The 49,707-nt window shown below is 35.6% G+C and carries 43 protein-coding genes and 1 riboswitch (1 of these 44 cut by a window edge); of the genes, 18 read left to right on the forward strand and 25 right to left on the reverse strand.

The features are described 5' to 3' along the window. The 4 genes from ACFQU5_RS15450 to ACFQU5_RS15465 all read right to left on the reverse strand — a co-directional run. Positions 1 to 1,626: the 5' portion of an EAL domain-containing protein gene (locus ACFQU5_RS15450; protein ID WP_390289636.1), read on the reverse strand. Its footprint begins 783 nt before the window's first position; the window shows 1,626 of its 2,409 coding nt (coding positions 1-1,626); the start codon lies at positions 1,624 to 1,626; its stop codon lies beyond the left edge, outside the window. Between the two features lie 567 nt (positions 1,627 to 2,193). Then, positions 2,194 to 3,369: a DHH family phosphoesterase gene (locus tag ACFQU5_RS15455; protein WP_390289639.1), complete on the reverse strand. Its 1,176-nt coding sequence runs from the start codon at positions 3,367 to 3,369 to the stop codon at positions 2,194 to 2,196. A 512-nt stretch (positions 3,370 to 3,881) separates the two neighbouring features. After that, positions 3,882 to 6,224 carry a bifunctional 2',3'-cyclic-nucleotide 2'-phosphodiesterase/3'-nucleotidase gene (locus tag ACFQU5_RS15460; RefSeq protein WP_390289642.1) on the reverse strand — a complete coding sequence of 781 codons (2,343 nt, stop codon included), beginning with the start codon at positions 6,222 to 6,224 and terminating at the stop codon, positions 3,882 to 3,884. 210 nt (positions 6,225 to 6,434) lie between these two features. Beyond that, positions 6,435 to 6,641: an alpha/beta-type small acid-soluble spore protein gene (locus ACFQU5_RS15465; protein ID WP_282990758.1), complete on the reverse strand. Its 207-nt coding sequence runs from the start codon at positions 6,639 to 6,641 to the stop codon at positions 6,435 to 6,437. 283 nt (positions 6,642 to 6,924) lie between these two features. Next, positions 6,925 to 7,105: riboswitch (Lysine riboswitch) on the forward strand. A gap of 201 nt (positions 7,106 to 7,306) precedes the next feature. On the opposite strand from ACFQU5_RS15465, the gene dapA reads away from it, so the two are divergent. Next, positions 7,307 to 8,191: a 4-hydroxy-tetrahydrodipicolinate synthase gene (gene dapA, locus ACFQU5_RS15470; RefSeq protein ID WP_390289647.1), complete on the forward strand. Its 885-nt coding sequence runs from the start codon at positions 7,307 to 7,309 to the stop codon at positions 8,189 to 8,191. Between the two features lie 320 nt (positions 8,192 to 8,511). Here dapA and ACFQU5_RS15475 read toward each other — a convergent pair whose 3' ends face one another. Both ACFQU5_RS15475 and ACFQU5_RS15480 read right to left on the reverse strand, forming a co-directional pair. Then, positions 8,512 to 9,705 carry an aminotransferase-like domain-containing protein gene (locus ACFQU5_RS15475; RefSeq protein ID WP_390289650.1) on the reverse strand — a complete coding sequence of 398 codons (1,194 nt, stop codon included), beginning with the start codon at positions 9,703 to 9,705 and terminating at the stop codon, positions 8,512 to 8,514. Between the two features lie 165 nt (positions 9,706 to 9,870). Then, positions 9,871 to 10,878 (reverse strand): 2-hydroxyacid dehydrogenase, encoded by a 1,008-nt coding sequence (locus ACFQU5_RS15480; RefSeq protein WP_390289653.1) that lies wholly within the window; start codon positions 10,876 to 10,878, stop codon positions 9,871 to 9,873. Between the two features lie 190 nt (positions 10,879 to 11,068). Here ACFQU5_RS15480 and ACFQU5_RS15485 point away from each other — a divergent pair, with 190 nt between their 5' ends. Next, positions 11,069 to 11,665 (forward strand): PepSY domain-containing protein, encoded by a 597-nt coding sequence (locus tag ACFQU5_RS15485; RefSeq protein ID WP_390289656.1) that lies wholly within the window; start codon positions 11,069 to 11,071, stop codon positions 11,663 to 11,665. A 47-nt stretch (positions 11,666 to 11,712) separates the two neighbouring features. On the opposite strand, the gene ACFQU5_RS15490 is transcribed toward ACFQU5_RS15485, so the two are convergent. Further along, complete coding sequence (locus tag ACFQU5_RS15490; protein WP_390289754.1) at positions 11,713 to 11,952, reverse strand: hypothetical protein; 240 nt, start codon at positions 11,950 to 11,952, stop codon at positions 11,713 to 11,715. A 138-nt stretch (positions 11,953 to 12,090) separates the two neighbouring features. Between ACFQU5_RS15490 and ACFQU5_RS15495 the strand changes: the two genes are divergently transcribed. After that, on the forward strand, positions 12,091 to 12,246 hold the full coding sequence (locus ACFQU5_RS15495) for a hypothetical protein (RefSeq protein ID WP_390289659.1): 156 nt from the start codon (positions 12,091 to 12,093) through the stop codon (positions 12,244 to 12,246). 142 nt (positions 12,247 to 12,388) lie between these two features. Continuing rightward, positions 12,389 to 13,438, forward strand: a complete 1,050-nt coding sequence (locus ACFQU5_RS15500; RefSeq protein WP_390289662.1) for a tartrate dehydrogenase — start codon at positions 12,389 to 12,391, stop codon at positions 13,436 to 13,438. An 87-nt stretch (positions 13,439 to 13,525) separates the two neighbouring features. Here the strand turns inward: ACFQU5_RS15500 and ACFQU5_RS15505 are convergent, their stop codons facing one another. From ACFQU5_RS15505 to ACFQU5_RS15525, 5 genes are all read right to left on the reverse strand, one after another. Further along, positions 13,526 to 14,284 (reverse strand): tyrosine-protein phosphatase, encoded by a 759-nt coding sequence (locus tag ACFQU5_RS15505; protein WP_390289665.1) that lies wholly within the window; start codon positions 14,282 to 14,284, stop codon positions 13,526 to 13,528. A 41-nt stretch (positions 14,285 to 14,325) separates the two neighbouring features. Further along, on the reverse strand, positions 14,326 to 15,120 hold the full coding sequence (locus ACFQU5_RS15510) for a PhnE/PtxC family ABC transporter permease (RefSeq protein ID WP_390289668.1): 795 nt from the start codon (positions 15,118 to 15,120) through the stop codon (positions 14,326 to 14,328). Positions 15,121 to 15,218: 98 nt separating this feature from the next. Next, a complete protein-coding gene (gene phnE / locus ACFQU5_RS15515) occupies positions 15,219 to 16,016 on the reverse strand; it encodes a phosphonate ABC transporter, permease protein PhnE (protein ID WP_390289671.1) in 798 nt (265 codons plus the stop codon). Continuing rightward, positions 16,009 to 16,851, reverse strand: a complete 843-nt coding sequence (phnC, locus tag ACFQU5_RS15520) for a phosphonate ABC transporter ATP-binding protein (protein WP_390289674.1) — start codon at positions 16,849 to 16,851, stop codon at positions 16,009 to 16,011. The genes phnE and phnC overlap by 8 nt, the downstream gene beginning before the upstream one ends. After that, complete coding sequence (locus tag ACFQU5_RS15525) at positions 16,851 to 17,792, reverse strand: phosphate/phosphite/phosphonate ABC transporter substrate-binding protein (protein WP_390289677.1); 942 nt, start codon at positions 17,790 to 17,792, stop codon at positions 16,851 to 16,853. Before ACFQU5_RS15525 ends, phnC begins: the two co-directional genes overlap by 1 nt. 378 nt (positions 17,793 to 18,170) lie before the next feature. Here ACFQU5_RS15525 and ACFQU5_RS15530 point away from each other — a divergent pair, with 378 nt between their 5' ends. Then, a complete protein-coding gene (locus ACFQU5_RS15530) occupies positions 18,171 to 18,812 on the forward strand; it encodes a GntR family transcriptional regulator (protein WP_390289679.1) in 642 nt (213 codons plus the stop codon). A 151-nt stretch (positions 18,813 to 18,963) separates the two neighbouring features. Here the strand turns inward: ACFQU5_RS15530 and ACFQU5_RS15535 are convergent, their stop codons facing one another. After that, positions 18,964 to 19,359, reverse strand: coding sequence for a VOC family protein (locus tag ACFQU5_RS15535; protein WP_390289682.1), 396 nt, complete (start codon positions 19,357 to 19,359; stop codon positions 18,964 to 18,966). 243 nt (positions 19,360 to 19,602) lie between these two features. Here ACFQU5_RS15535 and ACFQU5_RS15540 point away from each other — a divergent pair, with 243 nt between their 5' ends. The 3 genes from ACFQU5_RS15540 to sstT all read left to right on the forward strand — a co-directional run bounded on the left by ACFQU5_RS15540 (position 19,603) and on the right by sstT (position 23,201). Then, the gene (locus tag ACFQU5_RS15540; RefSeq protein WP_390289685.1) at positions 19,603 to 20,139 is read left to right on the forward strand and encodes a ribonuclease H-like YkuK family protein; all 537 of its coding nucleotides are present in this window, start codon (positions 19,603 to 19,605) and stop codon (positions 20,137 to 20,139) included. A gap of 133 nt (positions 20,140 to 20,272) precedes the next feature. Continuing rightward, positions 20,273 to 21,514, forward strand: coding sequence for an aminopeptidase (locus tag ACFQU5_RS15545; protein ID WP_390289687.1), 1,242 nt, complete (start codon positions 20,273 to 20,275; stop codon positions 21,512 to 21,514). Between the two features lie 475 nt (positions 21,515 to 21,989). Then, positions 21,990 to 23,201 carry a serine/threonine transporter SstT gene (gene sstT / locus ACFQU5_RS15550; protein WP_390289690.1) on the forward strand — a complete coding sequence of 404 codons (1,212 nt, stop codon included), beginning with the start codon at positions 21,990 to 21,992 and terminating at the stop codon, positions 23,199 to 23,201. A gap of 49 nt (positions 23,202 to 23,250) precedes the next feature. On the opposite strand, the gene ACFQU5_RS15555 is transcribed toward sstT, so the two are convergent. Next, on the reverse strand, positions 23,251 to 23,772 hold the full coding sequence (locus tag ACFQU5_RS15555; protein ID WP_390289693.1) for a YehS family protein: 522 nt from the start codon (positions 23,770 to 23,772) through the stop codon (positions 23,251 to 23,253). A gap of 269 nt (positions 23,773 to 24,041) precedes the next feature. Between ACFQU5_RS15555 and ACFQU5_RS15560 the strand changes: the two genes are divergently transcribed. Together ACFQU5_RS15560 and ACFQU5_RS15565 are read left to right on the forward strand one after the other, a co-directional pair. Beyond that, entirely contained in the window at positions 24,042 to 24,542 is a 501-nt protein-coding gene (locus ACFQU5_RS15560) for an Lrp/AsnC family transcriptional regulator (RefSeq protein ID WP_390289696.1), read from the forward strand. Beyond that, the gene (locus ACFQU5_RS15565; protein ID WP_390289699.1) at positions 24,542 to 25,711 is read left to right on the forward strand and encodes an aminotransferase; all 1,170 of its coding nucleotides are present in this window, start codon (positions 24,542 to 24,544) and stop codon (positions 25,709 to 25,711) included. Before ACFQU5_RS15560 ends, ACFQU5_RS15565 begins: the two co-directional genes overlap by 1 nt. A 325-nt stretch (positions 25,712 to 26,036) precedes the next feature. Here the strand turns inward: ACFQU5_RS15565 and ACFQU5_RS15570 are convergent, their stop codons facing one another. From ACFQU5_RS15570 to ACFQU5_RS15605, 8 genes are all read right to left on the reverse strand, one after another. After that, the gene (locus ACFQU5_RS15570) at positions 26,037 to 27,458 is read right to left on the reverse strand and encodes an alanine/glycine:cation symporter family protein (RefSeq protein ID WP_390289702.1); all 1,422 of its coding nucleotides are present in this window, start codon (positions 27,456 to 27,458) and stop codon (positions 26,037 to 26,039) included. Positions 27,459 to 27,838: 380 nt separating this feature from the next. After that, positions 27,839 to 28,498 (reverse strand): phosphate signaling complex protein PhoU, encoded by a 660-nt coding sequence (gene phoU / locus ACFQU5_RS15575; protein ID WP_390289705.1) that lies wholly within the window; start codon positions 28,496 to 28,498, stop codon positions 27,839 to 27,841. 12 nt (positions 28,499 to 28,510) lie between these two features. Continuing rightward, positions 28,511 to 29,281, reverse strand: coding sequence for a phosphate ABC transporter ATP-binding protein PstB (pstB, locus tag ACFQU5_RS15580; RefSeq protein ID WP_390289757.1), 771 nt, complete (start codon positions 29,279 to 29,281; stop codon positions 28,511 to 28,513). Positions 29,282 to 29,363: 82 nt separating this feature from the next. Then, positions 29,364 to 30,191 (reverse strand): phosphate ABC transporter permease PstA, encoded by an 828-nt coding sequence (gene pstA / locus ACFQU5_RS15585; RefSeq protein WP_390289708.1) that lies wholly within the window; start codon positions 30,189 to 30,191, stop codon positions 29,364 to 29,366. A gap of 1 nt (position 30,192) precedes the next feature. Beyond that, positions 30,193 to 31,104: a phosphate ABC transporter permease subunit PstC gene (gene pstC / locus ACFQU5_RS15590; RefSeq protein WP_390289711.1), complete on the reverse strand. Its 912-nt coding sequence runs from the start codon at positions 31,102 to 31,104 to the stop codon at positions 30,193 to 30,195. A 60-nt stretch (positions 31,105 to 31,164) separates the two neighbouring features. Then, positions 31,165 to 32,004: a phosphate ABC transporter substrate-binding protein gene (locus ACFQU5_RS15595; protein ID WP_390289714.1), complete on the reverse strand. Its 840-nt coding sequence runs from the start codon at positions 32,002 to 32,004 to the stop codon at positions 31,165 to 31,167. A 365-nt stretch (positions 32,005 to 32,369) separates the two neighbouring features. Next, positions 32,370 to 32,759: a GtrA family protein gene (locus tag ACFQU5_RS15600; RefSeq protein ID WP_390289717.1), complete on the reverse strand. Its 390-nt coding sequence runs from the start codon at positions 32,757 to 32,759 to the stop codon at positions 32,370 to 32,372. A 56-nt stretch (positions 32,760 to 32,815) separates the two neighbouring features. Further along, complete coding sequence (locus ACFQU5_RS15605) at positions 32,816 to 33,913, reverse strand: phosphatidylglycerol lysyltransferase domain-containing protein (protein ID WP_390289720.1); 1,098 nt, start codon at positions 33,911 to 33,913, stop codon at positions 32,816 to 32,818. Positions 33,914 to 34,159: 246 nt separating this feature from the next. On the opposite strand from ACFQU5_RS15605, the gene ACFQU5_RS15610 reads away from it, so the two are divergent. The 7 genes from ACFQU5_RS15610 to ACFQU5_RS15640 all read left to right on the forward strand — a co-directional run bounded on the left by ACFQU5_RS15610 (position 34,160) and on the right by ACFQU5_RS15640 (position 42,683). Then, complete coding sequence (locus ACFQU5_RS15610) at positions 34,160 to 35,869, forward strand: methyl-accepting chemotaxis protein (protein WP_390289723.1); 1,710 nt, start codon at positions 34,160 to 34,162, stop codon at positions 35,867 to 35,869. A 321-nt stretch (positions 35,870 to 36,190) separates the two neighbouring features. Next, positions 36,191 to 37,189, forward strand: a complete 999-nt coding sequence (locus ACFQU5_RS15615; protein ID WP_390289725.1) for a beta-ketoacyl-ACP synthase III — start codon at positions 36,191 to 36,193, stop codon at positions 37,187 to 37,189. Beyond that, a complete protein-coding gene (locus ACFQU5_RS15620; RefSeq protein ID WP_390289728.1) occupies positions 37,179 to 38,330 on the forward strand; it encodes an ATP-grasp domain-containing protein in 1,152 nt (383 codons plus the stop codon). Before ACFQU5_RS15615 ends, ACFQU5_RS15620 begins: the two co-directional genes overlap by 11 nt. 7 nt (positions 38,331 to 38,337) lie before the next feature. Beyond that, on the forward strand, positions 38,338 to 39,345 hold the full coding sequence (locus ACFQU5_RS15625; RefSeq protein WP_486395273.1) for an NAD-dependent epimerase/dehydratase family protein: 1,008 nt from the start codon (positions 38,338 to 38,340) through the stop codon (positions 39,343 to 39,345). Then, a complete protein-coding gene (locus ACFQU5_RS15630; protein ID WP_390289730.1) occupies positions 39,332 to 40,168 on the forward strand; it encodes an MBL fold metallo-hydrolase in 837 nt (278 codons plus the stop codon). Before ACFQU5_RS15625 ends, ACFQU5_RS15630 begins: the two co-directional genes overlap by 14 nt. Before the next feature lie 27 nt (positions 40,169 to 40,195). Continuing rightward, positions 40,196 to 41,539 (forward strand): F390 synthetase-related protein, encoded by a 1,344-nt coding sequence (locus ACFQU5_RS15635; protein ID WP_390289733.1) that lies wholly within the window; start codon positions 40,196 to 40,198, stop codon positions 41,537 to 41,539. Next, a complete protein-coding gene (locus ACFQU5_RS15640; protein WP_390289735.1) occupies positions 41,520 to 42,683 on the forward strand; it encodes a hypothetical protein in 1,164 nt (387 codons plus the stop codon). Before ACFQU5_RS15635 ends, ACFQU5_RS15640 begins: the two co-directional genes overlap by 20 nt. A gap of 74 nt (positions 42,684 to 42,757) precedes the next feature. On the opposite strand, the gene tlp is transcribed toward ACFQU5_RS15640, so the two are convergent. Next, positions 42,758 to 42,994, reverse strand: coding sequence for a small acid-soluble spore protein Tlp (gene tlp, locus ACFQU5_RS15645; protein WP_390289738.1), 237 nt, complete (start codon positions 42,992 to 42,994; stop codon positions 42,758 to 42,760). A 139-nt stretch (positions 42,995 to 43,133) separates the two neighbouring features. After that, positions 43,134 to 45,098 (reverse strand): lipoteichoic acid synthase, encoded by a 1,965-nt coding sequence (gene ltaS, locus ACFQU5_RS15650; protein WP_390289741.1) that lies wholly within the window; start codon positions 45,096 to 45,098, stop codon positions 43,134 to 43,136. Between the two features lie 930 nt (positions 45,099 to 46,028). Here ltaS and ACFQU5_RS15655 point away from each other — a divergent pair. Beyond that, the gene (locus ACFQU5_RS15655) at positions 46,029 to 46,934 is read left to right on the forward strand and encodes a LysM peptidoglycan-binding domain-containing protein (RefSeq protein WP_390289745.1); all 906 of its coding nucleotides are present in this window, start codon (positions 46,029 to 46,031) and stop codon (positions 46,932 to 46,934) included. Between the two features lie 101 nt (positions 46,935 to 47,035). Here ACFQU5_RS15655 and helD read toward each other — a convergent pair whose 3' ends face one another. Beyond that, positions 47,036 to 49,378 (reverse strand): RNA polymerase recycling motor HelD, encoded by a 2,343-nt coding sequence (gene helD / locus ACFQU5_RS15660; RefSeq protein ID WP_390289748.1) that lies wholly within the window; start codon positions 49,376 to 49,378, stop codon positions 47,036 to 47,038. Positions 49,379 to 49,707: the final 329 nt, after the last annotated feature.

Below are 49,707 nucleotides of genomic sequence, written 5' to 3' on the forward strand. Positions count from 1 at the left end.
GCTCATTGATTGATCATATATCTGAAACATATTTCGCCCTAAATCTTTCGCTTTATATAAGGCAATATCCGCTTTTTTCATTAAATCGATTGCATCCAATCCACCGGTAGGATAGAAGCATATGCCAATACTTGCAGTAACTAATAATTCGAAATCTTCGATATAAAATGGTTCTATCAATTGCTGTAAAAATCTCTTGGCGATTTCTTTTACTTCCTGTTCACTACTGACTCTTGGGCATAGAATCATAAACTCATCTCCACCCATACGGGCAGCAAAATGGCTATCTGTATCAATACTAGCTAGTATTCTTTTTGCCATTTCCTGTAATAGACTATCGCCAATTAAATGACCAAGTGTATCATTAATCGATTTAAATCGATCTAAATCAATTAATAGCACTGCGAGCATTCCATCCTTTTCACACTTTACCTGTTGTAACACTGCACTAAGTTTTTGTTCCATCCATCTTCTGTTTGGCAAAGTCGTTAATTCATCGTGATGTGCTAAATAGGCATTCATTTCTTGTATCTTCTTCTGTTCCGTAATATCTTTTCCAATCATATAAACTCCCTGTACATGATTGTCAAACATGATTGGCAGAAGAGTAACATTAAAATATAGCTTCGTTGAATTTATACCTAGAGCATCGAATTCGAAATTTTGCAAATTCCCTTTTAAAGCAAGCTCAACATAATAACTCATTGAGTATTCAGATTTTCCGAAAAGTATATTTTGAATCTTCTCATAAGAACTTTCTTCATCTAAATAACTGAATAAATCTAATGTTTTCGGATTCATATTAATGATTTGAGCATTATTATTGAGTACAATGAGATAATCCTGACTTGACTTTAATAAGGATTTATATTGTTCTTGATTTAACTGAAGCTCTTTTTGAGTGGATCTTAGCTCAGAGATATCCAGAACGGTCCCTACGATTTCACCAACTTCATTTCCCTTTTTGATTGGTATCACATCTACAAAAACTCGTTTCCCATTCAGGTCAATTTCATAGTTGACACGGTTTCCATCAAACGCCATCTCATAATGAATATGCTTAATAATTGCAATATCCTCCGGAAATACTTCAAAGGGCGTTTGGTTTCTTAACAGTTCATCATTAACACCGATTTCTTCCAATAACTTCCCGACTGCCATAACATAAACAATTTTTCCTTCAGTATTTTTACGCATTGTAAAAATACCATTTTGAAGATTTTTCATGGTATCTATAAATTCAATTTTTTTTGCATCAGATAGTTCTTTTTCTTTTGAATTCTCCTGTACTATTACATCTTTAATGAGTAATACTTTAAACTGTTCTTGACCAATCGTGATGTTTTGCGATTGGATTTTGAAGCCATAATGTTGCCCATTTTTCATTATTCGAGTGTATAAATGTTCATGGTTAACAAGCTTACTTTTGTCATAATCACCAATCAAACTTGTAAGTGGTAAATTTACAACTTCTCCCCTGCACAATTCCAGCATCTTTTCGGCATTTCTATTTAAATATGTTATATTTTCCAGTTGATCTACAACCACAATATTGTCATTTTGCATGTTAAAAAGTTGAAATAACTGTTCTCTACTATTTTTAAAAAATTCTAGGTTTCCGCTCATAATTTCCTCACTCAAAAATTATTATGTATCTTAATAATAACTTATATATTACCAAAGTCACACCCAACTTTCTCCAATGAGTCTTAAATTTTGCTTAATTCTCTTTTGAATGATAATTACCAAAGTCCTATAAAGTGATTTTGCTGGGGTTAAGAATTTGATACATATAATTGATTGGAGTGGAGGGGCGAGTGTAGCTGACGGCTATGCCTTTCGCTACAGAGCGAAGCTTCCTGGGGGAATAGCACGTGTGAGAGACGCTCGTGTCGAGCCGTGCCATGGATGCGCGTCCGGCGCAACGGAAATCAATTTTAGCTTTATCAAGAAAACACCATTTTCCTACTTTAGGAAAATGGTGTTTTCGGGTTATATCCCAGCCTCTTTTCGCTGTAGTGACATAGTGACAATTAATTTTCATTTCGAACAGCCTTTTTGAGGACATAGCCTTAGCTTCTCATGCTATTGTGAGGAGGAATCGACCTTGCACTCCAATAAATTTATACAGCACCAAATTCTTAGTATCGATTTCGTGCGTTTTCTTGATAATTCTTCTTTGTCCAAGTCAGTCTACTTTTTGTTTACTTCTTGTATTAAATATTCTACAAATAAATCGTCTCTTACAAGCCATGCTTCAAAGTTTCGTTTAATGAATATTTCTGCTTCCTTAAAATTTGGAAAGGGTTGTTCCAAGACTTTCTTATTTTGTTCAACTATCCAATTATCCCCTTTAGGATATAAAAATAAGGTATCGTCCTTTCTGTTTTTATAGAGAGAACCAAATGTAGAGTTCTTTACATTGTAGCGATTCCTTTTTGCATCTTCTTTTATGGGCTCAAGGGGGAAAGTGTCCAATACATAGTGTTTATATGCTTCATCAGTGATTGTACTTCCAGATGCTTTTTGATGACCCCCACCGCCGTAATGCCCTGCTATTTTAGATACATCTACGTGATCATGAATAGTCCTATAGGAGATTCTTTTGCCTCCCATATTCAATATGACAATATAGTCCAAATGTTCATATTCTTTCCCTAATTCATTCCCTACTTCAGAATGGTAAGATTCAGCATAGATTACTCCTGCATAATAGTCTCTTACTTTCGCTTGCACAATTTCTCTTTTCTTTCGATGTATATAGCGCTCAATTTTATTTTCTTCCATATTGAGCAATCTGTTTTCAAATTCATCAAAATCAAAATGACTATTAGTGGATAAACGCTCAATCATTGTTTCTTCAAAATCATCTATTGATACTAGATAAAAGAGGGAGTTAAGTGAATGTGCTTTTCGGTTTTCATTTTTCTCCCATTCCCAAGTATCATATTGCCTTACGAGCTCAACAAATTCTGAAAGGGCCTGTGTTGCTTCCAAATAATCCATCGATACTAAATACTCATAAAACAGTGAAGTAGCTGATGTCAAGTTCCCTGCAGTATCTTCTACTACAACATAGCCCCATTCATATTCATCTAGATGCAGTGCTGATTTATGATGATCAATCAACTGAATATTTCCATGTTCTGAGTAGTATTGATGTAACTTTGCTTCATTTTCTTCATTTGGTGATAAGTCCGTAATAAATAAAAAAGTTTCATTTGAATCATTTTCTAAGAAAAATTCAATTTCACGATTTAATGAAGCTACCGAGTTATATCGTACTTTCACATCGGGGCCAAAAGCCAATTTTGCTAATATACCACAGCCAACTCCATCTAAGTCATTATGAGTCAATAGTTTATACATTTCATTTCACCTCAACCATAGTATGGTTTTTTCCGAACAATTTATCGACAACTCATTCCTTGAACTTTTTCCATTGTATAGATTTTTTAATTTAGGTCAAAAATTATATTGTTAAAATTTCATAAAAAGGATGACATCAATGAGTAAATATCAAAAAAAAATAATAGAGAATAAGATCACACAAGTTATTCTATTAGAGATATTTTGTTTTTCCTTAGTTGTTGCGTTGCTCGATTCTATTTCCATAAAGCCAAATATAACATCATTTTATTTTTATCTTTTGTTACTAATAGTATCAGCTACTATTTATAAACCAACCCGCTCGTTACTAGTCCGAAGTATTTCTTTTATTTTTAAATTTCTCTTTTCAAGTATTAAATCGTTTTGTACGACAGCCATTTCGTTTATTTTACATAAATAAATGTATGTTTACTATACAGGCAAAAAGGCCGAAAATCATAACATCAAAAAGCTCCTCACAAGATTTCTCTTATGAGGAGCTTTGAAAGAAATTATTTTATAGAGTATTTACCAAATCCGTCAGTACCATCACCTAAATATTCAATATTGCTGCCTTCTGGGATTGAGTCAACTGCTTTTTTCGATGATTCGAAAACAACATTTGCAGTCTCCGGAAGGTTTGTAAACTTCCAGTTATTATCTGCAGATGGATCAATCGTTTCGTTCGCAATAATATAATCAATGATTGCTTGACGATTTTCATCTGGGTACACCTCTATATGCGATGCATTACGTACACCAGGGAAGGAACCATTCGCTCGATAGTTGTTTGTTGCAACGATAAACTCTTGATTTATATCAATTGGTTGTCCGTTATACTGTAAGTTCACGATTCGCTCAGCACTTTCGTTTACTACATTACCGCTTGTATCATATTTTGCTGGTTGTGTAACGTCGATTTCATAAGTAACACCATCAATTACATCGTAGTTATATGAACGGAAATCACCATTGATTAATTGTTGTTCTTCATTGCTAGCTGAATCGATTTGGTTGAATTGACCTGCTGACATTTCTAACCACTCTTTAACATCAGCTCCAGTTACTTTTAAGATTGCTAATGTATTATCGTATAAGTAAAGATCTGCTACGTTTTTAATTGCTAATTCACCTGTTGGTACATATGTGTAATAATCAGGGTCACTACGTGTACCTGCTTTAAATGGAGCACCTGCTGATAGAACTGGAAGGTTTTCGAATTCCGTTCCTTTAATTTTCTGTTGTACATATAAAGTTTGTGCATTTGTTACAATTTGGATAGATGGATCATCTAGTACTTGCGAGAAATAGCTATGAATATCTGCACTAGTTTTTCCTACCGGTTGACGTACGTATTCAATAGTCCCATCATGTGCTTCCTTCACTGCTGCTGCTAATTCTTGGTCAACATCTGAAGAATCTTTTGCAATTTCACGTACTTCACCAATACCAGTTACTACTTCCCACTCTTCGCCTTTTTCCTCAAGAGTTAAGTCAATAACGCCTAGATGGCTGCCGTATTTACCCGGCATCACTACAGGTACATCATTCATAGTACCTTTTTCAATATCCACGCCTGTTAAAGAGTCATCCACTTCACCAGGGAAAACGCCATGTGCATGTCCAGAAATAATGGCATCGACACCATCTACTTTAGATAGAAGATAAGTAACATCCTCTTCACCAACCGTATGATTCGTGTCTCCTAAACCAGAATGCGAAAGAACAACAATCACATCTGCACCTTCATTTTGCATTTCTGGAATTATTTTTTCAACTGCTTGTACTGAATCGTCCACAGTTACTTTCCCAAGTAAGTGAGACTTGTCCCAATTCAAAATTTGTGGCGGCACAATTCCTGTTACCCCGACCTTAATTGTTGTTTCATTACCTTTTGAATCCACCACTTCTTTTTCAACAATGACATATGGTTCATACATATAGCTACCGCTAGATGCATTACGAATATTTGCATTTACGAATGGGAAATCTGCATCATCATATACTTCATCTAAATAATCCAAACCATAGTTAAATTCATGGTTTCCAAGTGTTGAAGCGTCATAATTCAAGTATTCCATTGCTGTAATCGAAGGATGTTCTTCTCCTTCCTCCAATACATCGACAGCTTGTTTATAAGAACCTAGCGGCGTTCCTTGAATTGTGTCACCATTGTCAAATAAAAGTGAATTACTATTCTCTTCTCGTGCGTTTTTAATTAATGTTGCTACTTTCACTAGTCCTAAACTATTTGATTCAGTATCTTTGTAATAGTCATAATTCATAATATTTGTATGAATATCAGAAGTACCTAAAATTCGTAAAGATACCGTTGTTTTATATCTTTTCAAGAAACGTTCTAATAATAAGTCAAAGTGATTTTCAGCTAAAACATTTTTAAGCTTTAACGTTTTATCTGTATAACCAGTTAAAAAGCCGAGTGAAATGGCTTTCGCTAATTCATCAAAGTTTTCTTTATCTGCAGAATTAATATCTTTATATTGTTTTAAGATATCCTCTGAGTAAGTTTTGCTATCTTGAATTGCGTTTGTTAAACCAACAATCGCCTCTTCACGAGTGATATTTTCATTAGGTTTAAAATTTTTCCCTGTTTTTGCATCGATAAGTTTTAATTCAATCGCTTTTTCAACATAAGGTTTTAGTGAATCAGGTACATCACTAAATTTCACAGTTTTTCCTGAACCCAATTCAATTCCCATTGAATCAATAACCGCTTTTACATATTCTCCTCTTGTTACTTGGTCAACCTTTGCAGCATCTGCTACGTTAACATTTGCAAAACCTGAAACCGCAATTGACAATGCCAAAGCAGAGGCGGAAACTTTTTTCCACATTAAAACTCATCTCCCAATTAATAAAATTCTAAATCAATTGAATTTTATCAAAAAAGAAAATATAAATATAGCAACTTTTCTATTTTTTTGAAAATAGAATAAAAAATTAACAATACTAACATTAACTCCCAATATATTTAGATAAATTTAAAGGCTGACACAAAAAATGTTTTTTGTATCAGCCCTCAGTCACTTGTATTTATATTGAATTTATTGACCTGATCGTCCTTTTAATTGTGCTTCAGCCATTTGAACAAGGCGTTTTGTAATTTCACCACCAACCGAACCATTGGCACGTGATGCATCTTCTGGTCCAAGGTTTACTCCAAACTCTTGTGCAATTTCAAATTTCATTTGATCCATTGCAGCTTGAGCACCTGGAAAGAGCAATTTATTTGAACTTCTTTCAGAAGCCATTTCTCTCACCTCCTTGTGAGATTAGAATGGTCAAAGAGGTGTTTTTAATACGTTGTTAAACATTCCTTCATAGTATCAATTTCCCTTGTATTAATATTACAATTATTTTGCATCCTAAGTTCAAGTTATTGCATATGTAAATGTATAAAAACCTTTATAACAAAACTACATTAATTGTAGTATTGGCTAAAGATTCAAAAAAATCCAAAAAGGTATTGCATTTATTATTAGAAAAAGGTATAATTCACTTAATTTAATAATCACTTATTTCAAGAACTTTTGAAGTAAGGATAGAGGAGCAAAAACCATTAGTACACTGTAAGAGGATTATGAGATCCTAAGACGATTGTGGAAAGGGGAATTTGCCGAAGCTTTTGAGAAACTCATAATCTCTTGAGCTGGTTCTGTTGTTGAAAAAATGCAGAACTGTCATATAGATTTCTATATGGAGGGCTATCTTACGCAAGGAAATGAACTTTATTTCTTGGCAACAACGAACCCTCGTTGTTGCTTTTTTGCGTTTACTCATCACATCGCCCTTCTCCCTCTATTTTCTTAGAAAGCTAAAGGTGACTGCGCTTAGCAAAAACCTTAGTTGACGGCAAGGAGAAAAGAAGGTTAAACCTCTCTTTTCTGCTAAAAAAATAAAAGGATGTGGAGAAGTAATGAATTTTGGAAAAATTTTAACTGCTATGGTGACACCATTTGATGCCACTGGTGAGATTGATTGGAATGCTACTGAAAACTTAATTAATTATTTAATCGCAAACGGTTCTGACGGATTAGTTGTTTCAGGTACAACTGGAGAATCCCCTACTTTGAGTGATCAAGAAAAACTTGATTTATTTAGATTTACCGTAAGAGTAGTAGATGGCCGTGTTCCTGTAATTGCAGGCACTGGTTCTTATAACACAAGAGATTCAATTATTTTAACAAGACAAGCAGAAAATGCAGGTGTAGACGGCATCATGCTTGTAACGCCTTATTACAATAAACCTTCTCAAGAAGGAATGTATCAGCATTTTAAAGCAATTGCGGAATGTACAGCTTTACCGATCGTTCTCTATAATATTCCTGGTAGAAGTGTTGTAAATTTATCTGTTGAGACCGTGATTCGCCTCTCAGCGATACGCAATATTGTTGCCATTAAAGAAGCTAGTGGCAATCTGGATGCAATGGCTGAAATAATTGAAAAAACACCTGAAGGGTTTTCTTTGTACAGCGGAGATGACGGTTTAACTTTACCAATTTTATCGATTGGCGGAACAGGCGTTATTTCTGTTGCAGCTCACATTATCGGGAACGAAATGCAACAAATGATTCATAAATTCCAGAATGGCGACTTAGCTGGTGCTGCAAAGGATCATCGCACACTGTTACCAGTTATGAAAGCTTTATTTGCAACACCAAACCCTACATCAGTAAAGGCTGCTCTCAATGGGAACGGAATTCCTGTTGGCGGTGTCCGTCTACCAATGATTCCATTAAACAACGAAGAATTGGCTTCATTACGAGCGGTGTTAAATACGTTCGAAGAAGTAAATAGCTAATATAAAGAATTTGAACAGGATCATCCGTGGTCCTGTTTTTCTGTTTGAGGATGATTTCTTTGCATAGAAAAAAATGAGATACTATGTAAGTTTTTTGTGATGGATTTTATCATAACTTGGACTAAAGTGTAATTTTATTAAATTTGCGTCCATTCTCTATATGAAGACCATTTTTCTGACTCATTCAGCTGAAAGTGGCTTTCATTCTGCTTATGAAGACCATTTCTCTGATCCATCTAAAAAACCAGTTGGAAAAATGATACGATTTTTCCAACTGGCTATAAAATCAGGACTGCTTATCCTTTAATATAATTCATTGATTATCTTTCCTCTAAGTCTTTTTTAAATAACTCTCCCAGCTTTTTTATTCCTTCTTCAATTTTTTCAGAAGTGCTCGAAGAGAAGTTTAAACGCAGATGTTTGATCCCATCGTCCGGGTTTTTACAGAAGTGGATTCCTGGAACAAACGCTACTTTATATTCTGTCGTTGCTCTTTCAAATAGAGCAAGCATATCCGGTTCTCCTGGTAGTTCAACCCAAATGAATAGCCCTCCTTCAGGTTTTGTAAACTTCGTTCCTTCTGGGAAGTACTTTTCAATACTTGTAACCATTGTTTGTAATTTATCAGCATACATCACATTTATTTTTTCCAAATGGTTTGGCAAGAGTCCTTGTTGCAGGAATTCTGCACAAATTGCCTGTGTTAAATTGGTAGTATGGGTATCAGCACCTTGTTTTGCGACCGTTAACTTTTCAATAATTTCAGCCTCAGCTAATACTGTACCGACACGTAATCCAGGAGAAATGATTTTGGCAAAACTATTTAATAGTACAACATGGCCTGTTTTATCAAATGTCTTAATCGAAGGCAATACCTCTCCAGAATATCTTAGATCACAATATGGATCGTCTTCTAAAACTATCACATTGTACTTTGATGCCAATTCTGCAACTTTTTGACGACGATCTAATGGCAAAGTCCGTCCAGTAGGATTTTGGAAAGTCGGAATGGTGTAAATCATTTTTGGATTGTGTTCTTTTATCTTCGCTTCTAAATCTTCCATAATTAGCCCATGCTCATCCATTGCTACAGGAACTGATTTTACAAAATACTTGTTGAATGTAGAGAACACTCCTAAAAATGTTGGAGACTCTACTAATACCACGTCTCCCGGCTCAAGAAAGGCATCAGCCAATAAGTGAATTCCTTGGGATGCTCCGGTTGTCACAATTACGTTTTCAATTGAACCCTGGATCCCTTTTGGATGGGCTATGTGCTCTAAGTAAGCTTCTTTTAAAGGTTTCCATCCTTCCGTGATTCCATATTGCAGGATTTGTTGACCATTTTCTGTCAACAGCTTATCTGTAATCTCTTTTATTTCAGCAATAGGGAACGATTCATTTGCAGGACTCCCCCCGCCAAATGAAATCATTTCTGGATCTGCCATTGCTTTAAAAATTTCGCGAACAGCACTTGAGGATACTTCTCCCATTCGATTTGCGAACTTGTACATATTAGATCTCCTTCCAATCTATCTTTACTTTTTGACACAATTATACTCTTTTAAAAAACAGCCTTACCCTTCATTTAATATCAACTTAATGTTTAGGGTCTCTTTTGTGAAGAGTCCTTCCTTTTTGTTCAACTTCCTTGAATTTGCCTCTTCACTTAAACTTTTTTAACCTCTTCGAATCTTCAAGACACCATTTACCACATAATTTGGTCTCTGGTCATTCATAACTGCTTGAACATTCGACCATATATTTTCATGCGCTCTGAAAAACGTACTAGATGTAATTCCACCGATATGAGGTGAAAATAATACTTTGTCTGCTGCCTCCTCTGGAAGATTAACTAAAGGGTTGTCCTTTGTGGTAGGTTCTGGATAAACCGTATCAAAGCCAGCACCTTGAATTTCACCGTCGATTAATGCTTGTCTCATAGCTTCATTATCTACTATCTCTCCACGAGCTGTATTAACTACATAAGCTGTCTTCTTCATATTTTTTAGAAATTCTTCATTTATCATTCCTGTTGTTTCTTCGGTTACCGGCACATGGATGCTTATAATATCGCAAGTAGCCGCCAGTTGATTTAATTCCAAATATGTAACATGGTACTTGTCTTCTATTTCCTTTGCTAGACGCGTTCTACTATGGTAGTACATTTCACAATCGAATGGATAGAGTCGTTTAGCCGTTGCTTTTGCGATATCTCCAAACCCGATTAACCCAATTTTGCAATCTGCCAGTTCAGTAATCCCTTCAATCATTGCCTTTTCTTTTGTTATTAACTGATTGCCTTCACGCACACTCTGGTCACCGGTTGCGACTTTCCTTAATAGCCCAAGCATAAGTAGAATCGTTTGTTCGGCAACTGCACCAGCATTGACACCTTTATTGTTGCAAACATAAATTCCGCGCTCTTTTGCAGTATGAATATCAATCGCGTTATATCCTACCCCTTCAGAATGGATAAGCTGTAAGTTTGGTAAATTCTCAATTAAGTTTTTACTCACTGGTGCAATTGCATCAACTAACAATACTTGAGCCGGTTTTCCAAGCTCAATTAATTCTTCCTCACTTGTACCAAGTGGACAAAACGTTATATCGGCTTCCTTTATAATGTCTACGTCAGGCATATATTTTTTATATCGATCTTCATTTCCTATAACCAATACTTTCATAGTTTCCCCCATCCTAAATACGAATTCTAATTTTGAGAATTTTCTTATTGTTCATATTATAACTTTCTAATTATATTTTGTAGAGGGCTAATCAATTTTTAATGTGATTCTCAGTATTTTCTAATGTTTATGTTTTACTATAAACCAGGTAGAAATAATAATTAAACCATACACATAAGGAGATATAGATATGTTAAAAAAGTTTCTGATTACAGGAAGTACACTATTGTTATTAACAGCATGTAACAATGCAGAGGAATCAACAAACAATACTGTCTCTTCACAACAATCAAAAGAAGTCACTGAAGCTGCAGGCAATGCCGAACAGATAACTGTTGAACCATCAGCTAATATTGCAGAGGTTGCTGTTTCCCTTCAAGATGCAGTAGCTATTTTCCAAAAAAACCATCCAGAGGCAAAAATCCTTTCGGTTGATTTAGATACAAGTTTTGGGAAGTATGAATATGATGTAACAGGACAGGATGCATCTGCTGAATATGAAATGACGATTGATGCTACAACAAAAGAAGTTTTAAATGAAGAGAGCGAAAAAGAGACTGACCTTGAAATCACGCTTGACCTTTCAGTTATTATAGAACCCTCTGCTGCAATTGAATCCGCTTCATCCGTACCTGAAGCAAAGGAACTGATACCCGAAAGTTGGTCTTTAGATGCAGAAAATGGAGTTCAAATCTATACAGTAAATTTTGAAGAGGGTCGATCTGAGGTAGAAGTTGAGGTAAATGCCGAGACAGGTGAAATTCTTGACGTAGAAATTGATGAGTAGTTTCTAATTATATATGGCTCGGTTCTATCAATTGTAGAACCGGGCCATTATTCTTCTTTTATAAATCTTACTTCATCGTGCCCGCATTTTTTACAAACCATTACATGAGGACAAATTTGATCTTTGGCTGTATTTGGGTAACCATCCCCCATCTTGACTGTTTCTTCATCATTATAATGACCATATGGATCTAGATAATCTGACACCTTACCCGAATCTTCTAATCGAGTATTACATGTGGGGCAATCGATTTCTAGTACTTTAAGTGAGTTACATAAAGGACACACTGCCAACGTCATCACTCCTTCATCGTTAGTACCATTGTAAGGAAAGTTCATCGAAACTAAACGTTTCTTTATGAAAAATACATTCTAAAAGTTTATATGGGTATTCTAAATACAACTAATAGTTGGAGGGATTTAAAAATGAAAAAAGAAGAAAAATTAAATGAAGAAGCTGCATTAAATAATAATTTAGATTCTGCTACTTTAAGAATGAATAGTGAGATTGCAAAAGATCACGTAGAACCAAAAGCAGCGCAGTCATCATCCGATAAAAAACACGAACCTAAACAACTATAATAAAATCTTCCTAAGCAACATGCCACGTCGTAATGTTGCTTTTCATATGTTTACTTGGGCATTTCATTCCTATACCTACTTTTTACCATTTTATATCTATGCTATATTTTAGAGGTAAAATAAACTAAAAGGGGTGTTGTTTTTGCATACATATAACATTGCAGTTATAGCAGGCGATGGTATAGGAAAAGAAGTTGTTCCAGCAGCAATAGAAGTGTTGGATGAAGTTGCAAAGCTTGATGGGAGTTTTAAATTTAAATGGACATACTTTCCATGGGGCTGTGATTACTACCTGGAGCACGGCGAAATGATGCCTGAAGACGGGCTTGAAACGTTAAAACAATTCGACCAAATCTTTTTAGGTGCCGTTGGGATGCCAGAACTTGTTCCGGATCACATCTCACTGTGGGGATTATTAATTAAAATTCGTCGCGGCTTAAAACAATCTATCAACGTTCGACCAGCGAAGTTGTTAGCAGGACTTGAATCGCCTTTAAAAAATCCAGAAAATTTTGACATTACGGTCGTACGTGAAAATTCAGAAGGCGAGTACTCCGATAGCGGCGGCCGTATGCATAGCGGAGCAGATGAAATCGCTATTCAAAATGCAGTTTTCACACGCAAAGCAACAGAACGTGCAATGCGTTACGCATTTGAACTGGCCAAAAACTCCCGTCAGCATGTAACAAGTGCAACGAAATCAAACGGACTTACTTACTCGATGCCATTTTGGGATGAAGTGTTTAATGAAGTAAAAGAAGATTATCCTGACATTGCTACATCGATCAATCACATTGATGCCCTAGCCGCATTTTTAGTGATGAAGCCGCAAGCATTTGATGTAATTGTAGCTTCTAATTTATTTGGGGATATCCTAACAGATTTAGGGGGAGCAATTATGGGAAGTATCGGTATTGCTCCTGCTGCCAACTTAAATATCGAACGGGAATACCCTTCCATGTTCGAACCAGTACATGGCTCGGCACCGGACATTGCAGGAAAAGGAATCGCTAATCCAATTGGTCAAATCTGGACAGGTAAAATGATGCTTGATTTCTTAGGGCACACAGACACTGGTTCTCGTGTGTTAAATGCGATTGAAAAGACATTAGCTTCCGGTGTGAAAACTGGTGATTTAGGTGGTACTTCAACCCTTAATGAAGTAAAAGAATCAATTATTCACTATCTATAAAAACACCATATAAAAACCCAAAAAATATACCGATTTTTGGGTTTTTATATGCTGTAATACATACTTTATATTCTTTTAATAAATTAATTAAGCAATTGTTACATCAGCAACTAATAACAATCTCCCCTTAACACGCTCAATCACATCTTGCTCGATACCATTACTTACTAAATATTGTTCTACCGATCCATAGTTGTTTAAGATATGATCTAATGCACTTTGGATATATTCGCTTCTTGAAAACATGAACTCTTTTGGGATATCTTTATATTTAGCATCATTATTTTGAACTGCTAATTCTTGTATAGATTCCAAATTCGTATAAGTAACTTCATAATTTGAAAGAATATCCTTTTTTTCTACTCCCGCTAGACCCAATAGCAGCATAGCTAAGATACCAGTACGATCTTTACCTGCCGCGCAATGGAAAATTATGCAGCCTTCCTCAGCTTGTGCTATACAATCAAAAATTCTTTTCACAGCATCGTTTTTTTCCAATAACTGTACATAAAAATCACCCATAAAGATCTTTTCATAAGAAAAATTCATATTAGTTACCTGCCCAGCTATGAATGGAATGTTATGATACTCACAAAAATTTTCATTTGCTAGTAGGTTTTTATGTGTTTGAAGCTCATCTTCACCACGTAAGTCAATCACCGTTTTTACACCATAATCTTTTAAAAAGAGTATATCTTCCTGAGTTAACTTACTCATATCATTAGATCTTAAAAAAGCGTGCCAATTCGTTTGCTCTCCATATCGTGAATTGTATCCCCCTAATTCACGGCAATTTTCAGCACCTTTTAGAGGTAATCGCACCCAGTTTAATTTTGCATTTTTCATTTAAATTACTTCCTTTTGTGACAAATTCGATTGTTAAAAACCTAACTCTCACCGAATTTAATCTTATTTTTTAGTCTTGTCATAGAAAACTCTAAAACTAACATCATTAAACAAATCATAATGATTATTGTAGTTGCTTGTGCATAGTTATAAGCACCAATCGCTTTTGTAAGTAATAGCCCGATGCCACCAACACCAATAATCCCTAGTCCGATTGATTCGGCTACACCAGCTTCAAATTGCACTGTAATCCAAGCGAAGAAATATGTAATGCAAAGTGGCAGGAGCCCATGGAAAATAATTTTGAACCAAGAAGCTCCGGTTGACCGCATTGCTTCAATAATGTCGGTGCCTGCCTCTTCAATACTTCCTGTAAATGTTTTCGTTAGATAAGCGACTGCATGAAGTAAAATGGCAATAAATCCTGATGTATACCCAAACCCCAGACTTGCAATAACCATCAGACCCCACACAAGTGATGGTACTGAACGAATGATGGCAAAAAAACCTTTAATAAAAGCTGCTAAGTAGCGATTAGGTGTAATGTTGGATGCTGCCAAAAAACTTAGCATCAAAGATATGAATACCGCAACCACTAAAGTAAAGAAAGCCAGAGATAAGCTAGTTACCATAGCTAGAAGTCCCGCTGGAATAACAGACACATCAATGGCCATCATTCGCCCAATTACCGCTGGAGCATTATCTAACCGCTCAAAAAACTTTACAAAATCTAAGTCAATCAGTTTTACTGCACTCAAAAATACGGTTATTAAGATTAAAACAACCGAAATTGTCTTAACAACACTGCCTTTTGAAGTAACTCGAATGCTTTCCATTGATTATTCAGTCCCTTATTGTAAAATCAATATCGCCATAACTTGCTGTTAACCGGTGAAAAGTTTCGGCGCAAAACTCTTCTACCTACTGAATAAATTTATGCAATTCGTTTTCGAATTGAATTCGTTACAAATTCTGTTATTAAAATAATAGATACAACTACTGCAATAATGGTTAAAGCTTCACCATATTTAAATAGGTTAATATTTGTGTCAATAAGAACACCCACTCCACCTGCTCCTACCAACCCAAGTACAACGGATGCACGAACATTGATTTCAAAGGCAAATAATGTCCAGTTAATCCATGCAGGTACAAATTGAGGAATAATTCCATGGAATAATATTTGGAAATAAGAAGCTCCATTTGCTCTTAAAGCCTCTAGTTTGTCACCAGAAATTTCATCAATCGATTCTGCATAACTCTTACCCAGAAAACCAATTGTAACCAATATTAGTGCTAAGACTCCGACAATTCCACCGATTCCGAAAATATAAACTAACAATGCACCCCAAATAATAAACGGGATATTTCGTAATATGGAGACAAACCCTCTGACAATCCAGCGTAGAATTTTAAATTTATTTGTATGTTCAGAGATTAGTATTCCTAGGATAAAAGCCAATACTGTAGAAATATAAGTTGCAATAACAGCAAAGCCAAGCGTATCAATCACGGATGGAATATATGCTCCTAGATTCTCTGCATTAGCTGGTAAGAATTTCTGAAAAAAGAACATAATAAATTGGGGTAATCCCATAACCATATCTACAAAGGAAATTTTAAGGTGAAAAAAGGAAAATAATAGACCAGCCAAAATAGCTAACACAACTCCGATGGCACTATATGACTTTTCTTGTTTCAAAGGGATACTCACTAAAGTCTGCTTATTCATATCCTTGCCCCACTGTCACCAATTCCTTACTTCCTTCCTCGGCAAAAATGGATGAAGCTCCCTTTTCACTTTGAAGGGTCATCTGTGATTCTTTCCCTTCATAAATATCTCGTACAATTTCGTCTGTCAGTTCAGATGGCATACCATCGAAAACAACCATCCCTTTTTTAATACCAACAATTCGTGTAGCATATTTTTTAGCAAAGTCCACCTGATGTAAATTTACAATACAAGTTAAATTTCTTTCTGCTGAAATATCATGAAGTTGCTGCATAACAATATTTGCAGATAGCGGATCCAATGAGGCAATTGGTTCGTCAGCAAGTAAAAGCTTCGGTCTTTGAAGAATCGCTCTACAAATCCCCACTCGCTGCATTTGACCACCCGAAAGAGCATCTGCACGTTTATAGATTTGATCTTCAAGGCCCACCTTCTTCAGTAGCTCCACCGCTTCTCGTTTATCTTCCTCACGGTAAAGCCCTAAAATACTTTTGTATAATGGTGTATTACTTAATTGGCCATGAAGAACATTTTTAATTACATTTGTTCTACCGACTAGATTATAATGCTGGAAAATCATCCCAATTTTAGAGCGTTCTTTTCTTAACTTACGCCCATTTACTTTTTCCAGATGTTGGTTATCAAATAGAATTTCACCTTCAGTCGGATCAACCAGACGGTTTATACATCGGATAAAGGTTGATTTGCCTGCTCCAGATGGACCAATGACAACAATAAATTCACCTGAATAAAAATCTAAAGAAATTCCATTTAAAGCACGTGTCTCTTTTCCATATACTTTTACCAAGTTCTTAATAGATAATAATGGTTTCATTATTCTTGCACTTCCTCTAAAGCATTAATAGTACCTAACATTTCTATTGCTGGATCATAAAAATCTGGTTCCGTCGCAACAAAACGGGCTTTTGGGTCTTCATGAAGCGCTTCAAAGTATGATTCGTCAGCAAATGATACAAAGGCATCTCTAATAGCTTCTTTGAAATCTTCTGGTAAATCGCCGCGAACTATATAAGAAGCATCCGGAATTTTTTCTGTTTTACCGATAACTTTTACATCCTCTTTCTTGATTTGCCCTGCTTCAGCCATCATATCTATTACAGAACCAGCTACTGCTGCAGCATCATAGTCTCCCATTACTACTCCCATTAAACTGTTTGGATGAGAACCTGAGAAAGCAACGTTCTCAAAGAAATATCCTGATTGCTCAACCAATTCTGAATCTAAGTCGAATTCTTGTACTAGTGTTGCCTTAGGATATAAGAAACCTGAAGAAGAGGCTGCATCAACAAATGCAAAATTTTCTCCTTTTAAGTCTGCTAAGCTATTAATTTCATCATTATCACCTTGAGTAATGAAAGCTGTATAATATTCAGGGCCATCTGGTATAGTTGGAGTCACAAGTAATTCTGCACCAGCTAACTTGTTTGCTTGATAATAACTCATTGGACTGCCAAGCATAATATCTAAATTCCCACTTGCCATTGCTTCGATCCCCACTGCATAACTAGCACCATCATACTCAATAACTTCCACACCTAGTTCCTCAGTAAGGTGTTCTCTTAAAGCGGTATGCATAGTAGTTGCTTCTGTTGGATTATTTTCATTAGGCATTTGAACTAAAGTAAGTTGTTCTGGCCAGTTTTCTTTACCTGTTGTTTCTGCAGAAGTTGAAGATATTGAACTTTCGTCACTGCCACATGCTGCTAACGTTGTTAATAAACCTACCGTCACTAAAAGCTTTGAGAATTTTTTCATGTTCCTAATAGTCTCCTTTTATTCACAATTTTTTTCAATACCATCAAAAGCAAGTTTTTTAGTGTTTAAAAATAATTCAATAAACTCCCTAAATTACTTTGCCTCCTTAAGGGTTAGGGGTTTCTTACCTAACATTCAACTTGTATACAACTCTCTTACACAAATGAATATACAGAAAAATTGTTAAGGAACTATATTCCGAATGTAAATATTCAGATAACGGATATTTCTATGAATACCCTTACTTTTAAAATACTGTAAAAAATATTAATATTATTAAATACAGCTTATATACAACTTGCTTTATAATATACGATGAATAAATAACACCTTCTATTAATATGAAAAAACATGTACTTTAGAAAGGAGGTGTACTAGATGTCATCTCTAGCAGTAAAAGCATACGAAGAAATACGAAGGAAAATCATTTATGCAGAATTTTTACCTGGGGAAATTCTATCAGAAAATAACTTATCAAAAGAATTAGATATGAGTAGAACACCAATTAGGGATGCCCTTCTGCGTTTAGACTCGGAAGGTTTTATCAAAACTTTAAAAAATCGAGGTGTTCTCGTAAAAGAGCTCTCTTATAAAGAAATTTTGGATATATTAGCATTAAATAATTGTATGAATCTATATGCAGTCGATTTGGTATCGAAGGGTGTAACCTCTTTTGATATAGAAAAACTTCAACTTCATTTAGATTTACAACTGAAAGCTACTGAAAATGATGATTATTTAGGATATACCCTTCAATCTATTTTATTTGGACGGACACTAATTGAAAGTTCACAAAACGAGATTATGTTAAAAACTTATGATTCATTAAGGGATAAGACCCTGCAATTTGCCATGGTCGGGTGGAAACTAAAACCGAAGGCGAAGCATTATTCCGCGAATGACTTTAACACAAGAATTCTTCAAGCCATCATTTCAAAAGAATATAATAAAATCTATCAATTAACAGAAGAATATACATCCTATAACCATGGGAGATTTATTCATTATGGAGTCACATAAAATACTTTCCGCAAGTTGCATAGTAAAGGGGCGTCTTTAAATGGACACCCCTTTTGTTTACATGTATAAAATTTTTTATTTACATAATTGTAACCAAGGCACATCGCTAAAGGATTTGGCGATATAACAAGTTTTTCAATAGATCATAATCCTATTTAGCATTTTCATCTGCTTGGTGGATGCCGATGATATTTCCTTCAGTATCAATATAATATCCTTGCCACGCCATTCCAGGTAATGCGTATTTTGGTAATGCAACTGTCCCACCGTTATCAAGAATTTTCCTTTCTGCTGCATCATAATTATCGACACCCAAGGTACAAACAAAACCATTCACACTTTGGTTTGGCACTGGAGAAGCACCTTGGCGTTTTATTAAAGCCCCATTGATTCCTAGTTGACCTTCCTCTCCAGTTACTGCACCAAAGTAAGGCATTCCTGCATAGTCACTCCAATCTTCAAATGACCAGTCAAATACTTCTCCATAAAATTTCTTCGCTCGTTCCATATCTTCTACATGAATTTCAAAATGAACTACTCTACCCATTGTTACCTCCAGAGTTTATTTTTTCATTATTAATTGTTCATTTAAATATTCTTCTTTATTGCCTTTGATACCTCTCTCTTATGGACTGAATTACAATTTTTTATACTATTTTTCAAACTCAATATAAGCAAGAAAACTTCTCCTATAACACCTAATTTCCCATTATATTGAATAGATTTATCTTATTTTTCCCTTTACATGAATAAGCTGTATTAGCCGACTAAGAAGAGAAAGGTAGGAAAAATGGTAAAAGAGCATGTATCTAGTATTACCTTTCAGAATTTAAGTCATAAAAACATGTCATTTGAAAGGGTTTTTCATAATATTGAACAGTTTATGGAGAAAGATCCCACCGGTAACTTTAAGTTAATGTTCGGGACTGATTCACAAGTATTTAGTCGAGAAACAAGGTTTATTACCGGCATTGTCATCCAACAGGAAAGAAAAGGCGTTTGGGCATGCTTTAGAAAAGTGATTATTCCAAGAAAAATGACCAACCTCTATGAACGTATCTCCTATGAAACGACTTTAACTGAGGAAGTTGTCTCCTTATTCACTAACGAGAAAAAAGATTGTTTAATCGACATTGTACTTCCCAATATCTATAAAGGTGCGAGTTTAATAATTGAAGGGCATATTGATATCGGTTCAGGAAAAAGAAATAAAACAAGCATCTTTGTGAAAGAAATGATTTCTCGCATGAACACCCTTGGCTTAAAAGCAAAAATAAAACCTGAATCTTTTGTCGCCAGCAGTTATGCAAATCGCTTTACAAAATAGACAGCGATTCAATTGATTCACCTTTGTCGAAATACACGCTTCAATTTTTATAAAAATGAACCTAATAGTTACAAAGTTTTCATTCTATTGTGATAATATTGAATATGAAAGAATTATATTGGGGGAATAAAGTATGTTACCAAATTTTGAAGAAAACTTACAAAAATACGCAAAGCTTTTAGTTGCAAAAGGTATCAATGTTCAACCTGGTGATTGGGTGAAAATGACCATTACTGTCGATCAAGCCCCTCTTGCGCGCTTGGTAACCAAAGAGGCTTATGCGTTGGGTGCTGAAAATGTCATTATCAAATGGTCTGATGATGAAATTACAAAACAGCACTATCTTCACCAACCAACAAAAGTATTAACAGACATTCCTCAATATGAAATTGATGAATCAGAAGATCATGTATTAAATCATCGTGTAAGCAGACTTTCGATTGTATCAAGTGATCCAGGTTTATTAAATGAAGCAGACCCTGCAAAAGTAGCTGCTTACCAAAATATAGCCGGTAAGGCGTTCCATGCTCAACGCAAAGCAACTCAAAATGATGATTTGAAATGGACTGTAGCTGCTGCTGCTGGAGCAGGTTGGGCAGCGAAGGTATTCCCAGATCTGGGAACTGAAGAAGAACAAGTGGATGCTTTATGGAATCAAATCTTCACAACATGCCGAGTGTATGAAGAAGATCCTGTTGCCGCTTGGGATGAGCATAAGAAGACATTAAACGAAAAGGCAGCGAAGTTAAATGATATCCAGTTTGACGCACTTCACTACACTGCTCCTGGTACTGATTTAACATTGGGTCTACCTAAAAACCACATTTGGGCATGTGCAGAAAGTTATAATCCAAATGGCGATGAATTTATTGCCAACATGCCAACAGAAGAAGTATTTACCGCTCCTGATACACGTCGTATGGATGGTGTCGTTCGAAGCACAAAACCACTTAGCTATGCGGGTACGTTAATTGAAGGAATTGAGGTTCATTTCAAAGACGGGAAAATTGTTGAAATCTCTGCCGAAAAAGGCGATGAAGCAATTAAAAAATTAGTCTTTGATAATGAAGGAGGTACTGGTTTAGGTGAAATCGCACTAGTTCCAGATCCATCTCCTATCTCGCAATCTGGTATAACATTCTTTAATACTTTATATGATGAAAATGCATCCAATCACTTAGCAATCGGTTCAGCTTACCCTACGACGATTCAAGGTGGTACAACTATGAGCCCCGAGGAATTACGTGCAAACGGTATGAATACTTCTACAGTACACGTTGATTTCATGATTGGCTCAGCCAATATGAATATTGACGGGATTAAAGCAGATGGCACAATTGTTCCGATTTTCCGTAATGGGGACTGGGCATTCTAAAATACCTTTAGAAGAGTGTTTCAAAATAGCGTAGAATGATTTATTCATTTTGCGCTTTATTTTTTAAATTTGTAGAGGATTGTCGTTATATTTCCCGAGAAATGTTTTTTCTTGCGAAATAAATCGAAAATTCATGTTCATTATCGAACTATCTTTCAAAGTAAACTCTTAAACATATTGAAAGAATAATAAAAAATATCTTTACATGAGCATGCAAATTATTACATTGCCCTTCCCTGAAAATTAATTAAAACGAATGATATCGTTCAGATGTAAATAAATGTTCGTATTTAGTCACTATACATTAATGATTAAACCTAAATTCTTAATATTCATTCGGTATTTATGCGTTTTGAAATAATTTCATGTTTCCTAATTTGCATTTCTATGTTACACTTTGTTTTATCAATGTCCACACGGATAATACAGTTGTACACTCTACTAACATAATATTTATAACACTCGGAGGGACGTCATGAAAAACATCGTACATAAGTGGAGTCAAATTAGCTTAGTTAAAAGGATTCTAGTAGGAATTATCGTAGGTATTTTATTTGCTGTTGCAATACCGGAAGCTACAAGCTGGGTTTCCATTTTCGGTTCTTTATTTGTAGGGGCATTAAAAGCGGTAGCGCCAATTTTAGTTTTAGTTTTAGTTATGCATGCTATCTCAAGCCACCAGAGTGGTAAAAAAACAAATATGAAGTTCATTTTAGTTCTTTATGCAATTGGAACAGTTTTAGCTGGAGTTGTAGGGGTTGTTACGAGTTTCATATTCCCAGTAACTTTAACTTTGACAACTGGCGCTGTAGAAGTAGCTCCCCCTGAAGGAATTCTGCAAGTACTTCAAACTTTACTTACCAGCATTGTGGACAACCCTGTTAATGCTATTATAAATGCAAATTATTTAGGGATTTTAGCTTGGGCGATCTTACTAGGTTTTGCATTAAAAAAAGCAGCAGACAGCACTAAAACAATGATTGCCAATTTTTCTGATGCTGTTACAAACATCGTAAAATGGGTAATTGAATTAGCTCCATTCGGTATTATGGGTCTTGTCTTTGATGCAATTCATACAAATGGTCTAGAATCACTGGTTGAATATGGACAGCTTTTAGTTTTACTTCTCGGCTGTATGTTCTTTGTTGCTTTAGTAATAAATCCTTTGATTACATTTTTCTTTACTCGTCAAAATCCATATCCATTAGTATTGAGAACATTAAGAGAAAGTGGATTAACAGCCTTCTTCACACGAAGTTCAGCAGCCAACATTCCTGTGAACTTGACTTTATGTGAAAAATTAGGCTTAGATGAAGATACTTATTCTGTTTCCATTCCATTAGGAGCAACAATTAATATGGCGGGTGCTGCTGTGACAATCTCAGTCTTAACACTCGCTACTGCTCATACTCTTGGGATTGAAGTTGATATATGGACTGCCATTATATTAGTAGTTTTATCAGCAGTTTCAGCAGCTGGTGCTTCAGGTGTTGCAGGTGGTTCACTATTACTAATCCCATTAGCTTGCAGCTTATTCGGTATTTCAAATGATATCGCTATGCAGGTTGTAGGTGTAGGTTTCATCATCGGTGTTTTACAAGACTCATGTGAAACTGCCCTGAACTCCTCTTCAGACGTGTTATTTACAGCAACTGCCGACATAGCCAAAAAACGTTCAGAAGGTTAAAAAATTCAAAGAAAAGGAGCCGTTTCACCTACGTGAAGCAGCTCCTTTTTTACTGTTGTTCTGGTTGTCGGTATCGCATCGTTAGTCCCTTTATAAAATTGCGCGTAAAATTATCTCCACACTCTTTATAATTGCGGTGATCAGCTTTTCTTAAAATTGCCCCAATTTCTCCTTTGGAGACATTTAATCCCGCATCATAAAAAATATCGATCATGTCCTCAGTCGTTAAACTTAAAGCAATTTTCACCCTCTTAATGAATAAGTTATTTGCTGCATCTCTTTTGCCCGCTGGCTCTAGAGCTTTTGTTTGACCCGGTTTTTGCTCCTGTTTACCACGCTTAAATGTGATAAAACCGTTTAAAAATGACTCCAATGTTTCATAATCACAAAGCATAAAATTAGGATTACTTAAGTCAATTTCTCCATCTTCATCAAATTGTGGCTTTGTCAGGATTTTGAGCACTTCTTCTTTTGACAATTCCATGCCGCCCAATTTGAAGATATCGATCATATCTGTATTTTTAATATCTAGTGCATAACGTAACCGAATTAATAAATCATTATTTGTCATGTTGTTTCTCCTTTATACTCTACCTGTTAAACTCATGTATTCCTTAATTTATCACATCAGCCATTTTCCATCCATTAAATACTATTAATCAAACCGAATTTCCCTCAATCCGCAATGAAAACTTTAAATAATGTCTCTCTCATTCAACCACAAATGTTCTCGCTTTCTTTCACAATTAAAGAAAGTATTTCAAATTCAGCTTTCCCACTATACTACCGTCGGAATTTTGCTATAATATAAAATATTTAATAACATATGGAGGTCTTTTCATGAGACTTAATGAAAAAGAATTGGAAATTGTAGAAATTCTAGAAAAGGATGCTCGCACCGCAACTGGGGATATCGCCAAAATGGTTGGCCTAAGTTTGGAAGAAACCGAGCAATCCATCAAAAAGCTCGAGGAAAATAAAGTCATTGTTCGATATATTTCTATTGTCGATTGGACAAAAGTTGAAGAACACCCAGGAGTCCGTGCGATGATCGATGTTAAGGTGACACCAAAACGCGGGGTTGGCTTTGATGAGATTGCAGAGAGAATTTATCGTTTTGATGAAGTAAATTCAGTTTACTTAATGTCTGGTACGTATGACTTATCGATTATTGTGGAAGGAAAATCGATGAACGAAGTAGCAAACTTTGTCTCTCAAAAACTTTCTACTCTTGATTCTGTCATTTCTACGACTACACACTTTATATTGAAAAAATATAAGCATGATGGAATCATTTTTGAACCAGATAACAAAGATAAAAGAATTGTGGTGTCACCGTAATGGAATCAACAAAACGTACGTATGTATCGAAATTGGTACATGATTTAAAACCTTCAGGAATTCGTCGCTTTTTCGATTTAGCAGCAGGTATGGAAGGCGTAATCTCTCTAGGAGTTGGCGAACCTGATTTTGTAACACCTTGGCATATCAGGGAAGCTGCCATTTCTTCCCTTGAGCAAGGTTATACTTCTTATACTCCGAATGCAGGGTTATTGGAGTTACGCGAAGAAATCGCATATTATATGAAAACTCAATTTAATGTCTCATATTCACCAGCTGACCAAATCATTGTAACTGTTGGTGCAAGTTCAGCCATTGATATTGCCTTAAGAACAATTTTGGACCCAAGTGATGAAGTCATCGTTGTAGAACCATGCTTCGTTTCCTACGTGCCAATGGTTGAATTGGCAGGAGGAGTGGCTGTCCAAGTTCAAGCATTAAAAGAAAATGATTTCAAAATACTACCTGATCAAATTGAAGCAGCTATCACAGAAAAAACAAAAGCAATTATGATCTGTTCACCGAATAATCCTACAGGTACGATGTTAAGTAAAAGCGAATTAGAAGGTCTAGCTGACTTAGCTAATAAGTATGATTTATTAGTAATTGCCGATGAAATATATGCTGAGCTTGCTTATGATGAAGAGTATACAAGTATGGCAGCGATTGAAGGAATGTTTGACAGAACTATTTTAGTGTCCGGTTTCTCAAAAGGGTTTGCCATGACAGGCTGGCGTCTAGGGTTTGTTTGTGCACCTGTCGAGATTTCAAATGCGATGCTGAAGGTTCACCAGTACGGATTAATGTGTGCTTCCACAATGAGTCAGTACGCTGCTATTGAAGCTCTAAAAAATGGACGTTCTGATGTAGAAGAAATGGTCAAAAGCTATCGTCGACGCAGAAATTATATCGTGCACTCTTTCAACGAGATTGGATTAGAATGTCATGAGCCAGGAGGAGCATTTTATGCCTTCCCTTCTATTCAATCCACTGGGTTGTCTTCACAGGAATTTGCTGAGAAGCTATTATTGCAAGAAGGCGTAGCCGTGGTTCCTGGTGATGTGTTTGGAGAAAGCGGCGAAGGCCATATCCGTTGCTCATACGCATCCTCACTAGAGCAACTGCAAGAAGCCATTAAACGCATCAAGCGATTTATTGATTCACTTTAGACTAAAATAAAGTGTCCTTAAACAATAGATATTTCTTATAAAATTCTTATGTAGTGTTTATTAGGTGGGCGGACTAAGCACCATGCAGCTAGAGCAAACTTGTAGTTGTCTCAACGAATAGTCTTTGCGCTTTTGTGAAGTGCGCCCAAAAAGATACACTTCTGAAGGTGCTGTAAATATTACGCAGTATACATAGCAGGCAATGGCCTTATATTGGACAACTTTCTTTATTTCGAACTCGCATTCTTTTGTTCCAGATATCAACAAAGTTTAACTAAAAAAAAACGAATTCCCCATTATCAGGAATTCGTTTTTATTTATATTATCAATTTTCTTCTTCGTCATCCCAGCATTCAACATCCCCAATATTTGGAACATTTTTCTTGTAAAATACAGGATCTTTCCCCTGTCTGCGTTGAGCGATATAGTCTTGGATAACTGGTTTCGCCACTTTCCATAGCATCAGAATTGCGAGTAGGTTTATAATTGCCATAATGGCCATGAAAAAGTCTGCTAAATCCCATACAATCTGAACTTTTGCAACCGCTCCAAACATCACGAAACCTACCACTAAAATACGGAAAATTAGTAAAGCAGTTTTAGATTCTTTAATAAACCCAATATTTGTTTCGCCATAGTAATAGTTTCCGATAACAGTACTATACGCAAACAAGAATATTGCAATAGCTAAGAAAATTCCAGCCCAATCTCCTAAATTAGAAATAAGAGAAGCTTGTGTTAGATTGATTGATGCTGAATCTGATTGTAGATATGCATCACTTAGTAAAACGATAGCTGCAGTCGACGTACAAACAATTAATGTATCTATAAATACACCTAATGTTTGAATTAACCCTTGCTTTACGGGGTGAGTTACGGATGCTGTTGCTGCCGCATTCGGTGCAGAACCCATACCTGCTTCATTTGAGAATAAACCACGTTTAACCCCGTTCATAATTGCTGCCCCGATCACCCCTGCAAAGGCTTCTTCCAATCCAAACGCCGATTTAAAAATGAGAACAAACATATTAGGTATTTCGCTAATATTCATGATCACTACAAGTAAGGCAACTAAAATATATGCAATGGCCATAACCGGTACAATTACTTGCGTAACGCTCACAATACGTTTTAATCCACCAAATACAATAACAGCCGTTAGTATGGAAATGATTATTCCCACAACGACACGATTTGTACCAAAGCTTTCTTCAAATGCAATCGTAATTGTGTTTGCTTGAACCGCATTAAATACGAAACCATAAGTTAATGTAATAACAACTGCAAAAAGTACACCCATCCATCTTTTGTTTAACCCTTTTTCCATATAGTAAGCAGGACCACCACGGTACATTCCTGTGCTAGAGTCTTTTACTTTATATACTTGTGCCAGAGTACTTTCAATTAATGCTGACGCTCCACCTATTAAAGCAATCATCCACATCCAAAAAACAGCACCTGGTCCTCCTAGAGCAATGGCTGTTGCAACACCAGCAATATTCCCAGTTCCGATACGGGAGGCCGCAGAGATTGTGAATGCTTGAAAAGAAGAAACTCCCTTTTTCTTTCCTGATTTATCTGTTGGAGATTTTTCAGCAAGAAGTTTAAACATTTCAGGAATCATTCGAAATTGTATAAACTTTGTTTTATACGTAAAAAATAGCCCTACCCCTACTAACAAGATAATTAGTACATAAGAGTACAAATATGTATTTATACTTCCTAAAAGACTACCAAACCACTCCATATATACTCCTCCTTTATCATTTTTACCCATCTGAGCGCTAAACAGCCTTAGATTTATCCATTTTTTCCTTCAATGGTTATTTTTTAAAACTTATTAATTTCCCTCTTAAAAATATAATTAGTAACCACGAATAGGTTTTAACTCTTATCGCAATCATAATTCTAAAGAAATATTGCTCTTTTAATATTCCCGAGATATATAGAATAACCTTTACAATAACGAGAAAATATCAGCATCCATTTACCCTTTAAAAGTATAACAGTATAATATTCAAAGTGTAAAATGAAGGAATATTTATAATATTAATAAAATTTTGTTATCCCTTCTTCAAACAAAGAACACAAAAAACGAATTCCCCATAATCAGGAATTCGTTTTTTGTTAAGAATTAAAATCATATATTTGACCTTTAATTAGGTAGGCAGTACTTTCAGCAATATTTGTAATATGGTCTGCTGATCTTTCGAGGTGTCGATTAACGAACAATAATTGTAAAAGTTGATTCATTTCTTCAGGATGCTCACTTAAATAATTAGTAAGACTTTTATAAGTTTCTCCATTATACTCATCTACTTTATCTTCTAGTTCTCCAACTTCTTTCGCAAGAGCGATATTTTCCTCTGTAAACGATTGTATCGCTTTTTGAAGCATCTCGATCGTAATTTCTTTCATTTTCTCCAGATTAGTAATTTCAAGCAGCGACTTTGTAGTACCTATCTTAATCGTTGCTTTTGCAATATTAACTGCAAAATCAGCTACTCGTTCAATTTCCGAAGATATTTTAATTACACCGATAATTTCTCGTAAATCTCTTGAAACAGGCGCTTCTTTAGCCATTAACCATATGGCAAATTGATTAATTTCCAACTCAAGGTTATCGATTGCATTGTCTCCCTCAATTACCTTTAATGCAATTTCTATATCTTGCGTCTTTAAAGCTTTAAAAGCTTTTTCAAGTGCATTTATTGATAACTCGGACATTTCCTCAATTTTTCTTTTTAATTCCTCTAAATTTTTTTCAAAGTTTTCGCGAATGACCATGCTTATCTCCCCTTATCCGAATCGACCTGTAACATAATCTTCAGTTCTCTGATCTTGCGGTGTTGAGAATATTTCATCTGTATTGTCATATTCAACAACTTCTCCATTTAAGAAAAACGCTGTTTTGTCAGAAATCCGTGCAGCTTGTTGCATGTTATGAGTAACAATCACAATTGTATAATCCTTCTTCATGTTTGTAATTAACTCTTCAACCTTTAAAGTTGAAATCGGATCAAGAGCAGAAGTAGGTTCATCCATCAGGATTACATCTGGTTTCATTGCAATTGCTCGAGCTATACATACCCTCTGTTGTTGTCCACCTGACAAGCCAAGGGCTGAAGTTTTTAGGCGATCTTTCACTTCTTCCCAAATGGCAGCACCGCGTAAACTTTCCTCTACAATCTTATCGAGCTCTTTTTTATTTTTAATCCCTTGTCCTCTTGGACCATAGGCTACATTGTCATAAATACTCATCGGGAATAAATTTGGTTTCTGGAACACCATACCTACTTTTGTACGCAATTTAATGACATCGTTCGTGTTATAAATATTCTCCTGATCGATATTGATATCACCTGTAATTTTCACGCCATCGATTAAATCATTCATTCGATTTAAGGTACGTAGGAAAGTTGATTTCCCGCAGCCAGATGGACCGATTAACGCAGTTACTTGTTTTTCGTGAATATCAAGGGAAACGCCGTATAACGCTTGCTTATCACCATAGAATAAATTTAGGTCTTTTACATTTATTTTCGATGTTCCGTTTTTACGTTGCTCCATTTCCGATATACCCTTCCCTGTTTCATATTGTGTGGTTAATGTATCTGTACGTTCCATTACTGATGTCGTCATAACAAACTCCTCATTTGTTTGTTGTTTTATTTAGTTTCTTTGAGATAAATGTTGCCGAAAGATTAATTGCCAGTATTAAGACGATGAGCACAATCCCGATAGCTGCTGCGAGTTCAATATCTCCAGCTTCTTGTGTAACTAGATATGAATGAACGGTTAAAGTTCGGGCAGAAGAAAAAATGCTCTCCGGCATTGCCGCTACAGTACCTGCAGTTAAGAAAATCGCAGCAGATTCCCCAACAATTCGTCCAATCGAAAGAATAATACCCGATAAAATACCTGGCATCGCACTAGGCAAGATGACTTTATATAATGTTTGCAGCTTCGTATTTCCAAGTGCCAATGAACCTTCACGATAAGCCGCGGGTACCGTCTTTAAAGCTTCCTCAGTTGTACGAATAATAACCGGTAAAACAATGATCGTTAATGTAAGTGATGCCGCTATAATAGACATACCTAATTTTAATGTTGTTACAAAAAATACCGCTCCGAATAAACCATAAATAATCGAAGGAATCCCTGTCAAACTTTCTGTTGCAAAGCGAATAACTTTTACTAAACGGCCTTGTTTCGCATATTCCTGTAAATATACTGCCGCTAAAATTCCGATTGGTGTTGCAATAATGAGTGAAATAACAATTGTGTAGATTGTTGTAACAATCATCGGCAGAATTCCTCCCCCACCAGTTGGAGAATAATCACCGAAGATGAACTCAAAACTAATCAAACCGAAGCCCTTATAAAAGATAAATCCAACAATCATCACGAGAACCGCAACAGATAAGAATGCCGATAACCATAATAGACTATATAGCAAGTTATCTTTGAATTGTCTCATCTTAGTTACCACCCTTCGCGCTGATTCTAGCTAATACAAAATTCAAGATTAGGATAAATGAGAATAAAACGATACCTGTTGCAAAAAGCATTTCTTGATGAGTTCCTGCTGCATAACCCATTTCCAATGCTATGTTTGTTGTTAATGGTCTGATACTATCTGTAAGACTTGTTGGCACGATCAAACTGTTTCCCGCCACTAAAATTACAGCCATCGTTTCACCAATTGCTCTACCCAACCCTAGCACGATTGCCGTTAATATCCCTGATTTTGCAGCTGGTACAACAACCCTAAAGATTGTTCCAATTTGTGAAACACCAAGTGCCAAAGAACCTTCTCGGTATGTTTTTGGGACCGCTCGAATCGCTGTTTCGGCTACTGTCACGATTGTTGGCAACATCATGATTGCAAGTACAAGAATTACAGCAATCAAGCTTTGACCTTTCACTAACCCTAAGGTGTTTTGCAAAAATGGAACAATAATCGCTAGTCCGAATACACCGTACAATACAGACGGAATCCCTGCTAATAATTGAATCGCAGGAGAAATAATTTTTGCAGCTCTTTTAGAAGCAATCTCTGCCAAGAATATAGCAGTAAATAATCCTATAGGCACCCCTATGATTAATGCACCAATCGTGGCATATATCGATGCGATAATCATCGGGAATATACCAAATTTATCTTCACTTGGTACCCAATCGGTACCTAGGAGAAAGTCAACAAAGCTATAGCCTTGCGCAACGAATGGATAGGCTCCTTTATAAAATACAAAACCAATAATAAGTAATAATGTGAATACTGATAAAAGTGCACAAATCAAAAATACCTTTGATGACACTTTTTCGAGCAAATACTTTCTTTTATTTGCGTGATTGATTTTTACGGATTGATTGTTTGTTGGGATAGACACCTTTTCTCCTCCAAAATTACGTTCAAATGATTTGTATTGTCTTCCTTCTATGATTTAAGTTTAGTTAATTGGGATTGCCCCTGCTTCTGCAGCAATGGCTTGTCCATCCTCACTTATGATAAAATCGATAAACTTTTGTCCTGCTTCCGATAGTTTGCCATCTTTATATACAAATAAGAATGGTCTTGATAATTTATATTTTTGTTGCAATACATTGTCTGCAGTTGCTTCTACACCATTTATGTCAATTGTTGAAACGGACTCATCGATATATTCAAACGAGATAAATCCAACAGCATGCTTATTGTTTGCTACTGTTGTTTTAATATTACCGTTGCCACTTGCAATAATTGCATTTTTTATTAGTTCACCCGAACTATAGTCTACAATTTCCTGGAACGCGTCCCGTGATCCCGAACCATCTTCCCGTGAGACAACAACAATCTCCATGTCATCTCCACCGAACTCCTTCCAGTTCGTAACTTCACCGGTAAAGATTTGTTTCACTTGCTCCAACGTCAAATCTTTTACTTTATTTGTCGGATGAGTTACAACAACTATTCCATCATAAGCAATTACTACTTCATTCAGCTGTCCTTTTTCTTCTTCCTTTAAATCCCTTGAAGACATTCCGATTTCGGATACTCCATTGGTTGCGTTTGTTATACCTGCCGAAGAGCCAATTTGGTTGATTTCAATATTCGTATTATCTTGCTCTGCATACTTGTGTGCTAATTTTTCAGCAAGTGGCCCAACAGACGTCGATCCAGAAATAGCAATTGTCTCTCCATTACCATTTGATGCCTCTGTCTCATTTGTATCATCAGTCGTACATGCTGAAAGGACAGCAAGTACTGATCCGATAAGTAATCCAAATTTCACTTTTTTTATAATGCTCATTTCTTACCTCCAAGTAAGTATGTTAGGACTTTTATATGTCGCACTATGTCTAAATATAGAATAAAGGCAAAGTGTAAATTTTCATCGTTTCCTTTGTAAAGGTTTTGTAAATTTATATTAAAATCAATAGCATTGTTGTAAATTATTGTTATTTTTCACACTTTAAGTAGATATCTTAGGATGAATTAAAATTCACATTATGATACTTACTATTTATTTCAGTATTAATACATAAGTAAAAGCCCGAAAAATTAGCTTTTCGGGCTTTTACTTATGTATTATTTACTGATTCTATTGCTTAATTAGCTATCTGCTTTTGTTACGACAAGCCATTCATCTTTCTCGGCACATATATATCAGTCGATTCATCGCTGCGATTGAAACGTCCAATAATTATTTAATAGAAAGTTAACAATAGGAATAACTAGAACGGTGACCAATTCTCCAATAAAATAATGGAAATCAAAAACACGGACAGTGACAAATATCAGGATGAAATTCAGGATAAATCCTACTGCTGAAACTGTCATGAAACGTAAAGCCTTCTGCTGTGTAATGCTACTGCCGAACGTATACTTTACGTTCAGGAAAAACGATACGATGGTCATAATGATGAAAGCAGCAGCTGAACCCAACACAGGATCCACCTGCATACCTTCAATTAATATAAAAACTGAAAGAAAATAGATTAACGTACTTATACAACCTACTAAACTATATTTCATAAACTTGGCGAATTCTTTCCTTAATAGCATTGCTTGCCTTTCCGACTCTTTCTTAAAATGACAATTCTAGTAGAGAGCCTTCTCCATTATTCGAAACGTAATCCACTCTTAATTACTTTCCTAACAATATTTTTGCTTAAGAATTTTTTATGATGGTGATTCTTACGATTAATCAACAGTACTAACTGCAAGAAAATAACCGGTAATAAAGTTTTTTTATATGCAAGATACTTGGGTTCCCAACTTGTTGCAAATTTACCTTTAAACTCTTTTAAACCTTTAAAGTTGTATTTCTTATTCCCATAACGATAGACATAATGAATCAATTTTTCACTAATAAATGAATGTTTACAATTCCCTACGTTGGCTAGCGGAGCCATTCCCAAACTACATTTCAAAAAGCCTGTTTCTTTTGCCCATAGAATAATATTTGTAAATAATACATCCATTGTCCCATGTGGACTCAGTTTACAATTTCTCATAAGGTCAATGGTTATTGTTTGTCTGTAATCTGTAGCTAAAGTAGCAAAAGCAATAACTTTTCCTTCTGCATTATGTAATAGTGCAATTGGAAAGCGCGAAACATAATCTTCGCAAAAAGAAACCACCGAGAAGCCCTTTTCTGCTTCTGAACCTAGCCAACAATCCGAAACTCTTTTAATCTCAGAAATGAGTCTAGTAGAATGCGGAGGTTCTACAACATTAAATGCAAAACCGTTACGCTTAAATTTGTTTAATCTTGTACGTAGCTTTGCAGCCCTTTTCCCCTCTAAAGAAAAATGATTGAGCTCAATAAGCGCCTCTTCTCCCAACTTCATAAATCGATATCCAGCTTCGTGATAGAGTTGCATATAACGAGGGTTGACTTGGTAATAAATAGGCTTTCCTCTGTTTCCCTTACAAAATTCATTGAATTCTTTTATGGCGGAGCGGAAATTCGATTCATCGCCAATCGGATCGCCAAGCACTACGTATTTATCGAAAATCTGTTTATATACAATCAACACATTCAGATCTTTTGTCCAAAACAGTTCTTTATCTTGCAAAAAAATGAGATGGGATACATGGTTACCCCCGTTTCGTTTTAAAAAAGGGAGTAATTCATCATACTGAACGTTTACTTGATTTTCTGATAAACCTCTCTTTATATGCTTTTTTTGAGAGTTAGAAATCATTGAAACCATGGGTATTTCCTCCTGTTACATTAACACCATTATCTTTGTTGATAATACCACATAGTAAGTAATGTTCATAGATAGTAAATATTAACTGTAGTATTCTATTATTTATCCATGAGAATAGGATTAATTTTACAATAGAAATCTTGAAGTCATGTATAAACAATTACATTTATTACTCGATATAATGTGTGAAGATTTTTTTCTATTCCAAATCTACTAAACATCCATTACATCAAAGGAGAAAACAACATGAATTGGATTAAAAATTTAAAAATTACCCAGAAATTCGCCTTACTTTTGGTCGTTACCCTACTTAGCCTGTTACTGATTGGTACGATTAGCTATATGCAATTCAATAAAATGGGCAATCAATTAGAGGATATGTACGATAACAAACTGACTCCGATAGAAACAGTCAGCGAACTAAAAAACAATTCACAATATGTACGATTAGCACTTATAGAGTTATTGGTGAATACCGAAAAGAATCGCAACGAAGAACTTTTAAAAGCAATTGACGAGAGGATCAGTGCGAACCAAGAACTACGGAAAACCTATAACACCGATAATTCTAGTGAATTGTCATTATTAGATAAAATCAATGAATTGAATGCCGAATTTGAACACTACAAAGATGAGATACTGAATTTAGCCATAAAAAATCAAAATATTGAAGGATACTCACTTTATGTCGAAGAGGTCGCTCCAATATTAAATGAAATCGATGAACTATACACAGAAGTTATAGATATAAATAGTGCTGATGCCAAATCAGTGAATGAACAAAACGAAAAAGATATTCAGTCTTCAACAATCTTTTTAATCAGTATCATTGTTATTGCATTAGTGATGTATGTCGGATTAAGTTGGATCATCGCTCAACTCGTCTATAAACCTACTAAAGAAATGGTAGAGTTGATGAGTAAAGCTGAACACGGAGATCTAACTGTTCAAAGCACATACGAATCAAAAGACGAAATTGGCTCACTTGCACTTTCATTTAACAAAATGCTGAATCAATTAAAGAACCTGATTTTGAATGTTCGCGAATCATCCGATCATGTTGCAGCATCATCTGAGCAATTAATCGCCAGTGCCGAAGAAACTAGTAATGCTTCCCAACATATCGCAGAAGCAAGCACTTATCTTGCTGCTGGGGCTGAAGATTCCGTAAAGCATACAGACGAGATATCCATTTCTACACAAGAAACAGCAACGAGCATTAGCCATATTGCTAATTCCATTTCACTTGTATCCGAGCAATCCAATGCAACTACGGAAGAATCAGAACGAGGAAATGTAGCATTAAATAAAACGATAGAGCAAATGAAATCTATTAACAGTACTGTACTTGCTTCATCAAGTGTTATTAAAGATCTCGGTAGTCGCTCATCAGAGATTGAAAAAATAGTAGCTGTTATATCAGGAATTTCTGAACAAACGAATTTATTAGCATTGAATGCTGCGATTGAAGCGGCAAGAGCAGGTGAAAATGGTAAAGGATTTGCTGTTGTAGCTGAGGAAGTAAGAAAACTAGCCGAAGAATCAAAACGTTCTGCAGAGCAGATTACTCACTTAATTTTAGAAATACAAAATAGCACGATGGAAGCTGTAGGATCAATGGATAAATGTACATCAGAAGTAGAAAAAGGGCTTCACTTAATCAATGAAACGGGAGAATCCTTCGAGAAAATTCTGCATTCAGCTACTGACGTATCAAAAAAATCCGAAGAAGTATCTGTGACATCTGAGCAAATCGCCGCAGCTGTTGAAGAAATGAGCCTCAAGATACAGAATGTTTCCAAGAGTGCCGAACAGTCTTCTGCAAATTCTCAAACTGTAGCAGCAGGTGCCGAGGAACAACTTGCTTCAATGGAGGAAATAACTGCTTCAGCCCATGCACTAGCAAAAATGGCCGAAGACCTTCGAAGCGTTGTAAACACATTTAAAATATCATAATTTTATAGAACAAACTCATTAGAGTGTAGGTAAAGTCAATATGATATTTGTCTACACTCTTTTCTTTGTACTACTTGATTTCCCCTATTTTTCCCTTTAGTCCAGTGTCAATGATTTATAGGCTCCTATATTTCCCATAGACTAATAAATGATGATTCTGATAATGTAATAAAAGAATTATCAATAATTTAAAACAAGTAAAGAACGAACTTCTCACTATGAATTTCGTTCTTTTATCTTTAGATAAATTCATCTACCCCACTCCAGCAAAAATGGCGTAGATTAAAAATGTTCTTTATTTGGAAGGCGGAAGGAAGTATTATGTCTCAGGTTAGAAATGTTAAAATTTTAGGTACAGGAAAATATTTACCGAATAAAAAAGTATTCTCTCATGAACTCGATGAATTATTAGGAGTAAAACAGGGATGGGTAGAGCAAAAATCAGGTGTTGCAATGCGCTCCTTCATTGAAGATGAAACTGCCTCACAAATGGCAGCCTATGCAGCTACTGAAGCGATTAATGCCTCGGGTATACATAAAGAAGAGATCGATTGCATCGTAAGTGTCAGTGGGACAATGGAACAACCAATCCCCTGTAATGCAGCACTTGTTCAACAGCAATTGAGTTTAAGTGAATCTAAAATTCCCTGTTTCGATATTAACTCTACTTGTTTAAGTTTCGTAACAGGCTTTGATACAATCTCCTATTTAGTAAATAGCGGAAGATACAAAAACATACTGCTGGTGTCCAGTGAAATAGCATCAGTGGGGTTGAATTGGAAAACGAAAGAAAATGCGATACTATTCGGTGATGGCGCTGCTGCTGCCATTCTAACGAAAACTCCAGAAAACGAACCTTCTAAAATACTGGCCGGTCATATGGAAACCATTAGCGAGGGTGCTCATTACACTGAAATTAGAGGCGGTGGAACAAAAGTGCATCCTAATAATTCAAATGCAGATGAAACTGACTTTTTATTTGATATGCACGGAAAATCTATTTTCAAATTATCATCAAGAAACATTGGTGCTTTTATGGAAAATCTATTAGCTGCTTCTAATTGCACGATGGAAGAAATTGACTTAGTTGTCCCTCACCAGGCAAGTGGAATGGCAATGAGAATTTTAAGGAAAAAATTAGGCATTGAAGAAGCAAAGTTCATGAACATTATCCACAATCATGGAAACACAATTGCATCGAGTATCCCAATGGCCTTACATGAAGCGATTGTACAACATAAAATTCAACGAGGTAATAAAATTATGCTATTAGGCACTTCTGCTGGTCTATCTATCGGAGGGATTGTGTTTGAGTATTAATATCTTGCTTACAGGGGGACGAGCTCCTGCGACATATTATCTCGCCCGATTGTTAAGGCAACAAGGGAACACCCTATTCATGGCAGAAAGTTTACCTAAACACCTGTGTATGCGTTCTAATTTATTTCAGAAAAGTTTTCGAGTAAACTCACCTAATGACAATCGGCATGCATATATTGAGGATTTAATACAAATCATTCAAGAATGTAAAATTGATTTACTTATACCTACTTGTGAAGAAGTATTTCACATTGCTTATGCATACGATCAGCTCTCGAAATATTGTCGTGTTTTTTGTGAACCGTTAGATATAATAAAAACCTTTCACCATAAAGGATTGTTCATCAACACATTAAGGAATAAGTTTAGTGAATATATCCATGTTCCCTTTACAGTATTCATCGACACAACTAAAACTAACTCCAGAGCGGAAATCTCAAATTATTTAGAGGCCAACTCTATTAACTTCATTAAAGAATATGTCTGTAAGCCGGCATATTCCAGATTTGGTACTGAAGTTGTTTTTAAAAAAGGTTCTGAAATACTTGATTTACTCTTCTTGAAGAAAAATATCTGGGTTATCCAGGAAAAAATTAAAGGAATTCAAATTTGTACGTATGCCATAGCAGATAACGGTCATATGAGGCTTTTTAGCGCCTATCAAACAAACGATAGTGTAGGATTAAGCGCTACAATATATTTCGAACCTTACATTAATCGGAAATTAGAAGAATTCGTGAGAAGATATATTGAAGAATATAAATATACTGGCCAAATTGCTTTTGATTTGATATTGACTGACAATGACGAGTTTTATCCAATTGAATGTAATCCGCGAACAACCAGTGGAGTTTGCTTGTTCCCACTTGCGCAGCGCCAGCAGACAACCGAACCCTATATAGTAGGTACAGAAACAACGATGCTAGGTTTAGCAATGCTGCAAACATTTTTTTCCAAAAATATCATGAAACAAATTCATAAGATGACCCGGGCAAAGGATATCGTTTGGAATACAAAAGATCCAAATGCGTTTTTCGATCAAATAACCAGTTTCCTATATTTATTAAAGGAATCGAGGAAAAGAAAAATATCCAGCTATCAAATGAGTACATTAGATATTGAATGGAATGGAAAGGAGTGAGTAATAATTGAAGAGAAACATTCTAGTAACAGGTGCCACGGGTTTTCTAGGTCAACATCTTGTCAAAAGATTAGCTCACGAAGGATTTCATGTAACGGCAATAGGTCGTAACATAGCTGTCGGCAGTATTCTTCCTCACGATGTTCATTTTGTACAAGCATCTCTGGAAGATCGAGATGGGATATTTCAAGTAATGCAAAATCAAGATTTCGTCATTCATTGTGGTGCACTTTCTTCAGTTTGGGGGAAATACGAGGATTTTTATAGTGCGAATGTCATCGGCACACAAAACATGGTCGACTCCGCCCTCTTTCATAATATAAAAAGATTTGTACACGTTTCTACACCTAGTATTTATTTTAGTTTGCAGGAACGCTCAAAAATAAATGTGAAAGAAGATAGTGTCTTACCTAATCCTGCCGTTAATTTCTATGCTGAAACGAAAAGAATGGCGGAAGATGTAGTCGATGAAGCTTTTAATAAAGGCTTACCGACTATCACAATTAGGCCTCGCGCCTTATTTGGACCTGGTGATAATGCAATTATTCCGAGATTAATTAAAACGAATCAGAGATCCGGATTACCATTTATCGATGGAGCAAGAATATTAACAGATATTACATATGTCGAAAATGTTGTGGATGCTCTATGTCTTTGTCTCGTTTCGGATGAACGGACTGTTGGAAAGAAATATAATATTACAAATGGCGAGCCGATGTATTTAAACAATATTTTAGAGAGAGTTTTCACTATGCTCGGGCAGCCGATGAAAAAGAGAGAAATGAAATATGAAAAAATACTACGAGTTGCAAGCATACTAGAAAAAACCTATCGACTCTTCCATATTAAAAAAGAGCCTATTATCACGCCATATACGGTAACAGTACTAGCGCACTCTCAAACTTTAAATATCGACGCGGCTAAAACAGAGTTAGGATATAACCCGCGTATTTCAGTTGAAGAAGGAATAAACAAGTTTGCAGAATGGTGGAAAGCTCAGAATGTTAACATATAAATTATTTCAAACCGGCCATTGTACACATAATGCAAAAATAGCTTTAAAGGGTGAATCATCATACGAAATGAAGTTCCCGGCCATGGTTGCATTATTAAAGCATCCACTTAAAGGATATATATTATTCGATACAGGATATACCGAGAGGTTTTATGAAGAGACAGCTAAATTCCCCTTTTCTTTATACGCTAAAATAACACCTGTCTATGTAAAAGCTGAAGATACTATATTAGCGCAGCTTGAGAAAGAAAACATCCATGCAGCGGATATTCGCTATATATTTTTAAGCCATTTCCATGCAGATCACATGTGCGGGCTAAAAGATTTTCCTAACAGTGTATTCGTCTGTTCAAAGGAAGCATTTCAATCTATAAAAAATAAAAAAGGAATCCGTGCCGCAAAATCTGCTTATATTCCAAATTTATTGCCTAATGATTTTGAAGATAGAGTCCTCTTTATAGAAGATGCAAAAATTGCTCCAGTCGGTAATCATACACGCAACATTATAAGTGAAGTTTTCCAAAAACCACTTTATGATCTTTGGGGTGACGGAAGTTGTTTAGCAATCAATCTATCAGGTCACGCTAAAGGACAATTTGGACTGATTTTTGAAAATGACAGCAAGGAAACAGTATTTTTAGTAGCGGATTCCGTTTGGAGAAGTACTGCCTTCCGAGAGAATCGACCACCAAATAACATAGCGTATTTGATCATGGATAACGTTAAAGAATACAAAGAAAACTTTGAAAAAATTGTGCGTTTACATAAATTGCAGAAAGAAATCAAAATCATTCCTTCTCATTGCGAAGAACCGTTTCAATAAACCATGTCACCAAACAAGAGGTTTCAAATGATTAAATTAATGTACATTCTACAAAACTATCTAAAGGTCAAAAAAGTTCAAAAGTACTCGCCAGAACATTTTCGTATGTGGCAAAACAAACAATTACAAAAACATCTTAAATGGATTAACACCCATTCTCCTTATTATCAACAACTGAAGAAAAGCAGAACATATGATTTAACTGACATAAATCACTATCCTTTCATGAATAAACCGTTCATGATGGATCACTTCGATGAACAGAACACTAAAGGTGTAAAAAAAGAAGAGGCATTTCAAGTTGCTATGCATGCAGAAGAAAATCGAGACTTCTCGCCGGCAATCGGTAACATCACGGTGGGATTATCTTCCGGTACATCAGGGAATCGAGGGATTTTCTTAGTTTCTAGAGAAGAGCAATCAGCCTGGGCTGGGACAATTTTAGCCAAATTATTGCCTAATGGCTTTAAAAACAAAGAGAAAATCGCATTCTTTTTACGTGCAAACAGTAATTTGTACGAGTCTGTAAGAAGTAATAAAATCGAGTTTGCATTTTTTGATTTACTAGATCACTTTGATGAACATATTAAAAGACTACAAGACTATCAGCCTACTATTTTAGCCGCTCCCCCGTCAATGGTTCGTCGTATTGCGAGTGCTGTAAAAGAACAGAAACTGAACATTCAACCTATCAAGATTATTACAATGGCTGAAGTGTTGGACCCATTGGACGAGGCCTACATTGAAAGTATATTTAAACAAAAGATTCATCAAGTATATCAATGTACTGAAGGATTCCTAGGCTGCTCTTGTTCCCATGGGACAATTCACTTAAATGAAGATATTGTTTATATCGAGAAGGAATTCTTAAATGCTGAAAAAACGAAATTCCACCCAATCATTACTGATTATAAAAGGCGTACACAACCAATTATTCGTTATCGCTTAAACGATATTCTTACACTGAAATCCGAACCTTGTCCCTGTGGTTCTCCCATGTTGGCAATTGAACAGATAGAAGGTCGAATGGATGATGTATTTATTCTTAAAGATAAACACAAAGACTCCCTGGAGTACGTCTTTCCCGACTTTATAAGGAGAGCTTGTATTTCGGCTTCCGATAACCTGAAAGAATACAAAGTAATCCAGCATAATGTGCTAGAAATCGAGGTTCAATGCCTAGTATTTGATGAAGAAAAAAGGCAAGAAACCGAACAAAGCATAGAATCGAATTTAATGGATTTCTTTCAAGATAACTACCTAAGTCCAGAAATCACTTTTAGTGAATATGAGGAAAATGATCGCTTAACAAAACTAAAGCGTATTAAAAGCAATATACAGTTAAATGAGGGTGTCTACAATACTAAATAATTACGAAGCGATTCTTTATAATAAAAGAAATATGGACGAATTGGATTGGAGTTTCTATGAAAACGGCGCTTTCCTAAAAGAGTATTTCGCAGATTTCATCTTAGATACAACATCTTATATGAAAAACGTAGAAACAGAAGTTTTTTTTGTTGCCTTAGGACGAAAATTACTGCCTTGTACTGTCAATGACGATACCTACAATAATTCTTATGTATGCTCACCATATACACATTACATTACTTACGCGAAGGAAGAATTACGCTTTGTTTCACCAAAACCGTTGAGATTCTTATTGGAAGCGATCATTAACTCTTTCGGCTCTTTTGCAAAGTTAGTTGAAATTAATAAAATTGTTTACATTAATAATTATTGCTTGTCTACAAACTTAATATCGCCTTTATCAAATGAAGAGGTACATGCATTAAAAGAGCTGCTTATTGAACGTTTTCCTAAATACCAACTTGGGTTTCGTTCGATTAATGAGATTTGCCATAAGGATATGATGAAGTCTTTTGAGACCGAGGGATACAACTTATTGCCAAGCCGGTATATTTACATTTCAACAAACAAAAGATTAAATACCCCAACTAAAGGAGAGAGAAAAAAAAGAAGACAAGATGAGAAGTGCATCACAAAAGACATGCGTATCGTTACGAATAAAGAAATATTGCCAGAGGATATCGAACGAATTGTTGAGCTTTACAATCAACTATATATTGAAAAATATTCCGACTTGAATCCACAATTCACTTACAAATTTATTGAAAAGTTATTGGATCAAGATTTGTTCATTTTTCAAGGAGTGAAAATCAACGGGAAACTTGAAGCGATTTCTGGAACGTTTGTTGTAAACAACATGATGACGAATCCGATTTACGGATACAACCTTTCATTATTCCCACAGTTTCAACTCTATCGGATATTAAGACATCTAAACACAAAATTAGCGCTGGATAACAATTGCTTATATCATCAAAGTGCAGGAGCAGGTCATTTTAAAAAAGCTAGAAGTGGAGAAGGAACGCCTGAATATACAGCGTTGTATGTCAACCATCTCCCCTTCAGCAAAAAGTCTTTTTGGAAACTGCTTTCCTTCCTGCTTAAGAAGATAGGAATCCCTTTGGTTGAAAAGCTGGAATTATAAAATTGTGATACTTGCTTAACTTCCAAAATAAGAGCTCAACCACAAAACATGGTTGAGCTCTTACTATTTTCACTTCAATATTCCCTATTTTTACGCGCTTCCGATTCATCTTGCATTTCACTTTCCATTGCCTCAATCGATTGTTTTCGACGCGCATTTTTATTTTGTAGCTGTTGTCGTTCTTCTGGACTTGCAAACTCCATACTGATTTCCGCTTCTTGTAGTTTGCTTTTCGTATTTTCAATCATGTCATGTAACCGTTCAACATTATTGTATCGATTATCGGGATTTGGTTGCTGTTCTTTCGGCATGTTTATCCTCCAAATTACTCTTTTGAAAATAGTTTGGTTTCCTTTTATTTAGATATACCTAAACGCTTGAAGAAAAAATGACAAATTAAAAAGGAGTAAGATATCACAAAAGTAACTTGTCATATCTTACCCCTTTTATTTATTCAGTAATGTTTTGTTCAATTAAATCTAAATCTTTATTGTAATTGTATTGTGATGGATCCACTTTAGTAAAGTCAGCTGGTGTGTAAAACCTTAATAGGTCCCCGTTTACAACTCTATCTGATAATTGTAATTTATTATCCACTTCTTTTTTGTATTCATTGGCCATATCTAGTTGACTATCATCTAATTGTAAGCCCGTTGTAGCATCATAGAATTTATCATCAATTGAATAGATTGTAGGGCTGACAAAATCACCATTTCTAAACGTTACTAATTCATTATGTTCTTGTGATAATAGGTCTGTACCAAACTGAACATAATTATGTGTATCAATTCCAAGTAAGTGCAATAATGTTGGAAGAAGATCAATTTGTCCTCCGAAAGTATGATTCACTCCACCTTCCATTCCTGGAACATGAATAATTAATGGAACGCGTTGCAGATTAGTACTTTCAAAAGAATTAATCTCTTTCCCCATAAGTTTTGACATGGCATTATTATGATTTTCGGAGATACCATAATGGTCACCATATAAAACAAACACACTGTTTTCATACAATCCTGATTCTTTTAGATCCGCAAAGAACTGTTCGATGGCTTCATCAGCATAACGGGCTGTTTGGAAGTAATCATCTACACTCGCATCTCCAGTATCCGCTTTGCCAATCGTAGTTAAATCTTGATTGATCTTGTATGGATAATGGTGTCCAACCGTAATAAGTTTCGTATAGAACGGTTGCGGTAATGTCTCTAAAAGTGGTATTGATTGTTCAAAGAATGGTTTATCCAATAAACCATATTCAGCCATATCGATTTCATTGCTTGTATCATAATATTTGGCATCAAAGAAATGTTCATAACCAAATGATTTATAAATCTTATTACGGTTCCAGAAAGTTCCGCTGTTCCCATGGAATACTGCGGATGTATAGCCATTGCCACTTAATATTGCTGGAGCTGCTTGATACGTATTCTCACCTTTTGTAATAAATGCAGATCCTTGCGGTAAACCAAAGATAGAGTTTTCAAGCATAAACTCGGCATCCGATGTTTTACCTTGAGCTGTCTGGTGGAAGAAGTTATCAAAGTATAGTGAACTTGAATCTCCAGCCAACGAATTGATGAACGGAGTGACCTCTTCACCATTTAATTTATAATTGATTAAAAAGTTTTGGAAAGACTCTAAATGAATATAGATAACATTCTTCCCTTTTGCTGCACCAAAATAGTCTTGATTTGGTTCGGCATAATTCGATTTTGCATAGTTGATAACTTCAGTCATATCATCGTTATCAGCTAATACCCTTTGCGAAGACGCTTTTACCGTTTCAGTAGCATCATAAATCGTATAGTTATACATTCCTAAATACTTAACAATATAGTTTCGATCAAAACCACGCGTTAATAGTTGTGGGCGATCAGCATTAGCAAGTTCTAAATTTACAAAAGATAATCCAACGACAAAAGCGATCAAGGCAAGCCCTTTTTTATATCCCATTCTGCTGGAGTCTTTTTGGATTTTTTTAGATAGACATAAGTAAATTAAAAACAATACATCAACAAAGAATAAAATATCGTATGGTCTTAATAAAGAAACAACACTGCCACCTAAATCTCCAAAGTTTTGAGTTTGGAATATTGTTGGCAAGGTAATAAAGTCGCTAAAGAATCGATAATAAACGGCATTTGCATATAAAAGAATGGACATAAAAGTATAAACAATCACTAATATTGCATAGCGTCCTCTTCCTCTAAATAAAAATGCAAAGCCTAGAAATAGCATTGCCGAGCCTATAGGATTTATTAATAAAAGGAATTGTTGAAGCGGCCCTTCAACCCCTAATTTAAACTGCGTTACTTGCGTGATATATGTTTTAAGCCATAGCATGATGACGGCTAATGAATAAAGACCAAAAAATTTATTTAAAAAGTTAGCTTTTTTGTTATTTAAACCTTCCATTTTTCCACCTTCCTATTATTCCAATAGACTAAATGTATTTGCAACTTAATTATTGTTTAATAGAGTGATAATTAAGTTTTACATTTGAAGAAAATTTTGGTAAACTATTATACTATCGTTTTATCTAGAAGTTTTCCTAGAACTTTTATACATTACATCATAAACGAACTTCTGTCAAGTTATAATCAAGTAAAGTTTTTTAATTTTCCTTTCTGTCTAAAACTAAGTAAATCCTTCCTTTTTCGCCATATGCTCTAGCAAGTATAGACTAGATTGCGAGAGTCTATACATATTTGTTATTTCTTTGTAATGTTTTTAAAATACCCTTTACAATATTATTAGAACGTTAATAGCTTTAAAAAGTTTCAAATTTGCTAGGGGAAACCCTTTAAATGAGAAAATAAAAAGGATTGAGTCCGGTAAAATATACCGAAATCAATCCTTTCAGTTTTATGAATAGACTTTCACTTCAAAACGGGTAAACCTATATATTCCTTCATTTTTTTGTCTCTTACTTCTTATAAAGTAAATACCACACCCAAAAAGAAATTATAACGAAACCTTTAAAAATAATGATTAAGTTCCGGTATTCGATCGGGAGAATTAATAATAAAAGAATTGAAACAAGGATTATCGGAAAAACTGTATAAAACCATAATTTTACAACCAGATTGTTAAAATTCATTTCAAATCTTTCCACTTCAGTCACCCCATAACCTCTCTTTTAACAATTATCTCAAAGATTTTATAGAGTTTCCATCCGTTCAATTAGTTTCTTCTTATTAAATAAGAAATAAACTGACCTCGAAATATTATCGCAATATAAATGCCATAGACGTAAACGAATTAACACCTCCCTGTTCTTTTTTACGAAAAAATCTATGTTACGATAATCTCAAATTAGCAACTTAGAACTTGGAGGAAAATTAAATGTTTAAAAAATTAATATCAATCGTACCAGCTGCCGCACTCACGTTAACAGTTGGCGCTAATGTACAAGCTGCAACCCTTACCGTACAAAAAGGAGATACACTTTGGGATTTAGCACGTGCAAATCATACATCCGTGGAAGCTATTCAAACAGTAAATCATCTAAATACTGACCTTATTTACCCTGGGGATTTACTAACAATTGCTCAGGAAAAACGTTATACAATTAAGCCCGGAGACACATTATGGGACATAGCTATCACACATGATGTCACGATCTCGCAGATTAAAGAGTGGAACAATTTGCATTCAGATCTTATTCATCCTGAGTCAAATCTATTAATCTTTGAAGGCGCGAAAACGAGCAATACGGCTTTGAGTGAAAAAACAACAGTAGCTGCAGCTCCAGAACAAAAGGAAAATTCGGCTAAAGTGACGGTTCCATCAACAAAGAATGATGCAGTAAAAGAAAGTACACCAAAGGAAAGTGCACCATCTACAAATAATGAAGTTCCAAAGGAAAGTACACCAGCGGCAACTGCACCAATTACAAGTAATGAAGCCCCAAAGGAAAGTGCACCTGATGAAACTCCATCATCAACAAGCAATACAGAATCCAAGGAACTGATTATGGAAGCCACAGCCTATACTGCTTCATGCGAAGGATGTTCCGGTATTACTTCAACTGGCATTAATCTTACGGAAAACCCGGATGCGAAAGTCATTTCAGTGGATCCATCGGTTATTCCACTAGGCAGTAAAGTTTATGTAGAAGGCTATGGTGAGGCAATCGCTGGAGATACTGGCGGTGGCATTAAAGGAAATAAAATCGATGTCTTCATCCCTTCAAAACAGGATGCAATGAACTTTGGCCGAAAACAATTAAAGGTCACAATATTAGACTAAAATTATTTTCCGTTAACCTTTAATAAGCAAAAAGGGACCTGATTTCGGTCCCTTTTTGCTTTTCTTTCATTTAATTAATAACTGTTATTACAATTGTATACTTAGGTTAGAATGTAACCCTCACGCAAGGCATTTTCCATAAAAGGAGTCGGTTTTCCTACGCTGTATAGTTGCAAATAATGCATTGCTCTTGTGCAAGCTGTGTAAAAAACTCTACGCAAGCTTTCATCACCGTATACTCGTTCCGATGCATCATAGACTATGACTGCGTCGAATTCAATACCCTTGGACAAATAAGAAGGTATGATAACAACACCCTGTTCATACTCAAACGAGCCATTTTTCAAAAGCTTAATATTGTTGATGTTAGACAAAGCTTCGTAAGCTCGCTCACTTTCCTCAGATGATTTGCATATGATGGCAATGCTATTATATTGCAAGCTACGCAAATCAGCTATTTTGGCAGCAATACAGTTGTGCAATTCTGTGTGGTCGAACAATTGCGCCAGCTTAGGTCTCTCGCCGTCTCGTTCGAATGGGATAATCCGTTCTCCATTTGGTACGAGTCTGCGGGTAAATTCGATAATTGGTTTTGTGGATCGGTAGCTACGGGTCATGTTAATCACTTCTGTTTCATCCTGTCCGTATATGCCAATAAGTTTGTGGAAATCAATCATTTCACTTGCATGCGCGAATATGGCCTGATTAAAGTCCCCGAGCACTGTCATCCTTGCTGATGGGAACAATCGCTTCAGAAACTCGAATTGAAAAGGTGAATAATCCTGTGCCTCGTCAACAAGTATATGTTTTATCGAACGGTTCGACTGGAAGCCTTGAATCAATTCTTTCATTAGTAAATACGGGGTAGCATCTTCGTAAGATAACTTACCTTCTTCAATTTTTTCTAGCGTAAGTTGACAAATTTCCGTCCACTCCAAAGGTGTAACGTTATCCCCCACTATCCATTTTTCAATCTGTAAAGGATCGGCAAAAAGGTTCTTATAAATCTCCTTCATGTCGATAAAATGGAATGCATGGATTTTATTTCGCAAAGGCTTCAATTTCTTCCGAATAATCATTCGTGCTAATACTTCAGGCTCAATTTCATAATCGGCAATATATTCTCTTTTGAAGCCTCGCTTTTTTGCTAAGTAGGTTTGCAGCTTATGGTATTCCTCATTACTAAGCAGTTCAATGTCCTCTTGTACCCACGGCTTATTCCGTTCAAGTTTTTCAGCCTCATTTATCTTCTTTATTAGCCAGTCCTTAAGCTTTTCTAGTCTGTTATGAAAACGGAGGGAGGTTTCACTTGTATAAAATCTATGGGAAATTTGCTCGGCAGTAACGATTGGCTTCCCCCTAAAAACAATATCCTTAAATAACATGCCCTCTAACTCCAGTGATTCCCTGTATGAATTAATCGCCTCAAAAAAGTGGGTAGATGCTTTGAATTTAATACTTGCAACCCTTGACGTATACAGCTTAGTATCCTTAGCAGTCAGAACATACTCTAATTGCTCAAAGGGATTCTCAACTAGAAACTCTGTACTTAGATGATGAGTCAAATAGTCCTGAAACGTAACCTGTTTCATATTCTCTTCACCGAGCTCAGGCAGCACATTAGACACATAACTGTTAAACAACGAATTAGGCGAAAATAGAATAATTTGATCTGCTTTCAGACTGTCACGATATTTGTAAAGCAAATAAGCAATTCTTTGCATAGCAGCAGATGTCTTCCCACTTCCGGCAGCTCCGTGAACTATGAGCAGTCTCCCGCTATCATGACGAATAATCCGGTTTTGCTCTTGTTGAATGGTGGCTACGATATTGTGCATATGTTTATCTGAACCTCTGCCCAGAACCTGCTGCAAGATTTCGTCCCCAATTGTAAGACTCGTATCAAACATAGATTGGAGAATCCCACCACGGATGAGATATTGCCACTTCTTCTCCAAGGTACCATGGATTATACCTCCAGGGGTGGAATACTTGGCAGGACCCGGCTGATAGTCGTAATAAACACTCGCTATGGGCGTCCTCCAATCGTAGATAAGGAAGTCATCTCCACTTTCATCTGTAAGAGTGGATATTCCAATATAAACTTGTTCGTGATCCGAAATTCCTTCTTCCTTGAAGTCAATACGCCCGAAATAAGGAATCTCTTGCATACGGCGTAGAACCGATAATCTTTTAGAGACATGCCTATGAGTGCTTTGGCTTACAGATAGATTTTGCGCCTCTTGTCTCAATCCGATAATTGCCTCAAGATAGTCGTCGAAGCTATCAGTATTCACCTTAACTTCATCCCAAAAGTGTCTGCGGAGACTAACTACTTCATCCTTTCGACGGGAAGTTTCTTTCTCTAATCCCTGGATTCTCTCCGCAATCATTTCCATTATGCTGTCAACTCGTTGTTGCTCATTCTGAAATTCTAAATTCATAGCAAACACTCCTTTAAAAAATCAATATAAGGATTGACTAACAAAAAAATATATATTATAATTATAATAGGGATTTTTTATCCACATTATAAAAAGACGTATATCTATATAAGATTACCACGCTTTTTTTATTTTTTCAATTACTATTTCGCTTTTAAGCATATAAAAAAAGAACGAATTCCTCACATGTGAACTGAACCCCGAATAGAGGACACTTTATAAATAGTGCCCTATTCGGGGTTTTTTCTATGGAAAAAGCCCGTTATACTAAAACATAATTAATCTGAACGGGAGTTATTTTTATGAGTAAAATCTATTTTAATGAACAT

It is taken from the genome of Ureibacillus sp. GCM10028918 (assembly GCF_042666115.1).
GTDB lineage: Bacteria > Bacillota > Bacilli > Bacillales_A > Planococcaceae > Ureibacillus.

Bases quoted from the DNA above. Each gene is read 5' to 3' on its own strand.
- ACFQU5_RS15455 (WP_390289639.1), bottom strand. From the start codon at position 3,369: ATGTATAAACTATTGACTCATAATGACTTAGATGGAGTTGGCTGTGGT.
- ACFQU5_RS15460 (WP_390289642.1), bottom strand. From the start codon at position 6,224: ATGTGGAAAAAAGTTTCCGCCTCTGCTTTGGCATTGTCAATTGCGGTT.
- ACFQU5_RS15465 (WP_282990758.1), bottom strand. From the start codon at position 6,641: ATGGCTTCTGAAAGAAGTTCAAATAAATTGCTCTTTCCAGGTGCTCAA.
- dapA (WP_390289647.1), top strand. From the start codon at position 7,307: ATGAATTTTGGAAAAATTTTAACTGCTATGGTGACACCATTTGATGCC.
- ACFQU5_RS15475 (WP_390289650.1), bottom strand. From the start codon at position 9,705: ATGTACAAGTTCGCAAATCGAATGGGAGAAGTATCCTCAAGTGCTGTT.
- ACFQU5_RS15480 (WP_390289653.1), bottom strand. From the start codon at position 10,878: ATGAAAGTATTGGTTATAGGAAATGAAGATCGATATAAAAAATATATG.
- ACFQU5_RS15485 (WP_390289656.1), top strand. From the start codon at position 11,069: ATGTTAAAAAAGTTTCTGATTACAGGAAGTACACTATTGTTATTAACA.
- ACFQU5_RS15495 (WP_390289659.1), top strand. From the start codon at position 12,091: ATGAAAAAAGAAGAAAAATTAAATGAAGAAGCTGCATTAAATAATAAT.
- ACFQU5_RS15505 (WP_390289665.1), bottom strand. From the start codon at position 14,284: ATGAAAAATGCAAAATTAAACTGGGTGCGATTACCTCTAAAAGGTGCT.
- ACFQU5_RS15510 (WP_390289668.1), bottom strand. From the start codon at position 15,120: ATGGAAAGCATTCGAGTTACTTCAAAAGGCAGTGTTGTTAAGACAATT.
- phnE (WP_390289671.1), bottom strand. From the start codon at position 16,016: ATGAATAAGCAGACTTTAGTGAGTATCCCTTTGAAACAAGAAAAGTCA.
- phnC (WP_390289674.1), bottom strand. From the start codon at position 16,851: ATGAAACCATTATTATCTATTAAGAACTTGGTAAAAGTATATGGAAAA.
- ACFQU5_RS15525 (WP_390289677.1), bottom strand. From the start codon at position 17,792: ATGAAAAAATTCTCAAAGCTTTTAGTGACGGTAGGTTTATTAACAACG.
- ACFQU5_RS15530 (WP_390289679.1), top strand. From the start codon at position 18,171: ATGTCATCTCTAGCAGTAAAAGCATACGAAGAAATACGAAGGAAAATC.
- ACFQU5_RS15535 (WP_390289682.1), bottom strand. From the start codon at position 19,359: ATGGGTAGAGTAGTTCATTTTGAAATTCATGTAGAAGATATGGAACGA.
- ACFQU5_RS15540 (WP_390289685.1), top strand. From the start codon at position 19,603: ATGGTAAAAGAGCATGTATCTAGTATTACCTTTCAGAATTTAAGTCAT.
- ACFQU5_RS15545 (WP_390289687.1), top strand. From the start codon at position 20,273: ATGTTACCAAATTTTGAAGAAAACTTACAAAAATACGCAAAGCTTTTA.
- sstT (WP_390289690.1), top strand. From the start codon at position 21,990: ATGAAAAACATCGTACATAAGTGGAGTCAAATTAGCTTAGTTAAAAGG.
- ACFQU5_RS15555 (WP_390289693.1), bottom strand. From the start codon at position 23,772: ATGACAAATAATGATTTATTAATTCGGTTACGTTATGCACTAGATATT.
- ACFQU5_RS15560 (WP_390289696.1), top strand. From the start codon at position 24,042: ATGAGACTTAATGAAAAAGAATTGGAAATTGTAGAAATTCTAGAAAAG.
- ACFQU5_RS15565 (WP_390289699.1), top strand. From the start codon at position 24,542: ATGGAATCAACAAAACGTACGTATGTATCGAAATTGGTACATGATTTA.
- ACFQU5_RS15570 (WP_390289702.1), bottom strand. From the start codon at position 27,458: ATGGAGTGGTTTGGTAGTCTTTTAGGAAGTATAAATACATATTTGTAC.
- phoU (WP_390289705.1), bottom strand. From the start codon at position 28,498: ATGGTCATTCGCGAAAACTTTGAAAAAAATTTAGAGGAATTAAAAAGA.
- pstB (WP_390289757.1), bottom strand. From the start codon at position 29,281: ATGGAGCAACGTAAAAACGGAACATCGAAAATAAATGTAAAAGACCTA.
- pstA (WP_390289708.1), bottom strand. From the start codon at position 30,191: ATGAGACAATTCAAAGATAACTTGCTATATAGTCTATTATGGTTATCG.
- ACFQU5_RS15595 (WP_390289714.1), bottom strand. From the start codon at position 32,004: ATGAGCATTATAAAAAAAGTGAAATTTGGATTACTTATCGGATCAGTA.
- ACFQU5_RS15600 (WP_390289717.1), bottom strand. From the start codon at position 32,759: ATGCTATTAAGGAAAGAATTCGCCAAGTTTATGAAATATAGTTTAGTA.
- ACFQU5_RS15605 (WP_390289720.1), bottom strand. From the start codon at position 33,913: ATGGTTTCAATGATTTCTAACTCTCAAAAAAAGCATATAAAGAGAGGT.
- ACFQU5_RS15610 (WP_390289723.1), top strand. From the start codon at position 34,160: ATGAATTGGATTAAAAATTTAAAAATTACCCAGAAATTCGCCTTACTT.
- ACFQU5_RS15615 (WP_390289725.1), top strand. From the start codon at position 36,191: ATGTCTCAGGTTAGAAATGTTAAAATTTTAGGTACAGGAAAATATTTA.
- ACFQU5_RS15630 (WP_390289730.1), top strand. From the start codon at position 39,332: ATGTTAACATATAAATTATTTCAAACCGGCCATTGTACACATAATGCA.
- ACFQU5_RS15635 (WP_390289733.1), top strand. From the start codon at position 40,196: ATGATTAAATTAATGTACATTCTACAAAACTATCTAAAGGTCAAAAAA.
- tlp (WP_390289738.1), bottom strand. From the start codon at position 42,994: ATGCCGAAAGAACAGCAACCAAATCCCGATAATCGATACAATAATGTT.
- ltaS (WP_390289741.1), bottom strand. From the start codon at position 45,098: ATGGAAGGTTTAAATAACAAAAAAGCTAACTTTTTAAATAAATTTTTT.
- ACFQU5_RS15655 (WP_390289745.1), top strand. From the start codon at position 46,029: ATGTTTAAAAAATTAATATCAATCGTACCAGCTGCCGCACTCACGTTA.
- helD (WP_390289748.1), bottom strand. From the start codon at position 49,378: ATGAATTTAGAATTTCAGAATGAGCAACAACGAGTTGACAGCATAATG.